Origin of the sequence: Tardisphaera saccharovorans, assembly GCF_046635845.1 — an archaeon.
Taxonomy (GTDB): domain Archaea; phylum Thermoproteota; class Thermoprotei_A; order Marsarchaeales; family UBA168; genus UBA168.
In genome coordinates this window covers 1-44,733 of sequence record NZ_JAQQXN010000005.1, presented here as the reverse complement: position 1 = coordinate 44,733, position 44,733 = coordinate 1, and the positions used below count along the sequence as shown (strand labels likewise).

The 44,733-nt window shown below is 51.0% G+C and carries 44 protein-coding genes and 2 tRNA genes; 16 read left to right on the top strand and 30 right to left on the bottom strand.

Annotated elements, in window-relative coordinates:
- Positions 1-164 precede the first annotated feature (164 nt).
- From PRZ02_RS06800 to PRZ02_RS06790, 3 genes are all read right to left on the bottom strand, one after another.
- Positions 165-938 (bottom strand): alpha/beta fold hydrolase, encoded by a 774-nt coding sequence (locus PRZ02_RS06800; protein WP_449465079.1) that lies wholly within the window; start codon positions 936-938, stop codon positions 165-167.
- Positions 928-1,320, bottom strand: a complete 393-nt coding sequence (locus PRZ02_RS06795; protein ID WP_449465078.1) for an ArsR/SmtB family transcription factor — start codon at positions 1,318-1,320, stop codon at positions 928-930. The genes PRZ02_RS06800 and PRZ02_RS06795 overlap by 11 nt, the downstream gene beginning before the upstream one ends.
- A gap of 723 nt (positions 1,321-2,043) precedes the next feature.
- Entirely contained in the window at positions 2,044-2,625 is a 582-nt protein-coding gene (locus PRZ02_RS06790) for an alpha/beta fold hydrolase (RefSeq protein ID WP_449465077.1), read from the bottom strand.
- Between the two features lie 161 nt (positions 2,626-2,786).
- Between PRZ02_RS06790 and PRZ02_RS06785 the strand changes: the two genes are divergently transcribed.
- A complete protein-coding gene (locus PRZ02_RS06785) occupies positions 2,787-3,248 on the top strand; it encodes a hypothetical protein (RefSeq protein ID WP_449465076.1) in 462 nt (153 codons plus the stop codon).
- Here PRZ02_RS06785 and PRZ02_RS06780 read toward each other — a convergent pair.
- Positions 3,175-4,473, bottom strand: coding sequence for a TrpB-like pyridoxal phosphate-dependent enzyme (locus PRZ02_RS06780; protein ID WP_449465075.1), 1,299 nt, complete (start codon positions 4,471-4,473; stop codon positions 3,175-3,177). The two genes, PRZ02_RS06785 and PRZ02_RS06780, sit on opposite strands and share 74 nt — an antisense overlap.
- Positions 4,474-4,557: 84 nt before the next feature.
- Between PRZ02_RS06780 and PRZ02_RS06775 the strand changes: the two genes are divergently transcribed.
- On the top strand, positions 4,558-5,700 hold the full coding sequence (locus tag PRZ02_RS06775; protein ID WP_449465074.1) for a tryptophan--tRNA ligase: 1,143 nt from the start codon (positions 4,558-4,560) through the stop codon (positions 5,698-5,700).
- A gap of 226 nt (positions 5,701-5,926) precedes the next feature.
- Here the strand turns inward: PRZ02_RS06775 and PRZ02_RS06770 are convergent, their stop codons facing one another.
- The 5 genes from PRZ02_RS06770 to PRZ02_RS06750 all read right to left on the bottom strand — a co-directional run bounded on the left by PRZ02_RS06770 (position 5,927) and on the right by PRZ02_RS06750 (position 10,848).
- The gene (locus PRZ02_RS06770; protein WP_449465073.1) at positions 5,927-6,220 is read right to left on the bottom strand and encodes a hypothetical protein; all 294 of its coding nucleotides are present in this window, start codon (positions 6,218-6,220) and stop codon (positions 5,927-5,929) included.
- Entirely contained in the window at positions 6,220-7,422 is a 1,203-nt protein-coding gene (locus tag PRZ02_RS06765; protein WP_449465072.1) for an ArsA family ATPase, read from the bottom strand. The genes PRZ02_RS06770 and PRZ02_RS06765 overlap by 1 nt, the downstream gene beginning before the upstream one ends.
- Positions 7,423-7,434: 12 nt before the next feature.
- Positions 7,435-8,631, bottom strand: coding sequence for a diaminopimelate decarboxylase (gene lysA / locus PRZ02_RS06760; protein WP_449465071.1), 1,197 nt, complete (start codon positions 8,629-8,631; stop codon positions 7,435-7,437).
- 1,443 nt (positions 8,632-10,074) lie between these two features.
- Complete coding sequence (locus tag PRZ02_RS06755; protein ID WP_449465070.1) at positions 10,075-10,557, bottom strand: hypothetical protein; 483 nt, start codon at positions 10,555-10,557, stop codon at positions 10,075-10,077.
- 3 nt (positions 10,558-10,560) lie between these two features.
- Positions 10,561-10,848 carry a hypothetical protein gene (locus tag PRZ02_RS06750; protein ID WP_449465069.1) on the bottom strand — a complete coding sequence of 96 codons (288 nt, stop codon included), beginning with the start codon at positions 10,846-10,848 and terminating at the stop codon, positions 10,561-10,563.
- Positions 10,849-10,963: 115 nt separating this feature from the next.
- On the opposite strand from PRZ02_RS06750, the gene PRZ02_RS06745 reads away from it, so the two are divergent.
- A complete protein-coding gene (locus tag PRZ02_RS06745; RefSeq protein ID WP_449465068.1) occupies positions 10,964-12,445 on the top strand; it encodes a glycoside hydrolase family 57 protein in 1,482 nt (493 codons plus the stop codon).
- Here the strand turns inward: PRZ02_RS06745 and PRZ02_RS06740 are convergent.
- Both PRZ02_RS06740 and PRZ02_RS06735 read right to left on the bottom strand, forming a co-directional pair.
- Positions 12,442-12,789, bottom strand: a complete 348-nt coding sequence (locus tag PRZ02_RS06740) for a hypothetical protein (protein ID WP_449465067.1) — start codon at positions 12,787-12,789, stop codon at positions 12,442-12,444. The two genes, PRZ02_RS06745 and PRZ02_RS06740, sit on opposite strands and share 4 nt — an antisense overlap.
- An 11-nt stretch (positions 12,790-12,800) precedes the next feature.
- On the bottom strand, positions 12,801-14,015 hold the full coding sequence (locus PRZ02_RS06735; RefSeq protein WP_449465066.1) for a hypothetical protein: 1,215 nt from the start codon (positions 14,013-14,015) through the stop codon (positions 12,801-12,803).
- Positions 14,016-14,124: 109 nt separating this feature from the next.
- Here PRZ02_RS06735 and PRZ02_RS06730 point away from each other — a divergent pair, with 109 nt between their 5' ends.
- The 3 genes from PRZ02_RS06730 to PRZ02_RS06720 all read left to right on the top strand — a co-directional run bounded on the left by PRZ02_RS06730 (position 14,125) and on the right by PRZ02_RS06720 (position 16,976).
- Entirely contained in the window at positions 14,125-14,598 is a 474-nt protein-coding gene (locus tag PRZ02_RS06730; RefSeq protein ID WP_449465065.1) for a universal stress protein, read from the top strand.
- 254 nt (positions 14,599-14,852) lie between these two features.
- On the top strand, positions 14,853-15,932 hold the full coding sequence (locus tag PRZ02_RS06725) for a glycosyltransferase family 4 protein (protein ID WP_449465064.1): 1,080 nt from the start codon (positions 14,853-14,855) through the stop codon (positions 15,930-15,932).
- 18 nt (positions 15,933-15,950) lie between these two features.
- On the top strand, positions 15,951-16,976 hold the full coding sequence (locus PRZ02_RS06720) for an NAD-dependent epimerase/dehydratase family protein (RefSeq protein ID WP_449465063.1): 1,026 nt from the start codon (positions 15,951-15,953) through the stop codon (positions 16,974-16,976).
- Here PRZ02_RS06720 and PRZ02_RS06715 read toward each other — a convergent pair.
- The 4 genes from PRZ02_RS06715 to PRZ02_RS06700 are packed head-to-tail and all read right to left on the bottom strand — an operon-like array spanning position 16,949 to position 18,434.
- Positions 16,949-17,614, bottom strand: coding sequence for a phosphatase PAP2 family protein (locus PRZ02_RS06715; protein ID WP_449465062.1), 666 nt, complete (start codon positions 17,612-17,614; stop codon positions 16,949-16,951). The genes PRZ02_RS06720 and PRZ02_RS06715 overlap by 28 nt on opposite strands.
- Before the next feature lie 12 nt (positions 17,615-17,626).
- Entirely contained in the window at positions 17,627-17,830 is a 204-nt protein-coding gene (locus PRZ02_RS06710) for a hypothetical protein (protein WP_449465061.1), read from the bottom strand.
- A gap of 30 nt (positions 17,831-17,860) precedes the next feature.
- A complete protein-coding gene (locus tag PRZ02_RS06705) occupies positions 17,861-18,190 on the bottom strand; it encodes a transposase (RefSeq protein WP_449465081.1) in 330 nt (109 codons plus the stop codon).
- Positions 18,191-18,197: 7 nt separating this feature from the next.
- On the bottom strand, positions 18,198-18,434 hold the full coding sequence (locus PRZ02_RS06700; protein ID WP_449465060.1) for a hypothetical protein: 237 nt from the start codon (positions 18,432-18,434) through the stop codon (positions 18,198-18,200).
- A 52-nt stretch (positions 18,435-18,486) separates the two neighbouring features.
- Between PRZ02_RS06700 and amrB the strand changes: the two genes are divergently transcribed.
- Positions 18,487-19,395: an AmmeMemoRadiSam system protein B gene (amrB, locus tag PRZ02_RS06695; protein WP_449465059.1), complete on the top strand. Its 909-nt coding sequence runs from the start codon at positions 18,487-18,489 to the stop codon at positions 19,393-19,395.
- 12 nt (positions 19,396-19,407) lie between these two features.
- Complete coding sequence (locus PRZ02_RS06690) at positions 19,408-19,791, top strand: YraN family protein (RefSeq protein WP_449465058.1); 384 nt, start codon at positions 19,408-19,410, stop codon at positions 19,789-19,791.
- A 5-nt stretch (positions 19,792-19,796) separates the two neighbouring features.
- On the opposite strand, the gene PRZ02_RS06685 is transcribed toward PRZ02_RS06690, so the two are convergent.
- Positions 19,797-20,279 (bottom strand): DUF2299 domain-containing protein, encoded by a 483-nt coding sequence (locus PRZ02_RS06685; RefSeq protein ID WP_449465057.1) that lies wholly within the window; start codon positions 20,277-20,279, stop codon positions 19,797-19,799.
- 463 nt (positions 20,280-20,742) lie between these two features.
- Between PRZ02_RS06685 and PRZ02_RS06680 the strand changes: the two genes are divergently transcribed.
- Positions 20,743-21,675 carry a VIT1/CCC1 transporter family protein gene (locus PRZ02_RS06680; protein ID WP_449465056.1) on the top strand — a complete coding sequence of 311 codons (933 nt, stop codon included), beginning with the start codon at positions 20,743-20,745 and terminating at the stop codon, positions 21,673-21,675.
- Here PRZ02_RS06680 and rgy read toward each other — a convergent pair.
- Positions 21,672-25,361 (bottom strand): reverse gyrase, encoded by a 3,690-nt coding sequence (gene rgy, locus PRZ02_RS06675; RefSeq protein WP_449465055.1) that lies wholly within the window; start codon positions 25,359-25,361, stop codon positions 21,672-21,674. The two genes, PRZ02_RS06680 and rgy, sit on opposite strands and share 4 nt — an antisense overlap.
- 121 nt (positions 25,362-25,482) lie before the next feature.
- On the opposite strand from rgy, the gene PRZ02_RS06670 reads away from it, so the two are divergent.
- Positions 25,483-25,557: transfer RNA gene (locus PRZ02_RS06670), tRNA-Gly, on the top strand.
- A gap of 5 nt (positions 25,558-25,562) precedes the next feature.
- Here the strand turns inward: PRZ02_RS06670 and PRZ02_RS06665 are convergent.
- The 5 genes from PRZ02_RS06665 to gatC all read right to left on the bottom strand — a co-directional run bounded on the left by PRZ02_RS06665 (position 25,563) and on the right by gatC (position 31,453).
- Positions 25,563-26,072: a DUF1854 domain-containing protein gene (locus PRZ02_RS06665; RefSeq protein ID WP_449465054.1), complete on the bottom strand. Its 510-nt coding sequence runs from the start codon at positions 26,070-26,072 to the stop codon at positions 25,563-25,565.
- Positions 26,059-28,200: an ABC transporter transmembrane domain-containing protein gene (locus PRZ02_RS06660; RefSeq protein WP_449465053.1), complete on the bottom strand. Its 2,142-nt coding sequence runs from the start codon at positions 28,198-28,200 to the stop codon at positions 26,059-26,061. The genes PRZ02_RS06665 and PRZ02_RS06660 overlap by 14 nt, the downstream gene beginning before the upstream one ends.
- Positions 28,201-28,286: 86 nt before the next feature.
- On the bottom strand, positions 28,287-29,702 hold the full coding sequence (gatB, locus tag PRZ02_RS06655; RefSeq protein WP_449465080.1) for an Asp-tRNA(Asn)/Glu-tRNA(Gln) amidotransferase subunit GatB: 1,416 nt from the start codon (positions 29,700-29,702) through the stop codon (positions 28,287-28,289).
- 10 nt (positions 29,703-29,712) lie between these two features.
- Positions 29,713-31,164, bottom strand: a complete 1,452-nt coding sequence (gene gatA / locus PRZ02_RS06650) for an Asp-tRNA(Asn)/Glu-tRNA(Gln) amidotransferase subunit GatA (RefSeq protein ID WP_449465052.1) — start codon at positions 31,162-31,164, stop codon at positions 29,713-29,715.
- 7 nt (positions 31,165-31,171) lie between these two features.
- Positions 31,172-31,453: an Asp-tRNA(Asn)/Glu-tRNA(Gln) amidotransferase subunit GatC gene (gene gatC, locus PRZ02_RS06645; protein ID WP_449465051.1), complete on the bottom strand. Its 282-nt coding sequence runs from the start codon at positions 31,451-31,453 to the stop codon at positions 31,172-31,174.
- 156 nt (positions 31,454-31,609) lie between these two features.
- On the opposite strand from gatC, the gene PRZ02_RS06640 reads away from it, so the two are divergent.
- On the top strand, positions 31,610-32,257 hold the full coding sequence (locus PRZ02_RS06640; RefSeq protein WP_449465050.1) for an HAD family hydrolase: 648 nt from the start codon (positions 31,610-31,612) through the stop codon (positions 32,255-32,257).
- 49 nt (positions 32,258-32,306) lie between these two features.
- Positions 32,307-33,182, top strand: a complete 876-nt coding sequence (locus PRZ02_RS06635; RefSeq protein WP_449465049.1) for an isoaspartyl peptidase/L-asparaginase — start codon at positions 32,307-32,309, stop codon at positions 33,180-33,182.
- 4 nt (positions 33,183-33,186) lie between these two features.
- On the opposite strand, the gene PRZ02_RS06630 is transcribed toward PRZ02_RS06635, so the two are convergent.
- Positions 33,187-34,425, bottom strand: coding sequence for a DegT/DnrJ/EryC1/StrS family aminotransferase (locus PRZ02_RS06630; protein ID WP_449465048.1), 1,239 nt, complete (start codon positions 34,423-34,425; stop codon positions 33,187-33,189).
- Between the two features lie 334 nt (positions 34,426-34,759).
- Here PRZ02_RS06630 and PRZ02_RS06625 point away from each other — a divergent pair, with 334 nt between their 5' ends.
- A complete protein-coding gene (locus PRZ02_RS06625; RefSeq protein WP_449465047.1) occupies positions 34,760-35,059 on the top strand; it encodes a Trm112 family protein in 300 nt (99 codons plus the stop codon).
- On the opposite strand, the gene PRZ02_RS06620 is transcribed toward PRZ02_RS06625, so the two are convergent.
- The gene (locus PRZ02_RS06620; protein WP_449465046.1) at positions 35,049-35,987 is read right to left on the bottom strand and encodes an aminoglycoside phosphotransferase family protein; all 939 of its coding nucleotides are present in this window, start codon (positions 35,985-35,987) and stop codon (positions 35,049-35,051) included. The two genes, PRZ02_RS06625 and PRZ02_RS06620, sit on opposite strands and share 11 nt — an antisense overlap.
- Before the next feature lie 438 nt (positions 35,988-36,425).
- Positions 36,426-37,373: a hypothetical protein gene (locus PRZ02_RS06615; RefSeq protein WP_449465045.1), complete on the bottom strand. Its 948-nt coding sequence runs from the start codon at positions 37,371-37,373 to the stop codon at positions 36,426-36,428.
- A 174-nt stretch (positions 37,374-37,547) separates the two neighbouring features.
- Between PRZ02_RS06615 and PRZ02_RS06610 the strand changes: the two genes are divergently transcribed.
- Positions 37,548-38,618, top strand: a complete 1,071-nt coding sequence (locus tag PRZ02_RS06610) for a bifunctional phosphoglucose/phosphomannose isomerase (RefSeq protein WP_449465044.1) — start codon at positions 37,548-37,550, stop codon at positions 38,616-38,618.
- Complete coding sequence (tpiA, locus tag PRZ02_RS06605) at positions 38,615-39,301, top strand: triose-phosphate isomerase (protein WP_449465043.1); 687 nt, start codon at positions 38,615-38,617, stop codon at positions 39,299-39,301. Before PRZ02_RS06610 ends, tpiA begins: the two co-directional genes overlap by 4 nt.
- Here the strand turns inward: tpiA and PRZ02_RS06600 are convergent.
- Together PRZ02_RS06600 and PRZ02_RS06595 are read right to left on the bottom strand one after the other, a co-directional pair.
- Positions 39,252-40,106, bottom strand: a complete 855-nt coding sequence (locus tag PRZ02_RS06600) for a DNA-3-methyladenine glycosylase 2 (protein WP_449465042.1) — start codon at positions 40,104-40,106, stop codon at positions 39,252-39,254. The genes tpiA and PRZ02_RS06600 overlap by 50 nt on opposite strands.
- Positions 40,107-40,143: 37 nt before the next feature.
- Positions 40,144-41,538 carry a phosphomannomutase/phosphoglucomutase gene (locus tag PRZ02_RS06595; RefSeq protein ID WP_449465041.1) on the bottom strand — a complete coding sequence of 465 codons (1,395 nt, stop codon included), beginning with the start codon at positions 41,536-41,538 and terminating at the stop codon, positions 40,144-40,146.
- A 192-nt stretch (positions 41,539-41,730) separates the two neighbouring features.
- On the opposite strand from PRZ02_RS06595, the gene PRZ02_RS06590 reads away from it, so the two are divergent.
- Positions 41,731-41,803, top strand: a tRNA-Gln gene (locus PRZ02_RS06590).
- A gap of 43 nt (positions 41,804-41,846) precedes the next feature.
- Here the strand turns inward: PRZ02_RS06590 and PRZ02_RS06585 are convergent.
- The 3 genes from PRZ02_RS06585 to PRZ02_RS06575 are packed head-to-tail and all read right to left on the bottom strand — an operon-like array spanning position 41,847 to position 44,667.
- Positions 41,847-42,956 (bottom strand): AAA family ATPase, encoded by a 1,110-nt coding sequence (locus PRZ02_RS06585; RefSeq protein WP_449465040.1) that lies wholly within the window; start codon positions 42,954-42,956, stop codon positions 41,847-41,849.
- Positions 42,957-42,995: 39 nt separating this feature from the next.
- Positions 42,996-43,943, bottom strand: coding sequence for a Snf7 family protein (locus tag PRZ02_RS06580; protein WP_449465039.1), 948 nt, complete (start codon positions 43,941-43,943; stop codon positions 42,996-42,998).
- A gap of 1 nt (position 43,944) precedes the next feature.
- Positions 43,945-44,667 (bottom strand): CdvA-like protein, encoded by a 723-nt coding sequence (locus PRZ02_RS06575; protein WP_449465038.1) that lies wholly within the window; start codon positions 44,665-44,667, stop codon positions 43,945-43,947.
- Between the last annotated feature and the right edge of the window lie 66 nt (positions 44,668-44,733).

Below are 44,733 nucleotides of genomic sequence, written 5' to 3'. Positions count from 1 at the left end.
TGGAACGCGGGCGAAGCGCCCTGGGAATGACCGCGCCTCCGCGAGCGGCACGCTGCAGCGCAGCACTTACCCCGCATTCCGCATATAAACCGGGAACCTTCTTCCGTTAGGGCTGGATAACTCATCCAGCAAAAAAGACCATGCAAAAATTCATAGCATACCCATCACCAATACCTAATCCATTCACTAACGGCGAGAAAGAACGCCTCAGGATCCTCGAGCATTGGCTCATGGCCCAAGCCGTTCAATATGATCATCTTGGATCTCTTTATCCTTGATGAGAGCAGTCTCCCAAGCTCCACTGGAATAAGGCGATCATCGGAGCCCCAAACAAGCAAGGTCGGGACGTTTATCTTTGATATATCGCTCCAACTCATGAAGCGCTCTTGTGAGGAAAGAAAAGACCTTATGACGTTTTTCATACCCCTGTTGCGGGCCTGCATAAGCTTGCTTGCCATCTCTTGTGTTCTCCACTGCGGTGTCGAGAATATCCTTGCCAGAAGCGCGCGTGCCTCATCTTCATCGCTAGGATCTAGACAAGGGATAACCGAAAGGGGCATACCACCGGAGTCAACGAGCACCTGCGAGCCCACATGACCCTTCAGGGCAAGAAGCATGGCTATCCACCCCCCTAGCGAGTTCCCCATAACTGAGAAGCTATCGTAACCAAGAGAAGACATGAATTCGCTCAGGGCTTCTGCTTCCATTGACGCAGAATATGAAACTGCAGGCGTGCTGGAGGCGCCGTGACCAAGCAAATCGGGCGCAATTACATGCACACCATTCAATCTCCGCTCAACTAATTCCATGAACTTAAGCCAGTTAGCTGAAGAGCCCGCAAGTCCGTGTATTAAAAGCCACGTCTTCTCTTCGTGCTCACAGCATTCAGCATACGAAATCGTATTTTTTCCAACCCTAGTGGTCCGCCTAATTATCAACGGATTCCTTACCGAGTTGGCTGCACTCTTCGGGATTTAAGCTCCTCTTATCTGATACGATGACACCCTTCTTGCCGCGCTCGATGCACAGGCCTATCTGGTTTATGTAATCGGTAAGCTTTCTCAGTGCGACCAAAAATTCCTTCACCGATGGATCGGCAAGAGAGTAAACTATCGATTTCCCCTTGTAGCGGTTAACGACCAAATTGGCGTCCCTTAGGATCTTGAGGTGATGCGAGATAAGTGATTGGTTCTTACCGAGGCTTGAGACCAACGTTGAGACATCTTTTTCCCCTTCTTCCAGAAGAAAAAGTATGTTTAAGCGCGTGTCGTCAGATAGCGCGAAGCAGATATCTGTACAGCTAGTTTGTTTCTTACTCATATTTATATGAATCAGCTTATATTCATAAACTTTTCCGTCTACTCCATGTGCAGAACGAGGGCACAGCACCTAGATTATAATGCCGTTATTCTCCGGTTTAGCGATCAAGGATCAGCTGAAACGCTAAAGGGGTCCATGTAGGCACAGCTCAAAACGGGAGATCAAAATCCTGGCTACAATAGGTGCGCAGTAGTACCCCACGTAACCGAGCCTTTAGGTTAAGTCCGAATTCGCGATGAAGCGCGCCACGACGTTAAGCTTGGTGGCGCGGTTAAATCGCCAAAGCCAAAGGAATTCAGATAAAAAATCAAGCTGAAATTATTTCCTTCTTTATTACAGCCCTGAAGTTCTTATTGCACGTCGGACAGTGGAATATACCGTTCGTGAGCTTTACCCTCTTTCCTCCCATGGGCTTTCCGATCATAGTCCATGTTTTTGTCGGATGCTTTACTTCCGTTCCGTCATACGGGCATTTTGCCATTTTTCTTCAAGATCACGGTTCCCCTCATGGACATCAACTAAACGCTGAAATTATTGTGAAAATCTCCCACAAAGCTCCGACCGCATGTGAGTTAGATGCCTTTTCATGTCGTTTGCTGAGACTATTCCTAAACCGCTCGTTCTTCATGACGCCATTTAATTGAAAGTATTTTTGCCAACATGCGTAAGCGCAACAAGCACAGCTGAAAGTACCACCGTTACGCCTTTACGGGCAGCTTGCGCCTAAAGCGACCTCAAGAACTTCACGACTATTTCGTTGAACTTCTGAGGCTCTTTCATGTAACAGGCGTGAGGCGCTTTTTCAATTATTTCGACTGAGGCGCCTATTTTTTGCAGAAATTTGGCGTTGCTTGTTGGCGATATGTTATCCTCGCTGCCCCATATCGCGAGGACCTTCAAGCCCGATAATAGATCTAGTCTTTCGGCGTTTTCAGCTAACCCAACCGGACCGACTAGGATTAGTGCTTTGATTCCTTTTCCGCTAACCGATAAGGCGTATTCAAGCAAGGCCCTTGCCCCCATGGAAGCTCCCAGCAAGACTGGCTCCTTGACCCAGCCCAGCGCTTTTATGAAATCGCCTACGAATTTTGAGAGATCGCGCCTCTCTCCCTGAGACTGCCCATAACCGGGAAAATCCACGGATATGACCCGAAAGCCGTTCGATGCCGCTGCAGCAACGGTTCCGACTTCAACCCAAGTTCTTGCGTTAAAGTTCGCTCCATGGAACAGGAGCAACGCCTTATTTCCCTGTCCCTCCTCGATGTAGTGGATCCTATTGCCACCAACTAAAACAAAGCTATCCATTTAGGTTAAATTACATGAAGCTTAAATATGTTGCCAAGACGGCGTCAAAAATACTTTCGCAACAGGTGAACTGTTACGGCTAGAACTCGCCACAATGCCTTGCCATCGCTAACGTCGTTTTTCGGTGAAAACCAAAAAAGCCTAGCCTCGTGCCTGTCCACGTGAAGACCAGCGCCCTTATGACGATTAAGCCAAGGTCCGACTGGGGAGAATCTACAATGGAAGACGTATTGAAGTGCGTTTTCCCAAGAAGGCCCGAAGAACTTTCCCTTGTCGCCGGCATGATACTCAACGAGATAGCGAGACAGGGTGAGATGCCAGTTTCGGACTGGAAAAACTTCCTAAAAAGGCATCCGGGCATTTCACAGGCATCCTATTACTCTGCCATAAGACAACTTTTAGGAGTGGGCCTAATTGGAAAGGAAAAAGGAAAATACTACCTCTCCGACAGGTTTTCAGAAACATTAAGAAGGATGGCAGCAATATGGGACTCCAGAATGGGGAAGCTTCTGACCAGGTCCCAGATGTTCGATGAAGTTCTAGTGGAAGCTACAGGCCCAGAACGTCTGAATACCCGCCCAAGTCCAACAGCCCGTGCCCGGAGAAGCTCACAAGCACGCTGATTGGCTCATTCTTTTGCCTTGCGATCTTGGCAAGCTCCACGATTATGGGTAGGGCGTGACTGGTCTCCGGAGCTGGCACTATACCCTCGAGTCTCGCAAACTCCTTTGCCAGCGCAAACGACGTTTGCTGATCGTAGTCCCTGCTTTCAACTATCCCCTCTTTCATTAGCAAACTTAGAGTTGGGGCCACCGCGTGGTATCTTAGCCCTCCCGCGAACACAGGGGGCGGGACGAAGTCAGCTCCTATGGAGTACATCTTGAGCTGCGGAAGCACCATACCGCTGTCGGCGTAATCATACTTGTAAACCCCCTGGGTCATCTTTGGAACCTCAAGCGAACCAGCGGCTATGTATCTTCTCCTGATGCTGCCCTTTCTAAGCTCTTCCCCAAGAAATGGAAAGGCTAGACCGCTGTAATTGGAGCCGCCTCCTACCACTCCAATAACGGCATCAACGTCGTCGCCCATGAGTTCCAATTGCTTCTTGGCTTCCATTCCAGCTATGGTCTTGTACATTATGTCCGCGTTGGCAACGCTTCCCACGTTGTACTTTCCGTTTGTCTGCTCGGCGTACTCAACGGCCTCGCTTATGGCTATACCAAGCGACCCCGGATGTTGGGGATTCGACTTTAAAACGGCGCGGCCGAACTCCGTGAGATCGCTTGGGCTGGGGTGGACATTCGCACCGTAAAGCTTCATGAGCGTTCTCCTGTAGGGCTTTTGCTCATAGCTCACGCGAACCATGAAGACGTCCGCCTGCAAACCTACCAAAGAAGAAGCCAACGAAACTGCCGATCCCCACTGTCCTGCGCCGGTCTCGGTGGTGATCCTCTCGGCTCCGTCAAGCCTCGAATAGTAAGCTTGGGCTATGGCGCTGTTTATCTTGTGGCTTCCCGTGTGCGTATATGCCTCCGTCTTCAAATAGATCTTAATGGGGGCCTTGAGGTATTCCTCAAACCTCCTTGCCCTGAGTATTGGCGTTGGCCTTCCTACCTGCATGTACATCTGCAGAACCTCATCGGGTATCCCGTAATACCTCTCAGAACCCATCTCGTGCTGTACAACCTGCTTTGGCAAAACCTCAGAAAAAACCTTCATGCGATGGCCATCAGAAGATGGGTCAACCGGAGGAGGAAGGGGTTCCCTGAGATCGGGAACTATATTATACCATTGATTTGGAATCTCGTCCTGTGGCAAGTCATACCGGATTTTTTCATATGTAGCCATAGGATCACTTATAGGCGAAATTTAAGCCTTTCATGAATATTTTAGTACATCACAACGCTTAAAATCGATCCTCACATGCCCATCATGGACGAGACCTTCAAGGTAACCCCATGGGAAGTCACGGGAAAAGTTGATTATGACAAACTCATAGAGCAATTTGGAACCCAAAAAATAACCCCCGATCTCAAGGATCAGATAAAAGATCTAGCTGGCGATTTACATGTCATGCTCAGGAGGGATGTGTTCTTCTCGCACAGGGACCTCGACCTTATCTTACAGGACTACAGGTCAGGAAAGGGGTTCTTTATGTACACGGGCAGGGGACCATCGCAGGCGATGCACATAGGCCACCTTATACCTTTTCTCTTCACAAAGTGGTTGCAAGACAAGTTTGGGGTCAACGTTTACATCGAGATAACCGATGACGAGAAATTCCTCAGAAGCCAGGAATACAACCTAGATCAGACCAGACAGTGGTCCATGGACAACATAACCGACATCATCGCGGTCGGCTTTAACCCAGACAAGACCTTCATCTTCCAGGACACTGAATACATAAGGAACATGTACCCTCTTTCGCTTAAGATCGCAAAGAAGATAACGTTTTCCATGGCAAGGGCTACCTTCGGGCTTGACCTTTCGTCAAACGTAGGTATCACGTTCTATCCGGCCCTGCAAATAGTCCCAACCATGTTTGAAAGGAAAAGGTGCCTCATACCGGCGGGCATCGATCAAGACCCATACTGGAGGTTACAAAGGGATATGGCTGAGGGATTAGGTTACTTCAAGGCAGCGCAAATACACAGCAAGTTCCTGCCATCTCTTACCGGCCCCGAGGGAAAGATGAGCTCATCGGATCCCGAGTCCGCCATATATCTCAGTGATCCGCCAAAAATCGTTGAAAGGAAGATAATGAAGTACGCTTTCTCAGGCGGCCAACCTACAATTGAACTCCAGAGAAAACTCGGAGGAAACCCCGACGTCGATGTGGCTTTTCAGTGGCTCTATTACTACTTCGAACAAGATGACTACAAGATCAGAAAAATAGAGGAGGATTATAGAAGCGGGCGCATGCTGACAGGCGAGCTAAAACAGATCCTAATAGATAAATTGAACGAGTTCCTGGAAGCTCACAGAGGCAAAAGAGATGAGGCTCAGAAGCTAATAAATGACTTCAAGCGCGATGGCACGCTCGCCCAAGAGATGTGGAAAAAAATACACGAGTAATTCCATTTGGCTGTGAATCATTCCCGCACCGACGGAGCTTTGCTCAGCGGTCGGAACCGCGAGGGCTGCGAGCTCCTTGTCGTGGGCAACCCCCATCGGGCAACGGACCTGCGTTCTCGGGTTAGAAAACATCGCGCTTTCATGAGGGAAAGAACCGCTTTCAAGGGAGCTCCTTCGCTCTTAACCCTTCACCGACTTAAAGCCAAAGGCCGGCTATCTTAGCTCATTATCCGAGGATTATTCTAAGGAAAGGCTCTCGCTCTACTTCGATCTTCTTGCGCTTCGGCGCGCTTGTAGCCGTTTCTCCAAGCTCGCGTTCTAGCTCTTCCTTGATTGCCAACAGTATTTCCCTTTTCGCGGCCTTGACGTGAGGGTTATCTTCATCGGACAAAGCTATGGCTGCCACTGGGATCAGTGCCAGAAGCCTAAAGGGGTCGCCCATAAGCCTCATAAGCGCGAGGAGGCGATCGTCATCGCGCCTTTCTCTGCTCACGTCGCCACTCATTGCATACCACGCCATTACGTTGAACTCGCGCTTTTACACTTTTCCGGGGCTCCTCGCTTAAAGGCTATCAGCAAAGATGAAGTTTTCTCGTCAAACTTAGCGCTGACCGCCTCTCTTCCCTCCAAGATCTTTGGAAGGGCGATTTCCCTGTCGTAAACGGTCACGGAGGTCTTTACGGATATGGAGAGCATATCCCCTTCTTGCGATAGCTGGACGTCTCCCTTAGCTATGAAAGGTATCTGTAGCCTAAGGACGTAACCGTTCTCGTCCCTCCTTATCTCAAAAGGCTTTCCCTTGTAAAAGACAGATGATGGGTCTTGGTCATCGTATATCTCTCTCCCCATCTCTCTCAGAGAATCAATACCAACTACCTCATTCTGGAAGTACTTGACCTTACGAACGGGTATTGGATAGAACGAACTTTCAACGGTCTTTGTGTAGTCCTGCTGTATCTGCTTCCACCTGCTGAAGTAATCCCCGACGCCTTCTGGGAAGAAGCGGTTAAGCACAACCATGTCAACGTTAAACCCGAACAGGTTCATAAACGTGAAGTTCCTCTGCGTCTGCATCACGGCCATCTTCTCTGGATTGGTGACAAGCCTTATGGAGGACACCTCGGAATCGCGCATGATGGCGCCGGCACGCTTCAGTTTTTCTATCATACCTTCCGCCTGGGCGTAAACCGACTCATCTGGAATGGGAACCGGTAACATGGACTGCATGGGCTTAAGTAGCTTTGTTGCCGTGCGCTGAAGCTTGATCAGCTCAAAGCCAAACCTTCCCATGACCTCGGGCACAGCCAGGAACCTGAGCGCCTGACCTGTAGGTGCAGAGTCAAGGATCATGACATCCCACTGATTTCCCAGTTCCTCTATCTTCAGCACGCCCAGCAGCTCCTCTATTCCGGGCATTTGGGACAGTTCAGCTGCCAAGTTTTCGTCAAGCTTCGTGGCAAAGAACGCGCTCATGTAATCTCTGATGCTTCCCCAGTTCTTTTCAACCTCAGACCTCGCGTCAAGCTCCATTGCATAGAGATTATCGCTCACGCGGGTCGGCTCGCTTCCCACGGACGCGCCGAGGGCATCTGGGATCGAGTGCCCCGCATCGGTCGATATAACAAGCGTCTTGTGCCCTTTATCGGCGCAAAGTATTCCCGTTGCAAGCGCGCTGGAGGTTTTTCCTGTACCTCCCTTACCCATGAACATTATTATCCTCAAGATGATATGATGTTACGAGTAGGCTATTAGCCTATCCAATCGCCGGCCAAGGGCCGGCTTGAAACCCGCCAAAGCGTAAGGTGCAAAGAGGTCGTCAAGGCCCTCCATGGGCTTGTAAAGCAACACTTGGCTTCCCTTCACTACCAGCTCCGCAGGTCTTGGTCTAAGGTTGTAGTTCGATGACATGGAATATCCGTAGGCACCCACCTCCTCGATCGCTATGACGTCCCCTTCTCTGAGCTTGGAAAGCTTCACATCTCTGCCAAATACGTCAGTGTTCTCGCATATGGGCCCGACAACGTCGTAAAGATCCATTTCCTCCGTTGAGCCGCCGAGCTTTCTCATGGGGTGAAAAGCGCCATAAAGCATTGGCCTTATCAGGGCATTCATCCCCGCATCGACCTGTGCGAAGCGCCTCTCCCCGGCTTGCTTTACTTGATTCACCTTAGTAAGGAGAACCGAGCTCCTTTTGACTAGGTAGCGTCCAGGCTCAACTCTGAGTTCCCGGATGACATCTCCAAACGCCTCAGAAAATGACCGAGCCACTCCGCGGAAGTGGTCAATATCAGAGAAATCGAAGCCCCCTCCTATGTCGATGAACTCAAGACCCAAGGACTCGTCACGAACGACCTTCCGCAGGTAATCAATTAGCTTGAGATATGGCTCCGGTTCCCTTATGCCGGAGCCTATATGCGAGTGCAACCCCACGAGTCTCGTTTTCTCGAGCGCTAAATTCAAGGCATGCCTCAAATCGTCGGGGTATATACCGAACTTCGATCCCCTCTCCCCTGTCATAACGCGCTCGGAGTGCCCCGCCCTTATACCTGGGTTCAACCTGAGCGCTACCCTATAGCTTGAAATTGCGCTCAGTTGCGCGAGCATTTCGGAAGAATCCACTACTATGACGTTGACCCCGGTTTCCGTCGCATAGCGAAGCTCCTCTGGTCCCGCGTTAGCGGGTGTGAAAGAGATCCTTGATGGATCTATACCAGAGCGCATGGCGAAGCCTATTTCAAAAGGTGATGAGGCATCTATCCACGCTCCCAGCGAACCAAGGCATGCCAATATCGCAGGATTGTAGTTAGCTTTTTCGGCGTACAAAACCCTCGTGGGCAAGAACTCATTGAACGCCCGATAGATGTCCGCATAGTTTTTTTCCACGACCGAGAGGTCAGTGACGTATATGGGTGTCCCATACTTAGACGCCACCTCAAGCAGCTGCTCGTCGCTAAGTCCGTACAACGGAGTCCACCACGTGCCCTTCGCTTCAACGCGCGCGCGAACTTCTCCTCAACCGACGGAGGGTTGAACCCATCTTTTATCTGATTTATTTCATCAGGCGTAAGCGTTATGTAGTCGATGCCTTCCTGCCCGGGCCTATTTGTAATTACCAACGGCCTCAGCTGACTGTAAACCTTTCCGTTGAGCTCTATAGCAGCAAGCTTTGAAGCCCTGAGTATATTTGAATCGGGTTCAGGAGCGAACACATCCTCCTCGGTGATCTTAACGTCGGCCAGATAGAGCACATCTCCTGAAGCAAATACCACGTCTATCACGGAATTAATTGAGGGAATCCTTTTTCCCTTATCAGCGAAGTACGTTATGAGGCCCTTGCTTTTCAGCAAGGGAAGCACCTGGAGTCTTATGTACCGCTCGATAATCCTTGAAAGCTCTCCCTTATCACCTGCAATTCCGGATAACGACGTCTCCATGCATTGAGGATTGCCTTCGCACGCCTCGTAAGAGTCATGAAGCTTTCTCAACGCGTCCCTGATGTCAGTAAAGCTCGATTCCTTTACTATCTCCTCGACCCATTCGCGGGTAAATCCAGCGCGACCGTCTACGTAGGACATTATTATGTCCTCAAGGTCATCAGCTCTGGGGTATCCTAACTGCCTAAATAGGGAGGCATTGTAAAACCTATCCTTCAAGGCCTTGTCCTTGATGTTCGCCCAGCGATCAGGAACGAAAGTGGTTATTAAGAAGAGCCCCCTGGGTTGAGCGTTGTAAAGGACCTTTAACTCCCTCTCATAAGAGGCCTCTGTCTCGTCGACTATTAAGAGGAAACGAAGCCCGACCTCGTCACTTATTGTAGGAATAATTGAAATGAAATCAGAAAAAGACCCGATTCTGAGGTTTCTGGCCAATGCCCGAACCAGAAAGGGATTGTCCTTCGTGAGGTAGCGCCGGCCATTCCTCAGGGATAGCAGGTAGCGTTTAAATGAAAGGTAAAACAACCTATCCTTGGTCTCGTATCTCAGCTTCCTGCGCACGTCGTCTCCCTCTTGCTTCACCGCATAATCGTAAACCCTATAGGAGATGTAGTCCGCGAAATCTCTAAATCCCAGCTCACGCGCGGTAATGCCCATAGCGCCCGTTATGCCGCTTTCCAGGTTTGGGTAAATAGACGCGTCAACGTAGATCGGGAAGAAATCGGCAAGCTCCCTTTCAACGTTCATGCATATATGGGTTTTTCCCGCACCAGGAGGCCCAACTATAACGGCAGCCCCGAACTCTCCTGTCCTGCGCACCCTAGCAGCCATTCCCAAAAGGTCGTTCCGGGTTCTCTTCCACGCCTCACCTCCGAGTTTGTCCGCGTGGCTTTCGCTCGCTATGGGCGTAGAAGGAAAGGGGTTCGAAGACATCTTAACCTCAAGCATATCCCAAGATCACCCCCCAGACGTTTCCATCGATTATGAGCCCTTCCTCGCCTCCAGGAGAAAGCTTGTACTTGTGATATATTTTCTGAAAACTCGAGTAAAAATCCGATGCCTCCATGTTCATCGCGTTTCTAATGTCTCTAAGCGTGGCAATACCGGCCACGTCCCTTACCTTTCTGTAGAATTTGTCAAAACTGGCCTCAAAGCTCCCATCATATATACCCAGCGCGCTCTCAATCCTTTCCTGCCCCTCAAGTAGTCTTTGAATGGCCGAACCGATGTCAGGAAATGGAGGAGAATAGGACACGGATTTACCTGAACGCTTTTCCAAAAGTTCTCCCGATGATAAAAGACGCGAAATCGCTTCTTCTACTTCTTCTTTTTTGTATCCCCTTTTTTCCATATCTCTGAGGAGCTTTGCCTTGCTAACCGAGGCCTCTGCAATAACGTAGCCTTTCAGCTCCTCCGGCTTCATGAATCACTTTGTGCGACCGCCTATAAATAGCTTATTATCAAAATGTTTTAGGAACTCGGTTACTTGAAACTCGACAGGATTCTCGTCTTCGTTACCGGAGATCCCGTCCGTTGGGTATATGACAAAAGGCCACACGAGTAAAGACATGGGTATTTCTAGGTGCTTTCTGAAAGCCGATGGTGCCTTGGCAGCGCTCGATCCTAGCCCAAGCGCGTTGACAAGTAGTACCCAAGGAGGGGTGCGCTGCGGGAACAAAAGCCCTGTCCATGATGAAGAAGTGGCTTGCCGCATGGATCTTGGGTCAGCCCAACACCGCTGCGGGTGAGGCTGGTTTACGCGATCCAAGCGGTATTAGGAGCGTTTAAGCACTTCTGAAATGTTTTTATCCTGACGTGAAAACTGATTCATGAAGGTAGTCCTAGCGTTTGAGGTGCATCAGCCCAGAAGGATTAAAAGGGACTTTTTCTGGTCCGATCTCATGGGAACGCACCCTAAAACCCCATTGTTAGACTTTTACTTCGATAGGGAATCCGACAGGGAGATCTTCTTGAGGGCGTCAAAAAAAGCATATACTCCAACGAACGACATCCTTCTGGACCTCATAGACCGCCAGAAAAGTGATCCCAGAGGGTTAAGGGTCGCGTTCGGAATATCCGGGCTTTTTCTGGAGCAGTGTGAGGAATATGACCCTGACCTTCTCGAAAGCTTCAGGCAACTGGTGAAAACTGGTCGCGTCGAAATAATGGAGGAAACCTACTATCACTCGCTTGCCTCACTTTACGATGACATGGATGAATTTGATGAACAGATCCAGCAACACCGCAAAAAGGTGAAGGAATTGCTGAATTTTGAGCCCAGGTTTTTTGAGAACACCGAGCTGATATACAATGATCAGATAGCGAATCACGTTTCATCGCTGGGGTATTCTGGTATATTCGCCGAGGGAGCAGAGAGGATACTGGGCTGGCGCTCTCCAAACTACGTCTACTTACCGAAGGGAAATCCCAATATAAAAGTCCTCTTCAGGAATTACAGGCTCAGCGATGACGTGGCTTTCAGATTCTCAGCCAGGTGGTGGACCGAGTGGCCACTTACGGCCGATAAGTACGCTGACTGGCTCTCCAGGACTTCTGGCCAGTATGTTGGGCTTTTCATGGACTATGAAACTTTTGGCGAGCACCAGTGGCCCGAAACCGGAATACACGACTTCCTTAGGTCGCTGCCGTATGAGGTGCTTAAGCACGAGAACCTGAGGTTTGCCACTCCGTCCGAAGTCGTAAAGGAGGAAGACCCTGTGGACGAGATAACCGTTCCCCCCAACTCGACCACTTCATGGGCTGACATAGAAAGAGACACCAGCTGCTGGCTTGGGAACGCCATGCAGTGGGCCTATTTCAGAAGCCTTCAGAAGATTGGGCGCGAGCTGAAAGGCTACAATGGCCCGGAAGGAGAGGTCTGGAGGTACTTTCAAGAAAGCGATATACCTTATTACATGTACACCTACGGAGGGGGGCCAGGCGAAGTCCATAACTACTTCAGTCCCTATCCTTCCCCTTATGACGCTGCCGTGACAGGGCTTTCGGCGCTGTGGGACCTTGAGCAGAAGATAAGGCAAACGCTAAGGGTGGCAGATCATCCCTTTGTTTTCACCCTAGGCGGAAACCCGGTTGGCCAAATGGCTTACACTCTTGAGGGAATGATCAGCGTATTGGACAAAGTACCTGAGCAATCTCTTAGAGAGCACATGAAGAACGGCGACTTGTCAAGATGGATGAGGGATGAGCTGGGCCTATCGGAGGCGGCTGCCAAGCTGGAAAGCATAGACCCTAAATCGCTTTATCCAAGGGAGGAGCTGAGGTCGGCGCTTAAGGCCATTTTGAAGCCTTAGCTCGGCTCGTCCTTCTCTTTCAGTGGGCAGCTCTCGGGGCCGGTGCAGAACTGCCTCTTCGCATCCGGTATGAACTTGTTGTAAAGCCTGCAAAAACCAGCATCGTAGTATTGGCACCGGGAAGGAGGATCATCGGAAACGCCCATCTCCAAGTACGCCATCAAGCCCTTTACCTTTCCCTCATCACCTGCCTTCCGCGGCAAGCGCCGTCTTGACTCGGCTTTCCTGTATATTTCGCACTTTTCGTAGTCTCCCTTGCATCTGTAAGGCATTACCACCGCTTTTGCCATGGAAGCGCTTTTCACGGCAGTGCACATTCCATTCTTGTAATACGGACACGCCACTTGGTTGAGCCTCAGGCTATGCCAGGACTGGCCCTGGCTGGTTTCTTTATCTTGCTTCCCTCTCCTCCCACCTTAAATAGAGCCTCGTACTTTTCGCCTCTTAGCGCGTAGACCTGCCCATTTACAAGCTTCGCCCAGCTCCATTCCTCTAATGCTAGTCCTCTTATCAACGTCTGCGTTATCCAAGGTTGCGCCCGCGCGTTCACCAAGTATATGGAACTTCCAGACAAAAGCTGCTCGTACATCTGCCTCCTTTTTTGATCCCTTTGAAGAGTCCTTATCACAAAGGGGTTAAAGTAAGGATCTCCAGAGGACGAAAGCACCCCGGCCTCAAGGAGGTCTACGGCATCCTTTGCCGATAAAGGCCTGATCAACCATTGGTCATCCATGTCCCTCTTAAGGATTATGAACGTGTTGAGCTTGCACTTCTTCGTGAACTTGTCCTTTCCCATAAACTCCCTTGGGTCAGCGAGAAAGCCGTCCATGACAACTACGGTCTTGACCAGGCTGCTCTCGCCGTCCCGTTTCCTAGAGCGCGATAAAATCCTACGCAAGGTTAGAGACAGCGAAGGCATCCCCTTGAAGTAGTGCTTTTTTTCCGGAGAGAACGCAACTTTGTTTTTCACGTCAGCAAAAAGCCATCCGTCTGAGTGGAACTTCGTGGTACCGTCTTCCGTCCAACCCGCAAGCCCATAAACATGCGTGCTTTTGCCAAGTCCCTTAGACGCCATTATGCATACTCCCCTCCCCAGTACTTCAGCACACGACCCGTTCACGGACACGTACTTTCCCGATCTTTCGCTGAGCTCGCTTGTTATCAGCCTAACGCCCACGCTCTTGAGCTCGTCGTAACTCTTTGGGTTTATCACAACGTACTTCATGAGATCTGGGCTAAAGTATCCGGTACCATCAGAGGGCAATCCTTCTGGGCAGCTTTCCCCAGGCACGCGCAAGCTGTAAATTTGCCCATCAGGCTTTCCTTTTGACCCCTCCCAGTTTGCGGACCATATGGATATCATGCCTTCATCGTCACTTAGAAGCTCAATTCTCCACTTGAAAACTCTGGCCAGCCTCTTCTTAACGGGAGCCTTCGTGATAGGATTTATTCCCTTATCGAATGACTCAGTTATCGATCCAAACTGTTTTTTGAAAGCTTCTGCGCCCATCACATGGAACTTTAAAGGGGAGGGAGTCGTGGACTCCCAATCGTATGTAAACGTGGCCAAACTACACTAGCCACCTTTCGGCATTTATATTTATCTCTACGGCCATAAAATAAGTAACCGAAGAGGGCTGATTCGGCAGTTTTATAAAATCCCGACTGGATTATAGGAGATGTTTAGGAAAGTCCTCATTCCCATCGACGGGTCTGAGTACTCGCTTAAGGCCCTTGAGATAGCGGCAAAGATCACGGACCCTCGTAAGGGAGTTGCAGTCGTGGTGACGGTTATCGAACCCGGTGTCATGCAACTTCCTCAGACTTATCTAGAAAGGCTGAGCATGTACGACTCATCTCTGCCCACGGGAATTATTCCTAAGGGATCGCACGATGAAGGGATCGAAAGGGCGGAACTCATAGTCACAAAGGCGCATGAGATACTTACGTCGGCCGGCATCAAAACAGAGATGAAGATACTCAGAGGAAAGCCCGTGAAGTCTATTATCGACTCGGCTAAGGAAGAGAAGGCAGACCTCATAATCATCGGAAGCCATGGCCTTGGAGGACTTAGCAAGCTCCTTCTTGGTAGCGTGTCGTCCAAAGTGGTTGAGGAAGCACCGTGCTCTGTTTTAGTGGTCAGGCGACGGTAGTTCAGAGCCATCATGGATCGCTTTTTACGAGGTCCTCGATCCATGCGCGTCTCATTGCACGCGGTTTTCGGCCCTATCGAAACATAGCTGTGGCTAATTTGAGGACGTTCGCCCGCGTTTTACGAACACGATTCCTTAGGTAGCTTCCTGCTAGGTTCTTTTTGCGAGGTTAACGGCTTTATCCCGCTCCTTGGAGCGGATGAGACTTTCGCAGTTCTCCCAAAGAGGTTAAATGCCAGCGCCTGGATCACCTCATGCGGGTGCTCTTAGTTGCTACGCGGTTCGGGGGAGTAAGCGGTACTGGGCAACACGTAGCTGGCCTTTATAAGTACCTTACAAGAAGTGGGTTCACGGTTGACGTTGCCACCGCAGATAACTCGCCACATCTAAACGTGCCCGGTCTAAAGACCCCCACATTTGCGCTTCTTTCTGCGCTGGCGCACGCTGGAAGGCACTACGATGTGATTCACGCGCACAACGTGCCGCAAGCCCTCATTTTCAAGACAACGCGCGGCAGGAAGGTGTTAACTCTACACGGGTTTTTTGCAGAGCAAGAGGCCATGCTGAGGGGATCGCTTGTTGGCGCCGCCGCAGCCGCCCTCGAAAAAAAGGCCTTATCGTGGGCTGACTCGGTGACCGCCGTTTCTACGGTAGTAGCTGACAGCGCAAAGCGCTATAGGCCAGATATTCAATACATACCGAACGCGGTTGATACCGAGCAACTTCCCAAACCACTTAGCCCCGACCAACGCATGGGCGTAATCTATGCGGGAAGGTTATCGCGCGAAAAGGGAGTAGACCTTATCCCCGAGCTCGCAAAGAAGATCACTGACGTGCAATTTTCGATCATCGGTGACGGCCCTCTTTTCTCGAAGTTGGCCAACGAAAGCCCTTCGAACGTGAGACTTTACGGGGCGCTCGATCATTCAGCCACATTGAAGTTGATGAATAGGTCGAGGGTTTTCCTGCTTCCATCCAGGAGCGAGGGATTAAGCACATCGCTTATTGAGGCCATGATGCTTGGATTGACGTGTGTGGCGACCAATGTAGGAGGGAATGTGGAACTTCTATCCGAGGGGAGGGGTTATCTTGCCGACTACGGCGTTACATCGCTTGAGGCAGCGTTAAGAGAAGCCCTACTAGAGGGACATGATACATCACCTTCCATGAAGTATGCCCGCGAAAATTACAGCTGGAACGCGGTCGTTAAGAGGTACGTGACCCTTTACGAGATGCTGTACAGCCAAAAGCGATCACAATCGCGGAAGATCGAGAGCGGGTCGATTCGGCACACTTATAGGCTTCTCGGCCGCATTCATAGTTCCGTTTACTGAAGAAACACGGTGATATGAATGAGGGTAATAATGATAGGGGGATCGGGTTTCATAGGACAGCACACGGCAAAGTTCATAAGCAATAACGACCTATGCGTTTACGATCTGGTTCCGCCTTCCTTTCAGGCGGATTACGTTCAAGGGGATATTCTTGACGAAAAGCGCCTTGAAAAGTCCGTAGATGGCTCTGATGCCGTGATCTTCTTGGCATCACTCATAAGCGTCCCGCGTTCGTTTGACGCATTAGCCGAGTACATGAACGTGAACGCCTGCGGTGCGGCTTCTCTCATCGAGGCCATAAAAAACGCCAACAAGAGGCCAAAGAAAGTGGTTCTGTCCTCATCCGCGGCCGTTTACGGAGAGGGAGCGTACGCGTGCGATATTCACGGAAAGGTATACCCGCTTCCAAGAACTCAGGATCAACTGGACAGAGGGTCGTGGGAACCACGGTGCCCCTACTGCGGCAGAGAAGTAAAACCGTTGCCCCAAGCCGAGGAAGATGAACTAAGGCCGCTGTCACCCTATGCGTTGACAAAACAAGTGCAAGAATGGCTTATAACCGCGATGGCTCCACGCCTGGGTTACAAAGCTATCGTGCTAAGGTACTTCAATGTTTACGGTCCCGGGCAAAGGCCCGATTCTCCCTACTCCGGCGTGATTACGAAATTCATAACCCAAGCCATCCGCGAAAAGCATCTGCAGGTCTTTGAGGATGGATTGCAAACTAGGGATTACATCTACGTGGATGACGTGGGAGAGATCAACGCTCGTGCCCTTGAACTCGAGGAAAGCGCAACGATTAACGTTGGAACTGGGATCAGGACGACGGTACTCCAGCTCGCAAGACTCATAGCCGACAGACACGGCGTCGACGTTGTTGTGGGCGGGTACAGACAAGGAGACATAAGGCACTCTGCAGCGAGAATTGATCTCATGAGGACAATGCTTGGCTGGCAGCCTCGCATGACCATCGAGGAGGGGGTCGCTGCCACCGAGAACTGGATGAGGGAAAGCGGTCAGCTAAAAAACGAAAGCAGTCCATAGTAAACCGAACTAACAACGCGATAAAGGTCTTCGAACCAGCTCACATTATTTCCAAACCCGTATACCAGAAGAGCTATAGACGATCCCAAGAGGGCACCAGCTACGACGTCACTTGGATAGTGAAGCCCCACGTAAACCCTTGAATAGCTGACTAAAATAGCTTCACCTAAGAGGGGAACTGAATACCTGCGCTTAAAGAAGAGCAGGGCTATCGTTGCTCCTCCAAACACGATTAAAGAGTGTCCAGATGGAAATGAGGAGTCAGATGGCCTTGCCATAAGGACCCTAGCGGTTGAAATAACAAGAAAGGGCCTGGGCCTAAAGTAAACAGCTTTAAGCGTCAGGCCCACCGCAATTATGATCAAGAAAGCGATGGCCATCATGAGCGCTCCGCGCTTGTACTTGTCCCCTCCTAACACCCATGCGAAGAAAACCACGGGGATCCAGAAATAAGATCTACCGTAGCGCGATGCATAGATAAAAAACGCGTTAAGCGCGGGCACGTTCCAGCGCTCGTTTACGAGGATAAAAGCCTTTACGTCAAGGGGCTGCAGGACACCACTTGCCACCAGCGCAAAGATCGCCGTGAATGCGACAAGAAAAAAGTATCCCCAGGCCCTCGCGGAGCTGCGCTGCAACTTAACCACTGCTTACTGCTTCGCTTTATGACTTGGGCCCTTCCAACCCAAGGGAACGCCTAGAACCACGATCAAAGTCAAAAAGACTATCGAAGGAACAAGAGGCAAGCTTCCTATCCTCCACGCGTATCTGAGCAGGATAACAAGCAGCACCAGGATCGCTGAAAGCGCGATCTCAGCCCACTGAGAGTAGCTTAAGCTCAAAGGTTTGCTCAACCTACGCTACTACCGACCGTGTTTTTAAGTTTAGTTGCACGAAGTCAGCCACTCCTCGCCAAAGCTTCGGAGCTTGTTGCTGGTCTCCTGCCCCACCCGTAAGTGGGGTTTCATCGAACCGCAACGATTGGCCGACAGCAGCCTGAAGTACTCGGATTTACCGAGTACCTCGATGTTCCTTGAGGCGTTCAAGTCCGCATTGAGCTCGAAGCCACAGTTCCTGCATTTAAATGCTGAGCCATGCCTGTTGTTCTTGTCTATGTACCCACACATAGAGCATTTCTGCGATGTATGCTTCGGATCTATGTATATCACAATCTTACGTGCATCCTCTGCCTTGTATTCTATGAGCTTCTGCAGTTTCCTGCTAGCTGTAGAGGTTTATTATTACTGCCCTATTGTTGACAAGGCACCTCAACTTCTTATCGCTCAGTATAAAAGGGAACCAGAACCTCATCCTATATGCCTCATCAATTGTGACGTCAAGCATGTTTCCTTCAACATTATAAACCTCAACGTCATGTGGCTGATTCGACATGAGCAGCCTAAGGGTCAACTTCCCATCGCCGTTCACGTCTCTTTCAACTAGTTGCACTGGATCCATGTTCGAGAGATTACAGTGCACAAAGTTAAAAGCCTAGCCCAGGGATAGATTTATGTACGTCAGAAGACCTTCTGCTTCCGGCTTTTATCCAATGAGCGGGCCGGAGCTTAGGCGTGCCATCAACGCAGCAGCTACGTCGAAATTTGGTCCGGGTTTTCCCTTGACGCCCGTTAAGGGGAAGGACGAAATCAAGATATTGGGGTTCGTAGTGCCTCACGCGGGCTATTCATACTCAGGTCCCATAGCAGCGCATGCTTACGCCGAGCTGTCGTCTCAGGGGGCACCCGATTCCGTGATAATAATGGGCCCCAATCACATGGGCTATCCTGGGACGTACATCATGAAAGAGGGAAAGTGGGAGACGCCATTTGGGATAATAGATGTTGATGCCGCCCTCAGCAATTCCATAATCGACAGGATGTCAACCCCAGTTGACACGAATCCCTTAGCTCAAGATGGAGAGCACTCCATAGAGGTTCAGATACCGTTTTTGCAAAGCGTCCTTGGCGATAAGTTCAAGCTGGTGCCCATATCCATGGGTACCTACACGCCTCAAGTGGTGAAGGAACTCGGAGAGGCCATAGCCGGAAGCGTAAAGATGAGCGGCAAGGACGTAATACTCTTCGCAACCACAGATTTTACGCACTATGGCCTTAACTACGGATATACTCCTGTTGGTCTAAACGCAAAGACCGCTAAGAAGTGGGTTTATGAAGTTGACAACAAGCTGATAGAACTCATCGTCTCCATGAAGGCGGATGAGCTCCTCGAAACCGTCGCCAGCAATGGGTACACCATGTGTGGTTCTGGTCCCGTGGCAGCTTTGCTGATAGCACTTAGGAGGCTAGGGGTCAAGGAGGGAAGGCTCCTGAAGTACGCCACAAGTTATGATATAGCTGGAGGCGAAGAAAAGGTAGATGCCATGGTCGGCTACGCGGCGATAGATTTTCCAAAATCATGAGAATGATCTATCTTGACGAGCTCGCCCTCCAGGAATAGGGCCAAGGGATACAGAGCGGAAAGAGAACTAGTCTATTATCTGAGGCAAAGAGGATGGACGGCGTGGCGCATACCGACTTCTGCTAGCTCCTCTGAGACGCTTCCCGACGTGGTCGCTGTAAAGGATTCTGATCTAGTGGCATTCGAAGTCAAGTACAGGACAAGAGAGGATGGGAAAGCGGTTGCTCGCGTCAGCAAGGAGCAAATAGATAAGCTCTCGCGCTTTCTGGACGCTTTCACGCTATACAACAGACACGCGATCGTCGCGCTCAGGGTCAGGGGAAAATGGGTCTTTAAACCCGCCTCAGGCGATGGTATAAAGGTTTCAGATGATGACAGGGATGGCTGGTCACCTTAAGCCGATCACATGTATCCGGGCTGCGCTTCAGGTTCCACTGGCCCGAATTCCTCCATGAGCTTAGTTATGACGAGAAGGCCTGCATTGCGCACAAGGGTATAGCTTTCAAAGAAGTTCTGAAGAAAGCAGTCCGGCCCGGCGTAAAGTATCTTTTCGAGCTGCACGTTAGTGGGAACGTCTGAGCCTTGAGGTAAGAAGGCGAAGTCAACGTTCATGGACAATAACATGTACTTAATCTGATTGAGAGACCTTTCCCTTTCTTGCGAGCTCATGGTGCGCATCTTATCCTGATGAGAGTGATGAAGTGCAACGTTCATAGCTATAACGTAAAAGTTGCTCTCTGCCTTGGGCCTCACCACGTTGATGAAGGGCCCGCTGGCACCGTGGTACGTGGTAACGTTGTAGTGTTCTGTAGCGCCCTGTGTGCGCACCACCGCTATGCCGAGCTCCCTTAAGAAATCACTTACCTGGTTATCCAACTGTTCCATGTGGCACAAGTCCGGTCGCATAAACGCGTTTCCCCAATAGAGGCCGAAGGTTATCGCTCATAGAGCTTTCGCGACCTTCCTTCTAACCAAGGGTTTTATTCAATTCTCTCGGGGATCTCTTCATCTTTGCCGTTGAAGACCTCGCCCGTTAGGGCAGGATATAGAGGGAGGGGCGCATGCCACCGCAAAGATGGGCATGCTTCCCAAGGGCGCCCCCGTAACACAAGCGCGCGATCGCGACCTCAACGCCGCAAGTAGCCCATGCCTTAACGAGGGATGCTGTCAGAGGCATAGGAGGCACGCAAGCAAAAAAAGACCAAGGCGCGCAGCGCTGCCCGAAGCCCCGCCCGCAAGGATGAGATATTACTTAGTGTAACGGGCAAATTCAAGAAATGGGCCGCACTTCAAACTAATCACCGTTGACGACCCCATGATGCTTATTAGCTGACGACATTCCTTGATCATGGTGCTTGATCCCAGAAAGGAGGTACGCAATGAAACCGTTGACATGCTGACTTACAGGATTCTAGCATCGCATGAAAGAGATCCAGAGCTGTCGCAGCTCATGCAAAGGCTCGCCGACGTTGAGTCAAGGCATGTGGCATTCTGGGCCAGCTTTACAAGGCAGATGGGATTAGAGGTCAAGCCCAGCAGGTTTAGGACAAAGCTACTCGCGAAGGGGTACTCCATTTTCAGAAGGTTTTTCGGCCTCTCGCTAACCGTTAAGCTATTGGAGCTACATGAGCAAACGGCCATAAGGGAGTACTCAAGGCTCCTTGAGGAAAACCCAGGACTATCCCCCGAACAAAAAACTGGCCTTGAAAAGATCATAAATGATGAAAAAGATCACGAACTTGAGCTCATAAACGAGGAATTGCGGGTAAACCCAGAAGGAGTAAGGGATGCCGTATATGGTATGAGCGATGCCCTTGTGGAGGTTCTGGCCGCTGTCTCCGGGCTGGCTGGAGTGCTGATAAGGCCGCTCCTGATAACGATAGGAGGCCTGATAGTTGGCGCATCGGGCACGCTCTCCATGGGTGCAGGTGCCTACGTTTCAACACAATCCGAAAAAGAGCTATCCGCCAACTCCCACGAAGACAAGCGCGCTCACGCGTCAGCGCTTAAGAGCGCTTTGATCACCTCAGCCTCCTACTTCGTTGGGGTGTTCCCTCCTGTCCTTCCATACATCTTCAACGCATCAGGTATTCTTGGATTATTATTATCTTACGCCGCGTCGGCAATATCGCTGTTCGTGGTGGGATCGCTGGTAGGCATACTGAGTGGCGTTAACCCGATTCACAGGGGCACCGAAATGGTGGCCATAGGGATCGGCGCAGCCCTCGCGACTCATGGAATAGGGCTCCTAGCCAACTACTACCTACATGTAAACGTCTAGGCGCCGCTACTAGCCGGTGAAGCGTTCCCTCTGCCGGCGAGAATTGCCTTCGCTTGGCCCACGCTTGTCATAACCTCGGCGTGTATCTTCTTCAGCACCTCTTGGTAATCATAAGATCCGCTTTCAACCCCGTCCATGAGTTGCACCAGGCGCCTGGTTGATTCGTCACTTACCAAATCGGGAAACGCAGTCCTTAGGCTGTCATCAAGCTTTATTCCCCTTTCGGTCGGTATTAGATAGTTCAGCTTACCACTGCTGATCACGTAGCCATGCCTCTTCAACCTCTCCACAGTAGCCGCGTAAGTAGACGGCCGCCCTATTCCCTTCTTCTTCATCAAGGCCACCAATGACCCTTCTGATAATATTCCCTTTCCCGGTTCGGTACCCCTCCTGCATCCGGTCACACTACAACTCTCCTTATCACCGGCCGCAAAGCGAGCATGAACTTTTGGGTTTGCCAACTTTGTCCATCCCTCTTGCGCTATTTCCACCGTTATCTCCCCCTCTGAAGTGACAGGTCCTCTGTTCCAGTTAGGCATAATCTCGACCGCGAACTTTTGCTTCTTGACTTTTGCTGGGGCCATTTGACTTTGTATGAACCTTTTGAATACGAGAGAGTAAAGCGCATAATGAGACCAGCGCAACTCGAAGGGAAGTTTAATTAGTCCCTCTTCTATGGCGTTCTTGAGCTCTTCCTCGCCCATGGGTCTCGTTGGCCTAATTGCCTCATGTGCGCCCTCCGGGCCCCATCCCCGCGGCTGGTAAAGCGACGCCAGCTCTGCCGGCCACTTCCCCTCTATGAACGTCTTCGCCAGAAGCATGCCAGTTGCTGAGACATGAGTGCTACTTGTCCTATGGTAAGTTATTAGCCCAGCCTCAAAGAGCTCCTGAGCAGTTCTCATGGTCTCCGCGACGCTCATCTTCAACGAGAACGCCGCAGCCTGCAGAAGCTCATCGGTAGTAAACGGAGGCGCGGGGTTTTCCTCCTGATCAAACTCGCTCACGGAGATAACGGTAGCCGGTGCCCCCTGAAACGCTGCCCTGCATAACTTCCTGTTAAGTTCCTTTGGAAGCTCCAGGGAAAGCCTCACTTTAGCTGGCTGAAGCTCAACGGAGACATAAACGTGCATGTACTTATCTCTTTGAACGTAGCGCTCTACTATCCAGTTAAGCGCTGGTGCCTGGACCCTACCCGTTGCCACGGGAAGCGGCCTGCCCTCCAGCTCCGCCAGCGCCTTGGCGACGTAGAACGCAACCCAGCGGTCATCTATCCTCCTAACGACCTGGGCTTCGGTAAGTCTCTCATCAACCTGCCTAGGGTTTGCAAGCGCTTCGAGGACCGCGGCCTTGGTTATCTCGTGAAAGGCCGCCCTAACTATGTTCTTGTTGTAGGGCGAGAGGACCATCATGACGTCCCACGCTATCTTCTCTCCCTCAACATCGGGGTCGGTGCAAACGTACACCGTTTCAACCTCGGAGGCCATCCTCCTGAGTGCGCGAATGGTGCTGGCCGAGTCCTTCACGTAAGTAGAACCGCAGGCCGGGCAGGTGGTACCTTGCGTAAACGTGAAGCCGCAGACCACGCACTTCTTAATGGTGGTAAATGACGGAAAGTACTGCCCGTTTATCTCCTTTACTCCGAACTCGCCCTCTCCAGGAGTGGGTAGGTCAAGAAGATGCCCGCCAGTAGCCACTACGGTAAGGGGCCTGCGTCCAACGTTAACCTCATAAGCAACCACACCTCCAGCGCTCTTCTTCGTTGACCTTCCAAAGAAGGACGATATGGTCCTGGCCTTATTTGGTGACTCCACTATCATGAGCGCGGGACTAAGCGGCTTAATTCCTAGTCCGCCGTTTCTTTCCAATGTCATGCGCCTTAGCAACTGTTCCCAGTCAACGTCATTTACCTCGCGCCATTCCATGTCCTGTATGTAGAGCTTGGCCTGCCTTTCCAGGGCATCCATAGCTGCTTCCTCGTCCACTATGACCTCTGAAAGACCAGTGGTAAAACCCTCCCTACCTATCCTCGAGGTTCTTCCTGAAGCCTGGAGGTAAGTCATGAGATCTGGGACCACGAGGTAAAGGGATCCCGCCTTTTCTCTGATTATCAACCTAGGGCTCTTCTTCAATGCGTCTACCGCGCCTTCCGCTCTCAGAAGGGAGGAAAGCTTGCCTCTCGCTTGGCTCAGCTTATCCACGAGTTTCTCCATGTAAGACTGCTCTCCATCCTTACCTTTCGGAATTCCCTTCCCAGTCTTGACGTGGTTTTCCAGTGCCTTGAACTCCTCTTGGCTCAGCGGCCTTATCATCCTCCTTATCTCTGAGGCAAGCTTCCTGGCCTCAGGATCATTCAGGACTGTCCCTAACTCCCAGAGCAGCTGATAGATCCTCAGCGGATTGGTCTCGTCGTCGCTTATCTTGAACATGAACTTCGGAACGCCCACGAAGAGCGCGTACCTCACAGTAGCCGGCAGGTCAAGCCCTCTAACGAGGGGGCCGTAATAGCTTGCCATCCCTATAAGCGCCAAAACCTTACCCTTTTCAAATTCCTGAATCAGCTTCACCGACCTCTTTCCCTCCGCAAATCCAACGGGCAGGCCCTTTTCTTTCATCTTTTGATAGAGCTCCTTGGCAAACTTAGATCCCAAGTCATGGGAAACAAAAACGAGACCTCCTGCTCCAAGCCTTTGGACCTCCTCGATCGCTTTTTCCACGAGGTCGCCCTTCAGCTTCACGTCAACTACGTTTCTCGTACCGCCCATTCCTCCCTCTATGTTCATGCCCAAAAGCGCGTCCAGTAGAGCTGCGCCCTTACCTCTGGTCTTTGCGGTGGCGCTAGTTAGCACCAGCTGCGCCGGGTGCCGAGGCACCTTGGTTTTGAGCTCTTCTACCTCTAAAAGCGCCTTTTTGGCAGATTCCGGATCTCTTCTCGCAAGCCTTACGGCATTCAACCGCCCGAACGCTATCTTTGCGGCCAGTTCAAGCTCATCGCTACCATATCCCAACAAACGAAGAAGCCTTTCCACGTTCTTCGAAGATCTCAGCACGGCATCCACATCATCTACGAAGGCAACGTCAAACCTCGTGCGCATGAGCTCTTCAAAGTGTACCCTTAGACCGTTAGAAGTCAACACCACCACGGAATCATCAGGGCTTCCTTTCTCCACCTTGACCGCTGAAGACGTGAACTCCGCCACGGACGTGCCAAGTCCTTTTGAGAAAGCCCTTAACCTTCTCGAGACTTGAGAGGCCAAAAGGGTAGTTGGAGTTAAAAATATGACATGCTTTCCCCTCGAGGCCAGAAAAAGCGCCATCACCTCTGAGAAAACGCTCTTACCCACTCCTGGAGGAGCTACCAGCGCAAAGCTCTCGCCACTTAAAACCCTTACCGCCCATGATTCCTGCTCCTTCCAGGGTTTCTCTCCCGTGATGCCCTCGAAGAACGACGAAAACGACGCCGAAAGCTCATCCATCTTGACCACAAGATCGTAGTCAGCGTACGTCCCCTCCTCCTTGAGTGCCCTCGCTATGGCCGCGTGAAACTGAGCGGGAGAAAGCTCATCTCTCAACTTTATTAGATCGGATGCATTGTGCAGGCACCGCTCGCAGGGCAGTCCATGCCTCAGTCTGTCATCGCTTATCTCACCGCCGCAGTTTGGACACATGCCTTCGAACAGCGCTTTCACAGCACTTCGTCTTTTAGTAGACGTTCTCCTTAATAAACCTTGGCGCGTACGTATTTCCGCTCAAGAAAGCCTGAGGGGCTACGCGCAAAACTAAAAAAGAAGGGGCTTTAGAAATAGGAAAGCGGCCATCGTCTAGCCTGGTCGAGGACGGCAGCCTTCCAAGCTGTTGACCCGGGTTCAAATCCCGGTGGCCGCACTTTTTCACAGAAATCTCTGTATAAAGGACCTGCTGCGCTTATCTGTCAGCTTTTTTAGGTCGATCGTGTAAACGTTTGTGTCAACATCTATGAGGATTAATCTATCGTTGTAGTTCATTATGCTACGCCTGCCCCTCGTACTGAACTTCCTTCTTCCCTTATCGGTCATCACGTCCCACACAAACTCGTCTCCCGTGGTGCTTAGGTCCAGCACTTCCGTAATCGTCGGAATAAAGTAAAGCTCATCCACAAGGCCCTTGAGCGCAGAAAAAGATTCTTGATCCAACTTTCTCATGTCCTTGATCATAGCGACGTCCGTCCACTCACCGGAACTAAACCTCGAGAATATCACGAAGTCCGGATTGGTGAGTGGGAAGGGAAGCCTCGGTATAACCCCGTCGTAGCGCTGCTGTCCGACCTGCACTGTCACGAAGGAGCTGCCGGCATCCCTTCTTATCTTCACGGTGTGCTCATCAAGCAAGTTCAACTCCTTCAAAAAGTCATCTATTGGCACGTGCCATCACCTCGTTTTGAGCCTCCTCTTCTTCGTATTGAACCCTATACATGGTGGCGTAGAGGCCGTTCTTCTTAATGAGCTCATCGTGAGTGCCGCTTTCTACGATCGTCCCATGGTTCATGACGATTATGTTATTTGCTTTCCTTATGGTTGAAAGCCTATGTGCTATTATTATCGTTGTCCTATCTTTCACGAGATTATCGATTGCCCTCTGTATTTGTTTTTCTGTGACCGAATCCACCGAAGAGGTGGCCTCATCCATTATGAGGACTTTCGGATCGGTTATTATGGCCCTCGCAATCGCAACCCTTTGTCTCTCCCCACCTGAGAGCATTGACCCACGCTCTCCAACCCAAGAATCGTAGGCCAGCGGCAACTTCATGACGAAGTCGTGAGCTGCCGCAGCCTTTGCCGCCGCCACTATCCTTTCCGGCTGCACTTCACCAAGCCCATACGATATGTTATACGCAACGCTTCCATCGAAAAGAAATGGGTCTTGGAGCACTATTCCCACTTGCCTCCTCCACGCCGACCTCTTTATCTTCCTAAGGTCGACGCCATCAACGTATATGGCACCTGACTGCGGATCGTAAAAGCGCATGAGAAGCTTTGTTATGGTGGTCTTACCCGCTCCAGATGGACCCACGATACCCAACGTGGTGCCCGCAGGGACGTGAAAGCTCACGTTGTAGATGACGGGCAAAAACGGCTCATAGCCAAAGGAAACGTTTGAAAACATGATGTCACCTTTAACGTTTAGATCCAAAGCGTCCTCGCTATCGGTGACCTGAGGTTCCTCGTCCATTATCTCCATCACCCTCTCTGCCGACGTTAGCGCTTGCTGCATGGGCTGGAACAAGTTGGTCAGCGTGTTTATGGGGCCGTAGAACTGCCCCATATACATCGTAAAGGCGATGAGACTTCCAAGGGAAAGAGTCCCTGCCAAAACCTGCATGCCCCCGTAGAACCATATGGCAACGGCCCCCACGCTGGTGGCAAAGCCCAGTAGGGGGAAGAAGCTCAGGTTAAGCTTAACCGTGTCCATGTTTGAGTTAACCACGTCCTCCATTTTATCTTTCAGCCTTTGCTGCTCTCTTTCCTCCTGAGAGAACGACTTAACTACCACCACGCCTGGTATGGTGTCCACGAGAAGCGTGTCGACGTCTGCCCATTTCCTCCAAGCCCTATGGTAAAGCGCGTGCGCCCTCTTTCTGTACTGTGGAATACCCAGGGCTATTATCGGAACGGGCAAAAGAACGAAAAGCGCGAGCTTCCAGTCCATGGCGAAGATTATGACACCTATACCAATGAGCGTAAGCACGCTGATCACCAGGTTCTGAATACCCCATACCAAGAACCACTGCACTCTGCCAACGTCATCTACTACACGCGATAATATCCTGCCCGAGCTCATCCTGTCATAGAAATCCATGGAAAGGCGCTGGAGCTGCGAGTAAACCGAACTTCTCATGTCATAGATTATCTTCTGGCCTATCCAGTTCAGGAAGTAGCTAGAGCCAATTCCCAATGCCGTTCCGAGACCATAAGCTCCAAGTGCCGCGAGCACCAGCGGCACAAGCATGCCAACATGCTTGGCCGTAAAGACTTCGTTTACCAGAAGCTCTATGAGGTATGGGGGCAAAAGGCTGGCGACCACACCCAACACGGAAAAGACCAGCCCCAACACCATTTGCTTCTTGTATGGCTTGAGAAAGCCGAAAAGCCACGAGTAAGTGTTGCTACGCTTTTTCTTGGTCTTTGACACCTTGAGCTCCACAGCGTTTCCCTTGAGGTCAAGCAGCTCAGACACCAGTATTACCGCTTTCCTGAAGTCCTCCGCCCTGCTCTTCGAGTAAGTTATCACCCTGATCTTCTCGTTTCCTATCTGCGCTAGCAGCTCCCCTAAGCCAAGATGCTCAATGGCATCTATGGACTTCACGCCGTCCATCGGGTACTCCTTGACTGTTTTACCAATTACGATGATCTTCTTAGACGTGATCAACAACCAGCGCTCTCCGTAAAGCCCGTCTTCTTCTATGTCAGACCTCGCGAAGTAAAGCAGCTCGTCGCGCTTGACCCGCGCCCTTTCCAGAAGGGAGTCGGGAATTTCGGCATCAAGTGACAAAAACGCTCGCCTTTAATCGTTAGAAAGGACCGACGTAAAAGGATTTTCGCTTTGTCCCGTTAAATAAGGCCTGGCCAGCACTGCCGCTACGGCCGCTCGTCCTCCGCAATCTTCTTCTTCAAGATGTCGATGATGACCTTTGCGTCAGCCCTAGCGCGGGTCTTTTTCATGACTTGGCCAACCAGGTAGTTCATGGCTTTCGGATCCCTTTTGGCCTTCTCGTATGCGTGCGGGTTTTCCGCTATCACCTCAGATACAATTGAAGTTATGACGCTTTCATCTCTAACCGGTGTGGGAACTTCCTCAAGAGGCCTTCCGCTGATTATGAGTTGCTTCAACTGCCTTTTGGCTATCTTTCCCGTTATCTGCTGCTTTTCGTAAAGCCCCACTACCCTTACCACGTCGTCTATTAAGGGAAATAGGTCTGTCAGTTCCTTCTTTGCGTCCGCCAAGTCACCGAGCACCTCGTTCATCAGCCAATCCGCGCTGTCCGCCGCGTTCAAGCCACGCCTAACCGTATCCTCGAAGAAGTCCGCTAGCCTCTTCTGAGATACCAAAACGCCCGCCTGATATGGCGTTAGACCGTATTGCCTTACGAACCGCTCAGCTCTTTGATCAGGCAGCTCGGGAAGAGCAGCCCTCAGCGACTCCACAAAGTCCTGCTCTATCCTTATGGGAGGTAAGTCTGACTCGGGAAAGTACCTGTAGTCCTCTTCCTCTTCCTTAAACCTTGGGGCGACCGTTACCCTGTTCAGTTCGTCCCAATGCCTCGTTTGCATCTCTATTTTACCTCCTCTTTCAACTATCATTATCTGCCTTTGCACCTCGTAGTTGAGCGCCTTCTCCACGTCCTTGGGAGAGTTTATGTTTTTCAGCTCAACCCTTTCGCCACCATCTATGCTAATGTTGGCATCTACCCTGAGGGAGCCCTCCAAGGAGGTATCGGTTACCCCTAGGTGATCGAGGATGCTGGCGTACTTCTCTATAAAGAGGCGTGCTTCCCTTGGAGATGACAGATCTGGTTCGGTGACCATCTCGCAGAGGGCAACCCCAGCCCTGTTATAGTCAACCATGACGTACTCGCTGGATAGCAAGGATGAAGGATAAACTATTTTCGCCACATCTTCTTCAAGCTGAACCCTTCTTATCTTGACCCTTTTTACGAATTGGCCCAACGTCAAATCAAGCCAGCCACCTTTTGCCACGGTAACTCCCCCTCCCCTATCGTATTGAGATATCTGGAAGTTCTTCGCCATATCAGGGTAAAAGTAATGCTTCCTGTAAAACACGGTCTCATGGGCTGGGTCGGAGTGCAGGGCAAGAGCTATCTTCAGTACTTCTTCCAAGGCACGCCCGTTAAGCCTAGGCAGCGAACCCGGTAAACCCAAGCATACAGGGCACACCGACGTATTTGGAGGTAAGCGCCTGTAGTCCGCGGAACAAGAACAGAACAGCTTGCTCTTTAGGGACGTTAACTGCGCGTGAACCTCTAGCCCGATCATAACGCGGTGTTCACTCAACGGTTGCCACCTTTGACGCCATCTCGACCCTACCCATGGCCTCGAGCTCCTCAGCGGCCTTAATTACCCAATCATCCCTAAGAGGAGAAGACATCAGCTGCACGCCTATGGGCATACCAGACGACGACTTTCCAAATGGTATCGACAACGCGGGAATCCCAGCCAAGTTCACTGGAACCGTGTCAAGGTCCAGCAAGTACATGGACAAAGGATCGGTTATCCTTTCTCCGAGTTTCGGGGCCGTCGTGGGGTTGGTTGGACCGATGAGGAATTGAAAATCGTTGAGAACCTTAAGCATTTCCTGCCTTATCTTGCTCCTCGCCGCAACCGCCTTAAGGTAGTACGCATCATAGTAGCCAGAGCTCAACGCGAAAGAGCCCATCATAATCCTTCTCTTGACCTCTGGTCCAAACCCCTCGCCCCTTACCTTAGAGTAGGCCTCGTTCCAGTCCTTGGCATCCAGAGGGCAAGGCATGCCGTACCTTATGCCGTCATATCTGGCGAGATTACTGCTCGCCTCCGCGGAGGTCAAAAGGTAGTAGGCCGGCAGCGCCAGCGAGAGATCGGGGATGGATACCTCATCTACCAAGGCGCCAGCTTCCCGAAGCGCTTCAGCAAAGGCATACGTCGCCTTGACCACCTCGGGTTCTGCGCCTTCCCCCACCGTCTCCTTAAGCAACCCAACGCGCATTCCCCTTAGGCCAGGAAACGACGTTGGGTCAGAAAACACGCTGGTCTGATCCATAGGATCAGGAGCATCGGAGTTCCTGATTACCGAGAAAAGCAACTCCATGTCTTTAGCTGTAGTCGAGAAACCCCCGATTACCTCAATGCTATTTGAGAAAGCCACAAGCCCGTACCGACTAACAAGCCCGTAAGTTGGCTTAAGGCCGTAAACACCCGTGAAACTGGCGGGGCATCTTACCGAACCTCCTGTATCGCTGCCGAGCGCTATGGGAACCTCGCCCGATGCGACGGCCGCCCCGCTTCCACCGCTGCTTCCTCCCGGCACCCTTTCCAAGTCCCAAGGGTTCCTTGTGGGGCCAAACGCGCTGTACTCCGTGCTGCTTCCCATGGCAAACTCGTCCAGGTTCGTCTTTCCCACGATTATTGACCCAGCTTGGCGAAGCTTAGACACGACCGTAGCATCATAAGGAGATACATATCCGCTGAGTATTTTACTCGCACAGGTCAAGGGCATTCCCTTGACAGCTATGTTATCTTTAACGGCAACAGGAACTCCTGCTAACCGCCCGGGATCCACTCCCTTTTTAACCAGGTCGTCTATCTGACGGGCCCTTTCCAAAGCACCTTTCTCGTCAACGTAAAGAAAGGCATGTATCTTTGGTTCCCAGCGCGATATCAAATCAATGTACTTTCCCATAACCTCTTGAGCAGATAGCTCTCCTCTCCTTACCTTATCCGCGATTGAAAACGCTTCCATTTAGCTTTCACACTATCTTCGGTGCCTTTATGTACCTACCTTCTTTGTTTGGAAATATAACCGAAAGGTCATCATCGTGAACATAGACAACATCATCCCTGAATACGTTTCTTATATCAACCAACCTGTCAGTGGGTGACGGTGAAGGAAGGTCTTGGGATGCTATGATCGAGAAGTAATCCAAAATCGAGTTAAACTGAGAGACAAAAGTAGAAACTTCATCATCTTTGAGACTTATCCTAGAGAGGAACGCCACGCGCTTCACAACATCCTCAGTGACTTTCGGCATAATAACGTACTAGAGCGACATAAGTGCTTTGCGCTGGCGTTTTGCAGAACATATTATTGCCAAGCGCTCCATCGCGTCGTCAATCGCAGGGTTTGCCCAGCAAGGCATAAATTGCATGGCGCGTTATGATGTCTGGTTCCATTGCACGTTGAGGCCGTGGTATTCGACTTAGACGGAACTCTCCTTGACTCCAGAGAGGCCTTCATACATCAGAACTTGGATATACTGAAAGAATTTGGTCACTTAGAGGCAACTCTTAACGATGCCGTAGAGCTCTTGGGAATGAGCCCAACGCAGATCCTATCGAAAATGGGCGTTTCGGAATCGCAACACAAAAGGTATATCGCGAAGATAGATGCCAGCTATATAGATCATTACATGAAAAAGTACACAAAACCCTTTCCGGGCATAATTCAATGCCTAGAGAAACTGAAGAAGGCGGGAATTGCCATAGGAGTAGCCACGAATACTACGCGCGAGATACTTGAACAGTCGTTAAGATGGACCGGTATGGACAGTCTCGTGGACGCCACGGTATGCGCAGATGGCACCATAAAGGAAAAGCCCGAGCCAGACATGCTCATTGAGGTACTGAAGAAACTTGACGTAAGCGCTGAAAACGCCATATACGTGGGTGATACCGAACTCGACGTAGTGGCTGCCAAAAACGCAGGCATTCCTTCATTCATAACGGTGTCCGGTGGAATAGGAAAGCTTGACGTCATAATGGCGCTGAAGCCAGATGCCTTGTTGCCTACCGCGGCGTGGCTTTGCAGAACCGTGAACTTTGCTCACCTGATCTGAAGTAAGCTTTACCGAAAGCCTTAATCGCAAGGCGACGCCATTCCTGAAAATGGCGAGATGCGTAGTTATAGCTACTTGGGAGTTCGGCCTTGAGGGTGTTAAAACCGCCATGAATCAACTGAAAAACGGCGAGACCGCTGTCAACGCGGTCGAATTGGGGATAATGACGGTCGAGTCGCTTGGCATCAGAAGCGTTGGCATATCGGGGTTACCAAACACAGACGGAGAAGTAGAACTCGACGCTTCTATAATGAGCGATGATGGACGGGCTGGCGGGGTTGCCGCCGTCAAGGGAGTTGAACACCCCATAAGCCTTGCAAGAAAGGTAATGGAACTAACGCCTCACGTGCTCTTGGTTGGTGAGGGAGCAAGAAAGTTTGCCAAAGCTCTAGGCATGCGGGTCGACGCAAAGCCGTCAGAACAAGCGATCAAGCAATGGGCTGCAGCAAAGGAGGAAGCCATGAAGGCAACGAGGGAAGCTCCTGATCCGTGGTATTGGGCCCAAGTGAGCCACGACACGGTTGGAATGGTGGCTATGGACACAAATGGGAATTTGGCCGCAGGAGCTTCTACAAGTGGGCTGGCCTACAAGATGCCCGGAAGAGTAGGCGATACCCCAATAATAGGGGCAGGGGTTTACGCTAGGAGCGGTTACGGTGCTGCCGCAGCCACAGGAGTGGGGGAAATAGCTATAAGAAACGCGCTAACCTACAGGGCCGTAACGCTGATGAAAGACCTACCAGCTAAGGATGCCCTCGATGAAGCCCTTAAAGAGGTACGCATAAGGGAGCCTCGTTCGAAGGAAATTTCACTGGTAGGCATAGATCACATGGGCAATTGGGCCGCTGCAACGCTCAGGGAACAATTTCCCTTCGCCCTGTGGGATGGCCAGGAGCCGCTGCTACTCAGAGCCTTCCCTCCATAGTGGCTCAAGCCCCGATTTTTGCGAGCTCATCCTTCCATGCCAGTACCTTGTTTACGGCGGCCACAATATCGTCTATGTCTTCTTTCGTTACAAGGGGAGATACGGGCAACGAAAATACCTCTTTTGTTAACTTCTCCACGTTTGGGCACAGCCCTGGAGGGTAATCGCGTACGATACCGTAATACGGGCAGGAGTACGGACAGCCCTTGGGCCTAACCCTCTTCTCCTGAAACAGCGGATCTAGGTAAAGAGCACGCGGGTATATGGGTCTCAGGTTTATCCCTTCGGCCGCCAATGCCTTGCTCATTAAGTTGGGCGATATCCCGAGCTCCTCTTCGAGAAACCTCGGGGCATATACGTGATATACATGCTTCACGTAATCGGGAGCCTTTGGGACAACTATGCCCTTTATCCTTGAAAGCTTGGAATTATAATAAGACGCGTTGGACTGCCGAATAGAGTTAAACTTGTCGAGTTTTTTCAGCTGCGATAAACCAAGCGCAGCCTCCATTGCCGGCATCCTATAGTTATATCCCAGTTCCACGTAATAGTACCAAGATGGCTCGCCGTGCTGCCTTATGAGCCGGGCCCTTTGCGCGATCTTCTCGTCATCCGTCACGATCATGCCCCCTTCACCAGTTGTCATATTCTTGCTCTCGTAGAAGCTAAATATGGCTGCATTTCCGAAGGTACCGACTTTTTTTCCCTTATACGTGGCCCCGTGAGCTTGAGCCGCATCCTCGAGAACCATGACGTTGTGACGCCTGGCCACTTCCATTATGGCGTCCATTTCGGCTGGTCTTCCAAAGAGATGCACTGGTATTACCGCCTTAGTCCTTTGGGTTATGCTCTTCTCAAAGGAATCAGCATCCAGGTTATAGCTGGAAAGTTCCACATCTGCAAAAACGGGGATGGCGTTAGCGTGAATGACTGAGGTAGCTGTGGACACAAACGTGTAAGGTGGTACCACTACTTCATCGCCTGGCCCCACACCCATGGCCTGGAGGGCCGTGTGAAGCGCAGCAGTTCCCGAGTTGACCGCAATGGCGTACTTAGTCCCAACGTATTCGGCAAACGCTTTTTCAAATTCCTCAACTATTGGGTTGGATAAAGAGGAGAGCTTCCCAGACCGAAGCACCTCCGTGACTGCCCTTATGTCTTCCTCATCTATGTAAGCACCGTGAGGCAATGGTCTGCTCCTCACCGGTTTTCCGCCGAGTATGGCAGGCTTATCGGATTCCATTTTAGACGAGGCCATCTTTGCCCGGCATTTAACTCTAACGGGATTCAGGGAAGGAAGTTCTTTTGAAGAGGATAGGTAAATCCTCTTATGAAAATGCGATAGATTTCTGACCGAAAGGAACGCGCACCTATTGCTCAATGAGCTTTCCTGGATGAAAGCACGAAAAGCGAGCCAGCCCGCGTGAGGCAAAGAAAAGCATCTTCGAAAAGTCAAGTTCGATATAATTGTGTTCCTCCTGCCTCCGCCTTCACGCGTGAAAAGAAAAAAGGCGCGAATTAGAAGTGCATGTTCAAGGCACTCTTACAAAGCACTTAAATAAGCCGCTCAGAATTCAGTGGAAAGGACCTTGAGAAAGAAGCTCATCGACATATTGGCCTGCCCGATGTGCGGACATTATCCCTTAAAGCTCGTTGCCATACAGGAAAACGATGACAAGGTAGTGCAGGGCATACTTCACTGCCAGAACTGCGGTAGGTGGTATCCCATAAGAGACGAGATAGCCGTCATGCTTCCAGATAACATGAGAGACCAGAAAAAAGACGACGAGTTTTACGCGAGCTATGAGAAGTACTTTAAGGAAAACGGCATACCTAGGAGCTGGCAGGCCACAGAGAAACGACACCTTATCTCTTAAGGTATTGCAAGCCCGACCGCCAGCATTTAGAGGCTTCTCTGATAAGCCACGACCTTTTTGGGCCCATCCACACGTTTGATGCCATGTTAAGTTCCCAAAGGCCCATAAAAAATGGGTTGTAAGCCGTTAGCACCTCAAAGCTCAAACTGGCGCGCTCTGCATAAGTTTTGAAAAAAGAACTCAAGTACTTCTCGGCCTCGCCAGAATTTCCAGCGTACTGCTCAAAGGCGAACTTCAGCTCTGCGGCAAACTCCCCGAGGTCTTCCACGGGATAACCGTAATGATACATCTGCAGGTCGAAGGCCGTAAGCGTAAGTCCATAGCGAGCAAAGTTAGTTGGATTCGGATCTCCGTGTAGTGGTACGATTGGAAGCGGAAGCGGAAACTCACTCTCCCATAGCTTTCCCACATCCATGAACTCCGTCTCCATGGAACCTGTGCGCGCCGCAAATACCCTTCTCCGCCAGTCAGGTATCCACCACTTCCCCGCCTCTGCCTTAACCGAGTGTATCTTGGCAAGCAACCAAGCCATGTCAGTGCACTGTTCCGATAATTCCTGTTTGTTCCTTATTGCCCGCCTTATATCTTCGAACAAGTTAAGTCCAGGCGCTTTCTCTTCGGCCAACGCGTATCCCAGTTCAACGCTGTAGCCAAGCGGTTTAACCACGCGATAGCGGCCCGCACCGAGACCAGCCTCCCACAAATATTCAAGGGCATCGTATTCTTTTTTAAGACGCCTTTCCTTCTCATCGCTTGCAACCGGGTCCGCGCCGTAAAGTTTGACTACAACCGAATTTCCACTGGAATCGTAAAACTCAAATATAGGCCTATGAGCATTTATTCTCTTATAACCTGCAAAGGATAAATTGGCCGTCTCAAAAAGCCAATAGGAAATCCGCTTCTCTATGCCCTCACTAATGTCGCACACGGTAATCACCTTTACATCTTATAAACTTGACCTACAGAACTGTACACGTTACGCCTGCGCTGCATCTCACGAGCAAACCTGCTGCTCCCATGTTTTACGTTTACTGAGATATCTGGGTATTTCACGTGAAAACCGAATTAAGGAAGATCATGTTCTTCATTACTAGCGATCATGGGGCGATTCTTTTACGACTTGCTCACTTCCAAAACGCCTGTTTTGATCGGTATCGTAGCGCGGACGTCCTAACAACGCCTTTCAGAAGGCCCAGCCGTAAGGCAGCGGTAGTTCGCCTATCAAAAGAGGCACCTCTTATCCGAGCGTTCTGTGAACAATATTCTACATGAACTTTTGGCGCTTGCGCGCGTTTTAACCCGTTCCGTTCCCTCTTTTTGTCGAAAAGCGGCTTTTGAAGCGATTGCACGAGGACCCTCGAGCGCATCAGCTTGATAGGGAACCTTGCAGCCGCTTGAAGCTGGAAGCGAGCTCGCTGTCTTTGAAAAAGCTTTTTAGCCGTACTTCTAACTCATCAGGAGCTAGGCCCTCAGCACCCCATCTCGCGTTGGTCTTGACGTCCTTTTGGAGCTCCTTTAATATGAGAGAACCGCTGCCAACCCTTGCATTGATCACGTCGGCGCTGATCACGCACAAATCCCCTATTAGTCCCTTAACGTGGGCTTTTGATATGATGGTATAACTTCCCACGTAACTGTTCTCTATAAATGAGTTTTCAATCACAGCTGGTCCCGCTATGATGGAGTTTTTTATCGTCGAGTTCACCACGCGCGTTGGCCCAAACGCCACTGTACCGTTCTCGATTTTGCTTCCTATCAAGCCAACAGAACCACCAGCGTAATAACCGTTCCCGCCAATCTGAGCGGATATGGCATCAAGGGATTTGGCAAGAAACTCCCAAGCCGTGTCAACAAGTATTTTTGGTTGGTTCCGCTTCATTAGGTCATCGTAAACCGTGTGGGTAGTCCTAATTGGCATTACCTTTTGGCCAATTGCTCCGACGTCTTGCTCGTCAAGCCAACCACTTATAAAGGGCATTACTGCCTTCACGTCCCGCTTAGATACGTACGCGTAGACCAACCTTTTACCCTCAACCATCCCCTTTTCCTCTGGCAGGTCTCCCTTAGCAAATGCGTCAAGCGCCTTGGAGAATTCCTCATCTACCCCCACCGCCAAGCTGTTAAGTAAAAGCAAATCGTCCTCATTTTTAGAGGGCCTCTCCCATCTACTTGCGAGTTCCAGTTCTAGTTCAGGAAACCTAGATGACCAAAAATCGCGCAACTTCTTTGTGCCAAAAACGAGGTCATAAGTCGGTGTGATGTCGTTAAGCGGGGCCATGCCCTTCGCCGCATCTTCAAAAAGAACAAGCTTCATGACAAAAGCCACGGTGCGACTTATAAGCGTTGTATGAAACGGTATACCGGTGGTAGGGCCTCATGCCCTCGCTGGTCCATCGGCGCCCAACGCCTTCCATGGACGCCTCGGCAGGTGAACTGAGGAAGCCAACTACCCAAAGATGTATATCGCCCTTAGGGTTTCTTTATGAAAATGGACGCAAAGTTGTTAGATGACGAAAAAGCCATAGAACAAATAGATAAGGAGGGGGAAATCCGCGTCATATCGAACTACGGTAAGGCGCTTACCGATCACATAAAGCAGCTGCCGACTTACAAGGGCGCGGGAGCCGAGGAAGTGGTGATAACGGGAATGGGCGGGTCCGCCATAGCTGGTGACTACATCGATAGTTGGTTGAGTCCAACGCTTGAGGTTCCTATCTATGTCTGGAGAGACTACGATCTTCCGGCCTTCGTTGATAACAAAACGCTGGTGATCGCCATATCGTACTCCGGCAACACTGAAGAGACCCTATCCGCAGCAAGCCTTGCGCTAAAGAAGGGAGCCCATGTGGCGACGGTTTCGTCAGGTGGCGAACTCACGAAATTTGCAAGTAAAAATGATCTCCCGCTTTACCCAGTTCCCAAGGGGCTGCAGCCGAGAGCAGCGCTTCCCTTCCTCCTTTCATCGGCATCTAAAGCCCTCCTTGATCAGTGGATCATTGGCAAAAAAGAGTGGGCAGATCTGGAAAGGCTTCCGGATCAACTGCAGTCAACCTTATCTCAGATATTGCCTTCAGTTCCGCTGGAAAAAAACGAGTCAAAACAGATAGCGGTTGAGATGTTCGGAAAGATGCCTGTCATATATGGCTACGAGAAGTACCAGTGCGTGGCGAGGAGGTTCAAGACGCAGGTAAACGAGAACGCCAAGGCGCCAGCTAAGTTCGAGTTCTTCCCAGAGCTCGATCACAACGAGATCGAAGGATGGGATGGCAAGGATGAGATCTTGAAGCAGCTTTACCTAATCCTCATAAGAGATCCTGACTGGACCTTCCCCTACAGGGACCGCATAAGCATCACCATGGAGGAGATAAGGCCTTGGGCAGGCGGTTATCACGAGCTTGTCACATCTGGATCAGGCCGTCTTGAGAGGATGTTTGATGCAACTCTTAGGGGGGATATGGCAAGCATATACCTGTCCGTCCTAAGGGGCATTGACCCAAGTCCAGTCACCATGATAGAAGCCTTAAAAAAGAAGCTAGCTAACATAAGGAGATCAAAATGAAGACAAAGGTTCCTGCGGTTTATCTCAACTTTAAGGCTTACGCGAGCGCCACTGGGAAGAAAGCGGTTGAGCTCGCTAAGATAGCGGAAGAGGTATCGAAGAAGACGGGATACCAGGTGGTCGTACTGCCTCAGCACGCTGACCTAAGGCTTGTGCGCGATGCCGTGTCCATACCGGTCTTTGCGCAATCGGCTGATCCTTTTTTCGAAGGTAGCTACACCGGCCACATCACGTTTAACACGCTTCTCGATATAGGAGTAGACGGCATAATGGTCAACCACTCAGAGAACAAGGTACCCCTTGACTACGTTCAAAGGGTTGTCGACATGGCCAAGGAGAACAACCTTGAGCAACTCGTATGCGCTGCAACTCCGAGCGAGGTTGCTGCGGTGGCCGCGTTTGAGCCCGATTACGTGGCAGTGGAGCCACCAGAGCTTATAGGAGGACCCATATCCGTTGCCACAGCCAAGCCTGAGGTCATAACGGCTAGTGTCGACGCGCTCAAAAAGGTAACCAAGAAGAGCAAGCTCCTTTGCGGGGCTGGAATTGCGAACAGGCGGGATGTTGAGGTGTCCGTAAAGCTCGGCACGGTAGGAGTACTCCTAGCATCAGCTTACACCAAGGCGTCTGATCCTAGAGCCGTGCTCGAAGACCTCGTGGCTGGGCTGAAGGTCTCGCCCTAACGCCTCTGGAGTACGCGTAAATGTACTCTTGCGCGTAACCGGCATATTTCCCAAAGTAATTCATACCAAAGCTTGCCACGTTTTTCTCGTCAGCGTCTTTGTGCAAATAGACATTTCCCACTACTTTTCTTATCCAAACGTCGACAGGAAAGGCCTGCAGGTAACCTCCCGCAAAAAGCAGAACGCAATCGGCGACCTTTGGCCCTATCCCCTTAATAGACATCAGGTAGTCCTTGCCCCGCTCGTAACCCGAACGCATGGCAAAATCCAAATCAAAATCGCCCCGGGCCACGCTCATCGCGAAGTCCAATATGTACTTCGACCTAAATCCGAAGCCAAAGGAAGCCAGCAGGTTAACGTCCGCGCTCGCAAGCTGCGAAGGCGTTGGAAAGGCCTTGAGCTCAAACCCCAAGTCGCTCCAGTCCCCCTGAACGCGAGATCCCAGAGACTGTCTAAGCTTAAGCAGTGAGGCCTTTATCTCTCTTACCGTGTTATGTGTGCTTGTCATAAATGACACGACCGTCTCCCAAGGCTCGCTCTTTATTAACCTCATTCCCTTAAGGGATGATATGGCAACATGCATGAAGGCATCCTTATCGATAGAAGCGTAGATCTCATCCAAATCGTCACCAAGCCTGAAAACCCAATAGGCCTCATCCCAGTCCGGTACCTTGCCCGGACATACGCGAACTTGTTTTCCATCAACCACAGAGTAGTAGCAGCCAGACTTGCCGAGATACCAAGAGAAAGTTTGGCCGCTTTCAAGCGTTGAGTAGAAATCAACGCATATCTCGGGGGTATCCAAGGCAAAAAAACTAGATGTGAACTATTAAACGCGACGTTCAGTCGCGAAGCGACGATATTCCCAGCTCGGAATCGATGATCGGCACGAAGAGCTGCTCGATCTTTTTCAAGGACTCCTCATCTCTTCCCTCGAACCTAAGAGATAACACTTCCTCGGTATTCGACGGCCTGGCTATTCCCCAACCGTAAGGTTCGTCAACTCTCACACCGTCAATCGTGTTCACCTTATACCCCGCTGCCGTAAGGGCTTCAATGAGCTTCTTGATCACCACCCCCTTCTTTTCCTCAGGACAAGGGACCCTATACTCTGGGGAAGAACAATAAACCGGAAGCTCGCCCACGAGTTGTGCTAAGTCCTTCCCCTCCCGCTTGGCCCCGCTCACAAGGCTAAGGACCTTAAGGGCAGCAAAAGAGGCGTCGTCAAAACCGTAGTATCCGTCCAGAAAATATATGTGACCACTAACCTCTCCTCCCATCAACGCGTGGTTCGCCATTATCGCCGAATCTATGTATGAGTGCCCGGTTCTACTTACAACTACCCTGCCCCCTGCGCCAGCAACGACCTCGTCAATAAGCGCCGATGCAAGTATGTCGTGTACTATTATTCCCCCAGGATTGCGTTTTAATTCCTCGCGCGCCAAAAGGGCAATAAGCTGATCTGCTGTAACGTGATTCCCCGTGTTGTCAACAACGCCTATCCTATCCCCATCACCGTCAAAGGCTATCCCCACATCAGCGCCTCTCGCCACCACCTCGCGCTTAAGCTCCACTAGGTTCTCCTCGAGTGCAGGGTCAGGCACGTGGTTTGGGAAAGTGCCATCGGGATCCTGATATAGACCTGTAACCTCATAGCCCTCCGTCTTCAAGTAGTCAATGAAGTAACCACATGATCCGTTTCCAGCATCAACAACGACTTTCAGCCTATCCAAGCCATCCAATTCCGCAGCGCGCCTTATGAACGCCCAATAGTAGTCCATGAGATTTGAAACCCGTTCCTCGCTCCCCATGGCATCGGTCCTGTATTCCAGACCCGACTCAACTCTCTTCTGTATTTCGTTGATCCCCGTTTCATAACTAAGCGATATGCCCCCTTTTGTAACTAACTTTATACCGTTAAATTTAGAGGGAAGATGAGAAGCGGTAACCATCGCCCCGCCATCCAAAGCCAAGTGAGCCACCGCAAAGTAAAGAGATGGGGTCGGGATCATCCCGAAGTCGATGACTTTAAAACCAGAGGCCATGAGACCGGACTTAACTGCCTCTTTTAACGCAGGCGACGATAGCCTCACATCGTAGCCGAGACCAACCTTTAACGACGACGCCCCATGCTCCCGCAGCCATTCCCCAAACGCATATCCTATCTTTGAAGCATCATCTATTTTTAGCTCCTTACCGTAGACGCCGCGAATATCATAAGATTTGAAAATGCTCAAGCTGGTAAGCTTGCGCCATAACATAAAAATTTATGCCTTGATGATCGCTGGCCTGAGACCAGCGGAGCCGCATTGGCACACGCTAGGCTGATACCTCGGCCCTTGCTAAAGGATTTTCAAAGGAAGGGATGGGGCGCCCGGAAAAGCTTGAAGGAAAATCAAAGCTTATATCTAACGGTCCCGTGTAATAGCAGCCCGGTGGTGTAGCGGCCAAGCATGGCGGGCCCTGGCCCCGCTGACAGCGGTCCGAATCCGCTCCGGGCTATTTTGGGCTCTGTACCGAATAAGCCAGTCAATTAAAAAAGAATTCAGAGAGCTGCATGCTCTGCTGTCCACTTCTCGTAAAATGCCACCATCTGCTTGCTGACGCTTGGCTTTCTCTTAGATATCACTTCCAAGAAATCCTGCATTGCGATGGGCCTTGGCTCACCACTCGGAGGCTCACCCGTAAGTCCGGCTGCACCCTTCTGTTCAAAGAACTCCTTCACTACCTTTAGTTGAACCGATTGGCAGATGTCCTTTATGTCACTTCCGGAGTAGCCATCGGTTATCCTTGCGAGTTCCTCGAGGTTCACGTCATCAGCCAGCCTCAGCTTCTTGGCATATAGCTTGAAAAGCTCAATCCGCGACTTGAAGTCCGGAAGCGGCACGTATATCCTCTTCTCGAATCTCCTTATAAATGGCTCATCAAATATCCAGGGCTTGTTTGTGGCCGCGACCACGTATATTGGGGTGTTCTTTCCCTTGTCGTTTACGCCATCCATCTGAGCCAAGAACTCGTCCCTTACGCGTGCCTCTCCTCCTACTTCCTCGTTCCTGATCCCAACCAGGGCATCTGCCTCGTCTATGAAAAGTATAACCGGCTCACCGGCTTGTGCAGCCGCCCTGGCCTTTTCGAAGAGCTTAGCCACGTTTTTCTCAGATTCACCAAGCCACTTTGACATGATAGCGCTGGCGTCCACCTGATAGAATTGGGCTTGTATCTCGCTTGCCACGGCCGCCGCCAGCAACGTCTTACCGCAGCCAGGCGGGCCGTAGAGCAGTATGCCCTTCGGCCATCCCAAAGGAAATAGGTCCGGCCTCCTCTGAGGATAGACAATGGACTCCACGATGGCCTCCTTAGCGTCCTCAACGCCTATGACGCTATCCCATGCCACATGTGGTGACTCCTCCACCACAACAACGGTATCTGGCCCCTGTCCGCTCCCAGTGGAGACGTCAAGCCCTTCTTTGAGTTGCTTGATCCGCTCTCTGTACTGATTTGCCCTATCAAGATAGAGCCGCGACTGAGGAGAATTCGGATAAAGGGACACCAATTTGAGCAGGACGTCAACCGCCCTCTGATACTTGAGTATCGCCACGTCTCTCGAGCCGCTTTGATCGGCTTTCTGCGCTTCCGTGGCGTATTGCAATGCCATCTGTTCGAGTTCGGCGGCAGCTAATTCTGACCGCCTCCATCAAGATAGCTTAACCTTCCCCTCTCTGCTTAGCTTTTCCAACGTTTCCTTTATGAACGCAGGAGGGACGCCCAAGTCCTTGGACGCCGCAGATATCTTAAGTTCTCCGCCATGTGCCCTTATGTACTCTAGAAGTTTCCTGTCAAACGCCAGTTGCCCCTCTTCGGGCTTCACGGTGGCTTTAACGCTGACGTTTTTCTCGGGGGCTGGCGATGCAACGCCCTGAAGCTTATCATTGCTTGTGGCCGAGTCCTTGCGATTCACAACAATTTGCTTCATCGGCAGTGGATCCTGGGCTGATGCTGGGGAAGGATCTGCCGCTACCGCTCCAACTCCTTCCCCCTCCATGATCGGGGCTGCAGGAATCTGTGGGAACTTCTCTTTTACCTTCTGTTCCGCTACCGTGTTAGCCTCCTGCAGGATCTTCTTTGCCTCCTCGTTCTCCATCACGGGCGATTGTTCTATCCCCTCGGCCTCTCCAACCTCTATGAGGGCTTTTCCCAGCGTATCGTTAACCCCCTCGAGCTCGCTGGCGACCTCTGGGACCACCCCCGCAAGCCTGCTCTTGGTATCGGCCATGACTGCCCTTATGGGAGCCATTGCCACGGCCAGATCCCCGAACTCCTCAACGGTCTCGAGGCGAATGGCTACCTGCTCGAGGGCAAGCTGGCTGGCGAGGACGACCTTTGCCATCTTCCTAAGTTCAGAGCACTCGTTAGCATAGATGGCAGCGTGAGCGGTATCGCCCTCTGCCATCGCAGCCACGGTCTTTCCAAACATGTCCTTGTCTCTCTCCTCTATCTTCTGGTACATCTGCTCCAGTTTCTCTTTCTGCGTTTGTATGACGTAAATTGCGTGGTTGATCCTTTCCTTTAGCGGAGGACCCCTCCTTATGTGCTCCTCCAACTTTCTAAAAAAGCTCTCCCTTTCTTCCCAGTTGGACGCCACGTCAAGCACCTCCGTTGTCTTCTTCCATCTTAACGACTATTGCTTCTTCTCCCTCCTTAGCTGGAGGCCTCTCGACGGGCTTCTCAACGATCTTTGGCTCGGGTTCAACCACTTTTTCAACTGGCTTGGTCTCCACGCCGAGCCTGTTTATCTGATCGAGGGTTATCGACACGTCTTCCCTCTCTGCCCTTATGCCATTAAGCGCGCTATTAGAGAACGCCAACATATCTTGGAAGGACTGATCGTCAAGGTCTCCAAGCCTGTGCTGCATCTTCGCATTAGCCATGAAGGTACTCAGGGCATGCTTCTTGGCATCGAGGGCCGCTGCCTGTTCCAGAAGCTCTCTGCGAACCTCGTCGCGCTTAAGCTTCAGCGCGCTTATGGCTGCCTGCAGTTGCGCATCCATTTCGTCGAAGATGTCCTTTCCTATCTCTCCTGCTCTGAGGAGCTCTTGGAGCGCTTCCTCCCTCTTAAGCGCTTCAGCGTATTCCTTTATGACGTCCTCTGCCTTGAGCTTCCATGGCTTAAGCAGAGTTAGGCTTCCTCCGCTTACCACGAACATCTCGAAGGGCACCTGCTCGAACTGACCATCACCAACGCTTAGCTCGAACGAGGTAACCTCATCTTTTGTGTTCGTGTAGATGCCCAGAACGGTTCCCACGTGGCGACCGTACTGGTCCTTGACCTCCTTCCCCAGGTAGTCCCTTGCTTCTTCGAAATACATTAGTTTCACCTTTCTTTGTCGGCCTCGGCGGCTCCCAGCGTTGGGGCCTCCGGGAACCTCTCCTTT

What these genes read in the sequence shown, in the direction of transcription:
- PRZ02_RS06795 (WP_449465078.1), bottom strand. Translation starts at nt 1,320, where the DNA reads ATGAGTAAGAAACAAACTAGCTGTACAGATATCTGCTTCGCGCTATCT.
- PRZ02_RS06790 (WP_449465077.1), bottom strand. Translation starts at nt 2,625, where the DNA reads ATGGATAGCTTTGTTTTAGTTGGTGGCAATAGGATCCACTACATCGAG.
- PRZ02_RS06780 (WP_449465075.1), bottom strand. Translation starts at nt 4,473, where the DNA reads ATGGCTACATATGAAAAAATCCGGTATGACTTGCCACAGGACGAGATT.
- PRZ02_RS06775 (WP_449465074.1), top strand. Translation starts at nt 4,558, where the DNA reads ATGGACGAGACCTTCAAGGTAACCCCATGGGAAGTCACGGGAAAAGTT.
- PRZ02_RS06770 (WP_449465073.1), bottom strand. Translation starts at nt 6,220, where the DNA reads ATGGCGTGGTATGCAATGAGTGGCGACGTGAGCAGAGAAAGGCGCGAT.
- PRZ02_RS06755 (WP_449465070.1), bottom strand. Translation starts at nt 10,557, where the DNA reads ATGAAGCCGGAGGAGCTGAAAGGCTACGTTATTGCAGAGGCCTCGGTT.
- PRZ02_RS06750 (WP_449465069.1), bottom strand. Translation starts at nt 10,848, where the DNA reads ATGCGGCAAGCCACTTCTTCATCATGGACAGGGCTTTTGTTCCCGCAG.
- PRZ02_RS06745 (WP_449465068.1), top strand. Translation starts at nt 10,964, where the DNA reads ATGAAGGTAGTCCTAGCGTTTGAGGTGCATCAGCCCAGAAGGATTAAA.
- PRZ02_RS06730 (WP_449465065.1), top strand. Translation starts at nt 14,125, where the DNA reads ATGTTTAGGAAAGTCCTCATTCCCATCGACGGGTCTGAGTACTCGCTT.
- PRZ02_RS06725 (WP_449465064.1), top strand. Translation starts at nt 14,853, where the DNA reads ATGCGGGTGCTCTTAGTTGCTACGCGGTTCGGGGGAGTAAGCGGTACT.
- PRZ02_RS06720 (WP_449465063.1), top strand. Translation starts at nt 15,951, where the DNA reads ATGAGGGTAATAATGATAGGGGGATCGGGTTTCATAGGACAGCACACG.
- PRZ02_RS06700 (WP_449465060.1), bottom strand. Translation starts at nt 18,434, where the DNA reads ATGGATCCAGTGCAACTAGTTGAAAGAGACGTGAACGGCGATGGGAAG.
- amrB (WP_449465059.1), top strand. Translation starts at nt 18,487, where the DNA reads ATGTACGTCAGAAGACCTTCTGCTTCCGGCTTTTATCCAATGAGCGGG.
- PRZ02_RS06685 (WP_449465057.1), bottom strand. Translation starts at nt 20,279, where the DNA reads ATGGAACAGTTGGATAACCAGGTAAGTGATTTCTTAAGGGAGCTCGGC.
- PRZ02_RS06680 (WP_449465056.1), top strand. Translation starts at nt 20,743, where the DNA reads ATGGTGCTTGATCCCAGAAAGGAGGTACGCAATGAAACCGTTGACATG.
- gatB (WP_449465080.1), bottom strand. Translation starts at nt 29,702, where the DNA reads ATGATCGGGCTAGAGGTTCACGCGCAGTTAACGTCCCTAAAGAGCAAG.
- gatA (WP_449465052.1), bottom strand. Translation starts at nt 31,164, where the DNA reads ATGGAAGCGTTTTCAATCGCGGATAAGGTAAGGAGAGGAGAGCTATCT.
- gatC (WP_449465051.1), bottom strand. Translation starts at nt 31,453, where the DNA reads ATGCCGAAAGTCACTGAGGATGTTGTGAAGCGCGTGGCGTTCCTCTCT.
- PRZ02_RS06635 (WP_449465049.1), top strand. Translation starts at nt 32,307, where the DNA reads ATGGCGAGATGCGTAGTTATAGCTACTTGGGAGTTCGGCCTTGAGGGT.
- PRZ02_RS06630 (WP_449465048.1), bottom strand. Translation starts at nt 34,425, where the DNA reads ATGGAATCCGATAAGCCTGCCATACTCGGCGGAAAACCGGTGAGGAGC.
- PRZ02_RS06615 (WP_449465045.1), bottom strand. Translation starts at nt 37,373, where the DNA reads ATGAAGCTTGTTCTTTTTGAAGATGCGGCGAAGGGCATGGCCCCGCTT.
- PRZ02_RS06610 (WP_449465044.1), top strand. Translation starts at nt 37,548, where the DNA reads ATGGACGCAAAGTTGTTAGATGACGAAAAAGCCATAGAACAAATAGAT.
- tpiA (WP_449465043.1), top strand. Translation starts at nt 38,615, where the DNA reads ATGAAGACAAAGGTTCCTGCGGTTTATCTCAACTTTAAGGCTTACGCG.
- PRZ02_RS06585 (WP_449465040.1), bottom strand. Translation starts at nt 42,956, where the DNA reads ATGGCATTGCAATACGCCACGGAAGCGCAGAAAGCCGATCAAAGCGGC.
- PRZ02_RS06575 (WP_449465038.1), bottom strand. Translation starts at nt 44,667, where the DNA reads ATGTATTTCGAAGAAGCAAGGGACTACCTGGGGAAGGAGGTCAAGGAC.